Here is a 54,965-nt window from a genome sequence, read left to right on the forward strand (position 1 = left end):
GCTACCGCCCTCTCGTCGACTCCGAGTCGCTCGCCGACGGATTCCCCAAGGACGCCTTCCCGTTCACGGCTACCGACGTCGCCTACCTCCACGGCGTGCAGGTCGTGCTCGACCGCGTGACCGCCGAGCAGGCGGCGAAGGCGGGTGTCACCTACGTCTCGACCCTCGCGGGCAGCGAGGCGCACTCGGGCTGCGCGACCACCGGCTCCTACATCTCGGGCATCTCGCTCACCGCCTCCGAGTACTTCAAGTCGATCTCGCTCCAGACCGGCGCGCTCCACCCGAACTCCCGAGGCGTCGCGTACCTCACCTCGCAGGCGACCCCGGCCGTCGAGAAGGCGCTCACGCCCACGGCCTCGCCGACCCCGACCGCCTCTGCGGGGTCGCATCAGGGCGCAGGAGCCGGCTTCCGCGGCCTCGTCTGGATCGTCGCCCTGGCAGCACTGGTCGCCGCGTTCGTCGTGCTCCTCGCCGTCTTCCGACGCCGCCGGGCTGCCCGCACCGACACCGGCGGCTCCGACATCGGCGACTCGGACGCCGGCGCCTGACCCACGCTGATGGGCGCGGGAACCTTTCGCCACACCCCGGACATGAGTGGATATAAGCACCGCTCATCAGGGGGAAGCATCACATGATCACCGACGACGAGATCGACGTCTGGGCTCGCGCCCGCGACGGCGATCCCGAGGCCTTCGGGTCGCTCTTCGACCGCCACCGCGACCGCGTCTTCGGGCAGGCGCTCCGCCTCGTCCGCACGCCGCACGACGCCGAGGACGTCACAGCCCTCGTGTTCCTCGAGGCCTGGCGCAAGAGGGGCAGCGTGCGCGTGGTCGACTCCTCGATCCTGCCCTGGCTTCTCGTCACCACGAACTACGTCTCACGCAACGCGACCCGGGCCGCTCGGCGCCACCGTGCCGCGATGGCCTCGCTGCCTCAGGCCGTGCCCACGCCCGATCACGCCGATGTCGTGCTCGATGCGATGGACGCAGGATCCCGCGACGCGATCGTCCGGCAGGCGTTCATCCGCCTGCCCAAGCCCGACCAGGACGTCCTCACGCTCTGCGTCGTCCACGAGTTCACCCTGCAGCAGGCCGCCGACGGCCTCGGGGTGCCGCTCGGCACCGTGAAGTCGCGCCTGTCTCGGGCGAAGAAGCGACTCGCGGACCTCACGAAGAACTCTTTCACCGACGCGGCGGCCCTCGCCGCGCTAGGAGACCAGTCATGACTTCCAAGCCCGCCTTCGACGACGAGCGCAGCGCCGCCATCCGTCGCATGCTCACCGCGCAGGTCGCTGCCGCAGCCCCTGCCGCGCCCGCGAGCGCTCGGCCGACGCGCCGCCGTCGCCCGATCCTGATCGCCACCATGGCCACCGCGGCCGCCGTCGTCATCGCCGGCGGAGTCGGCCTCGCCGTGCACGGCCTCCCGGGCTCCGCGCCCGGCGGCGATCAGGCGCCCCACATCGCCGCGCCGTCGCCGACCGCGACCGTCGCCCCGCCCGTCACCGGGTCACCGGCACCGGAGCCGTCGAGTGGCCTGCCCGCCGGCGAGTCGACGCCGACGCCCGTGCCGTCGTTCTCGAACGATCCCCGCACCTGGACCGTCGGGTACGCATCGTTCGGCCCGGTCACGCTCGGCGGCTCGCCGGAGCAGACGCTGACGGGCGCGGGTTTCACGCGGATGGAAGACGGCGGATGCGGCGTGTCGTACCTGTACGGCAAGTACGACGACTCGGTCTCGAGCGACCTGCCCTACTACCTCCAGGTGATCGTCGGGCAGACAACGGGGGTGGACGAGTTCGACGTGCACGTCAGCTACACCTCGGACGACAGCGCGAGCCCCATTCCCGGATCGCCGCAGACCGCCGAAGGGATCGGCCTGGGCGATTCGCAGGCGAGCCTTCTCGCGGCCTACCCGGCCCTCCAGAAGATCAACGACGTGCCGACGGCCGGCGACACCCCGGGGGTGCGCACGTTCCAGAGCAGCTCCGTCGACGGCGGCCGGATGACCTTCATGCTCAAGGAGTACGCCCCCTCCGACTGGCGCATCTTCACGATGAACATCACGGCAGTCGACTACACCGGCGCGAACTGCTGACCGAGATGGAACCTTTTCGCCCGAGCGGACATGTAGAAGTAAGAGGAACATTCCGGGGGGAACACCGATGAGCGCAGCTCTCGCAACACAGCAGGTCACTGCACCACGAGTCGACGCGGGCGGCGTCTTCGCCGCCTTCGCGCGGTTGTCGCCAGACGACCGCGACGTCCTCGGCCTGCGCGTCATCGCCGGCTTCACACCCGCTCAGGCGGCGGTGGGGCTGGGGCTCACGCCGGCCGCGGTCGAGCAGCGTCTCGCCGCGGCCCGGCGTCGCCTGCGCAGCACGGCACCCGGCATCCCCGACGACGTGGTCACCGAGACCCTGCGCACCCTCTGCTGAAGGCCGGGCGCGGCCGATGAGGCTCAGGGCGCAGGATCCGACACCTACCCGGCGGGAGCCGTCACGAAGTCGATCAGCTCCTCCACCCGACCGAGGAACGCCGCCTCCAGATCGCCGAAGCCTCGCACCTGCCCGAGGATCCGCTGCCAAGCCCGGGCGATGTCCGCCTGCTCCTCGTGCGGCCAGCCGAGGTGCTCACAGATGCCGTGCTTCCACTCGATCGAGCGAGGCACCTGAGGCCACGACTTCATCCCGAGGCGTTCGGGCCGCACGGCCTGCCACACGTCGACGTAGGGGTGGCCCACGACGAGCACGGCCCGGCCGAGGGGGCTCTGGGCGATCGAGTTCGCGATCCTGCTCTCTTTGGAGCCGGGCACGAGGTGGTCGACGAGCACGCCGACCTTGCGCGAGGGGCTGGGGCGGAACTCCCGGAGGACGTCCGTGAGGTGGTCGACGCCCTCGAGGTACTCGACGGCGACTCCCTCGACGCGGAGGTCGTGGCCCCAGACCTTCTCGACGAGCTCGGCGTCGTGGCGGCCCTCGACGAAGATGCGGCTCGGCAGCGCCACGCGGGCCTTGGCGCCCTCGACGGCGAACGAGCCGGACGCCGACCGGAGGCGCGAGACAGGAGCCGAGGCCTTCGGGTACTGCAGGCGGACCGGCTCGCCGTCGATCGAGAACGAGCCCGTCAGCGGAAAGGCCCGCACGCGGTCCTTCCAGTCGACGAGCTCGACGGTCTGGGCCTCGACCCGGACGATCGCCCCGGTGAAGCCGGTGGTGGTCTCCTCGACGACGAGATCGCGCACCGCGTCGACGACCCGCACCTGCGTGCGGCCGGCGTCGCGCCAGCCCTTCGCCAGGACGTCGTCGCCATATCGGTCGGGTCCGAAACCGGCCCCCGGGCCGCTAGGCACGACCGCGACCGCCGGGGCTGCTGCCTCCCGACGCGCGCTGCGGGGCGCCGGTCGACGGGCGGCGCGGCACGCGGAAGCCGTCGGCGAAGACCCACACCGAGTAGATCAGCAGGAGCACGACGTAGACGAGCGAGACGACCGTCGGCAGCCACGACACCTCGAGGGCGCGGTTGTGCTGGGACACGATCGCGACGACGATCTCGGCTGCGATGAACAGGTACGTGAAGCAGAACGCGCGGCCGAGGTACACGGCGTACCGCCGGCGCATCTCGGCGCGGTTCTCGGCGGCCTTCCAGAACGCGGCGTGAGGCACGAGCACGTGCCGCGTCGGCACCACTGCCATGAGGGCCGCGGCGACGAGGTAGGCGAACAGGACGACGGCGCCGGTCACCAGCACGCCCACCTCGAAGTCGCTGCGCGACGCCGCGAGGGCCTTGTGGCCGGCCGACTGCCAGATCACGATCGTGTGCAGGGGCAGAGCCTTCGACGCCACCAGCACCGCCCCCAGGTAGACGACGAGGCCGATCGCGAGCGGCAGCAGCGGCGACAGCCAGTAGGCGGCGCCGGTGGGCCCGAGACGGGAGGCGGTACGGGAGCTCAGATCAGGCCTGCGCTCTCTCGAGGACGAGCTCGCGCACGCGGGCTGCGTCGGCCTGGCCGCGCATCGCCTTCATGACGGCGCCGATGACCGCGCCGGCGGCCTGGACCTTGCCGTCGCGGATCTTCTCGAGCACGTCGGGCTGCTGAGCGAGCGCCTCGTCGATGGCGGCGATGAGCGCGCCGTCGTCGGAGACGACCTTGAGCCCGCGCGCCTCGACGACCTCGGCGGGAGCACCCTCGCCGGCGATGACGCCCTCGAGCACCTGGCGGGCCAGACGGTCGGTGAGGTCACCCGAGTCGACGAGCGCGATCAGCTCGGCGACGTGCTGCGGCGAGACCAGCGACGACGCCTCGACGTCGGGGCCGGCGGCGTTCGCGAGACGGGCGATCTCGCCGGTCCACCACTTGCGGGCGGACTGCGGCGCGGCTCCGGCGCCTACCGTGTCGACCAGCTCGCCGATGAGGCCGGAGTTCACGACGTCCTGGAATTCGAGGTCGGTGAAGCCCCACTCGGCCTTGAGGCGCCGGCGCATGGCCACGGGCGACTCGGGCAGCGCGGCGCGGAGCTCGTCGATCAGCTCGAGCGACGGCTCGACCGGCACGAGGTCGGGCTCGGGGAAGTAGCGGTAGTCGTCGGCGTCGCTCTTCGGGCGACCGGCGCTCGTGCGGCCGGTGTCTTCGTGCCAGTGCCGGGTCTCCTGCGTGATCGTGCCGCCTGCGGCGAGGATCGCCGCCTGACGCTGGATCTCGTAGCGGATGGCGCGCTCGACGCTGCGGAACGAGTTGACGTTCTTCGTCTCGGTGCGGGTGCCGAGTTTCTCCTGCCCGCGAGGGCGCAGCGAGATGTTGGCGTCGCAGCGGAGGTTGCCGCGCTCCATGCGGGCCTCAGAGATGCCGAGGGCGCGCACGATGTCGCGGATAGTCGAGACATAGGCGGCCCCGAGCTCAGGAGCCCGGTGCTCGGCCCCGAAGATCGGCCGCGTGACGATCTCGACCAGCGGCACCCCCGCGCGGTTGTAGTCGACGAGCGAGTACTCCGCACCCTGGATGCGGCCGGTGGAGCCTCCGATGTGCGTGAGCTTGCCGGCGTCCTCTTCCATGTGGGCGCGCTCGACGGGCACCGTGAAGAGGGTGCCGTCGGCGAGCTCGACCTCGACCGAGCCGTCGAACGCGATGGGCTCGTCGGACTGGCTGATCTGGTAGTTCTTCGCCAGGTCGGGGTAGAAGTAGTTCTTCCGCGCGAATCGCGACGAGGGCGCGATCGAGCAGCCGAGGGCCAGGCCCAGGCTGATCGCGTACTTCACGGCCTGGCCGTTGACGACGGGCAGCGAGCCGGGAAGGCCCAGGTCGACCGGCGTGATGTTCGTGTTGGGCTCGCCGCCGAAGAAGTTCGGGGCGTCCGAGAACATCTTGGTCTTGGTCGAGAGCTCGACGTGCACCTCGAAGCCGAGCACCGGCTCGAACAGCTCGAGGGCCTTGTCGAAGTCCATGAGGTCGGGGCGGGCGGCCATCACACCACTCCTTCGGTCGCGGCGGTCTGTTCGGAGTACTCGAGGTGGGGAGCCTGCGAGATGAGGCTGTGGCCCCACGAGGCCTCGAACAGCTGCTCCAGAGCGGCGCCGTAGGTGTACAGGCGGGCGTCCTCGCGGGCCGGGGCCATCAGCTGGAGGCCGGTCGGCAGGCCGTCCTCGGCCGCGAGCCCCATCGGCAGCGTGAGGCCTGGGATGCCGGCGAGGTTCGCCGGGATCGTCGTGAGGTCGTTGAGGTACATCGCCAGCGGGTCGTCGACCTTCTCGCCGATCGGGAACGCCGTCGTGGGCGCGGACGGCGAGATGAGTACGTCGACCTCGTCGAACAGCCGCGAGAAGTCGCGCTGCACGAGGGTGCGGACCTTCTGCGCCGAGCCGTAGTACGCGTCGTAGTAGCCGGCGCTGAGGGCGTAGGTGCCGAGGATGATGCGACGCTTCACCTCAGGGCCGAAGCCCTGCTCGCGGGTGGCCGCCATGACGTCCTCGACGGTGCCGCCGCCCTCGGGCGTGACGCGGAGGCCGAAGCGCACGGAGTCGAACTTCGCGAGGTTCGACGACGCCTCGGCGGGCAGGATCAGGTAGTACGCGCTGATGGCGTACTCGAAGCTGGGCGCGGAGACCTCGACGATCTCGGCTCCGGCGGCCTGGAGGGTCGCAACGGCCTCGGCGAAGCGGGCCTTGACGCCCTGCTGGAAGCCCTCGCCGTTGAGCTCGCGCACGATGCCGACCTTGACGCCCTTGAGCGCGTCGGGAGCGAGCCCGGCGCGCGCAGCGGCGGCGAACGACGGCCAGTCGTCGGTCAGCGAGGTCGAGTCGCGTCGGTCGTGGCCCTTGATGACATCGTGCAGGAGCGCGGAGTCGAGCACGGTGCGAGAGACCGGGCCGACCTGGTCGAGGCTCGACGCGAGCGCGATGGCGCCGTAGCGGCTCACCGACCCGTAGGTCGGCTTCACGCCGACGGTGCCGGTGACCGCGCCGGGCTGACGGATCGAGCCGCCCGTGTCGGATCCGAGGGCCAGCGGCGCCTCGAAGGCAGCGACCGCCGCGGCCGAGCCGCCGCCCGAGCCGCCGGGGATCCGGTCGAGGTCCCACGGGTTGCGAGTCGGCCCGTAGGCGGAGTACTCGGTCGACGAGCCCATGGCGAACTCGTCCATGTTGGTCTTGCCGAGCGGCACGAGGTCCGCCGCCCGCAGCTTGGCGACTACGGTCGCGTCGTACGGCGGCACCCAGCCCTCGAGGATCTTCGAGCCCGACGTCGACGGCATGTCGAGCGTGCAGAGGACGTCCTTGATCGCGATCGGCACGCCGGCCAGCTCGCCGAGGGTCTCCCCCGCGGCACGGCGCTCGTCGATGGCCGCGGCCGCCGCCAGAGCGTTCTCGGAGACGTGGAGGAACGCGTGGACGTCGCCGTCGACGCCCGCGATGCGGTCGAGGTGCGCCTTCGTGACCTCGACGCTCGAGACCTCGCGCGAGGCGAGCTTCGAGGCCAGGTCGGCGGCGCTGAGGTGGATCAGGTCGTGCGTCACTGCTCTTCTCCCAGGATCGCCGAGACCTTGAAGCGTGTGCCGTCATGCTCGGGTGCGCCGGCGAGCGCTTGCTCCTGCGTCAGCGTCTCGCCGACCACGTCGTCGCGGAACACGTTGACGAGCGGGATCGGGTGGCTCGTGGCGGGCACGTCGGCACCCGCGACCTCGGACACCTTGGCGATGCTGTCGACGATCTGCCCCAGCTCGCCGGTGAGGCGATCGATCTCGGCGGGGGTCAGGGCGATGCGGGCGAGCCCAGCGAGGTGCTCCACCTGCTCCCTGGTGATTTCAGACATGCGGCTCCGTCACGGTTTCTGTCGGGGGTACCCGCCGAGTCTATTCGGGTGCGGGCCGCACGATCGCTGAGCATCGCCGCCGGTCGCCCGAGAGTCGGGGCGCGCGGCGTGCGTCAGACGGCGAGGCTCTCGCGGTAGACGTCCTGCGGTCGCACGTAGGCGAGGCTCGGCTCCGACGACCCTGCGGGGGCCGAGGGCGCAGGAGCACGGCCACCGGCCAGCGACCCCTGCCCGATCCCGATCAGAGCCAGGTTCCGGATCGACTCCGACCCGGGCATGAAGTAGGTGTTGTGCGTGAACGTCGCGGCCAGGTGCTGCTCCGTGAACGGGTCAGTGCCGCCCGCCACGTTCAGGAGCGTCGCCCCGAAGGACGTGCCGCCGGGGTCCACGCCGAAGACGCCGCTGCCGGCCACCGGGTCGAGGGCCGCCGCCGCGGCGTAGACGCTGCCGCGCGTGACGGCGAGGTCGTCGGCGCGGGGCACCACGCTGCCCGGCGAGCCGAGGACGGTGAGCGAGTCGACGTGGATCTTCCCGGAGGAGAGCGCGATCGTCGCGGTCGTGGAGCCGTAGGAGTGCGCGATGACGTTGACCCGCGGCAGGTCCGCCTGACGCTCGGCGTCGAGCCCGCGCACCGTGTCTTCGAGGTGCACGGCACCGGCGCGGGCGAGGGTGAGGCTGAGGACGTTCGTGAGATCGGGGGTGCGGTAGCCCATCCAGGCGACGGTCGCCGAGGTCGTCGGACGGTTCGTCTGGCTGGCGAGGGCGTTCGAGTAGAGCTCCTGCTCGCTGTGCAGGTCGGCGGCGCGGTCGGTCCAGTACGTGATCTGGTTCGACACCGTGTAGAGCATGCCGGGCACCATCAGGCTGACGTTGTCGGCCGTGTCGAGGTCGCCGACCGACACCGCGGCGCGACCCGGGAAGACCGTGTCGAGCGAGACCAGCTGCCGCGTCGCGTCGTCGCCCTCGCGACCGCGCTGGAGGGCGATCGAGACCTGCTGCAGCATCGTGAGGCGGCGCGCCTCGTCGCCGAACGACACGAGGCCGAACTGCGCGCGCGTCTGCTCCAGCTCGAGGTCGTTGATCGTGGTCGTCAGCGTGAGGCGGTTCGCCACGTCGCGCACGGTGTAGGGCACGCCCTCGAGGTTGCCGACGACCCCGGGCATCGTGTCGATCAGCTGCTGCCGGCGCGTCGTCGTGAGAGTCGACCACCAGTTCGCCGTCGCCTGCGCGGAGCCCTTCTCGCCGATGACCGTCGCGAAGTCGACGTCCTCCGCAGCGTCGTCGTGGAGCGACGCGCCGAATCGCTTCAGCTGGGAGGCAGAGGCCTCAGAAAGCTGCGACAGGCAGGCGGCCGGGCGGAAGTCCCCCGTTCGGGTCGACGAGCTCGCGCGGCCGTCCAGGGCGGCACATCCGGCCAGGTCGGACGAGTGGTGAGGCACGCCCTGAACGGGTGCGGAGAGGGTGATGACGTCGGCTCCGGAAGCCTGAGAATCGCCTGCGGGAGCAGCGACGGAGTCACCCGCCGTCGACGTGAAGTCGGCGACCGTGTCGACGATCGCGGAGGGTGCGTGAGGCACCGCGACCGGCTCGTGGGCAGGCGCAGGTGCAGACCCGGCGACACCCAACAGGTGTACCGAGGAATACAGGATGGCTGCGGCGAAGAACAGCAATCGGGTCTATCCCCTTTGCAGCGCACCCGGGTCTCGTACCCCTACAGACGAGATCGATGCGCTAGCACAGAGTTTAGGTTGCCGTGAGACCGGTTGACCAGAGCAGGCCCGATTTCATCGGGATCGCACTACTCGGCGTCCCCCTCTTTGGGGACCTCCTCCTCCCCCTCACTGGGGGCGCCGAGGGCCCCCGGGCCCTCCGTCACGAGGAGCGCGAATTCGGCCGCGTCGATGATTCGTACCCCGAGTGCTTCCGCCTTCGTCAACTTCGACCCGGCGCCCGGGCCTGCCGCCACGAAGTCGGTCTTCTTGCTGACGCTGTTGCCGGCTTTCCCGCCGGCGGCGAGGATCGCCTCCTGGGCGCCCTCCCTCGTGAAGCCCTCGAGGCTTCCGGTGGCCACGACCGTGAGGCCCGAGAGCACCCCGCCCGCGGCTTCAGCGGCACCGGGGCCCGGGTGACCGGGGGTGGCGAACTGTACCCCGGCCGCCTCCCACCGGTCGATGATCTCGCGATGCCAGTCGACCTCGAACCAGTCGAGGAGGGCGTCTGCGATGATCCCGCCGACGCCGTCGACGGCCGCCAACTCTTCTCGCGACGCTATCCGAATTGCGCTGAGCGAGCCGAACCAGTCGGCCAGGGCGCGCGCCGCGACAGGCCCCACGTGTCGGATACTGAGGCCCACGAGGATCCGCCAGAGCGGGCTCGTCTTCGCCTTCTCGAGGTTGGCCAGCATCTCGATCGCGGTCTTCGACGGCACCGAGTGCTCATCGCCCTCGAAGGCCTCGGCGTTCGGATCCCACGGCCCGTCGGCCTTGTTGCGTCGCCGCCGGAACGGCGTGACCAGCTTCGGCGTGCCGTCGTCGTCGAGCTTGACCATGCCGGTCTCGGAGTCGCGCACGACCACGCGCACCGGGAAGATGTCGCGCATCGTGAGATCGAACAAACCCGCCTCGGTCCGCAGCGGCGGGATCTTGGGCTCCTCCGGCTGCGTGAGAGCCGCGGCCGCGACCTCGCCGAGCCCCTCGACGTCGAGCGAGCCGCGCGAGGCGATGTGCTCGACCCGGCCGCGCACCTGAGCGGGGCAGCTCTCGCTGTTCGGGCAGCGCAGATCGATGTCGCCCTCTTTCGCAGGAGCCAGCCGAGTGCCGCACTCGGGGCAGTTCTCGGGCATGACGAACTCGCGCTCCGACCCGTCGCGCAGCTCGACCACCGGGCCGAGCACCTCGGGGATCACGTCGCCGGCCTTGCGCAGCACGACGGTGTCGCCGATGAGGACGCCCTTGGCCTTGACGACCTGCTGGTTGTGGAGCGTCGCCTGCCGCACCTCGGAGCCCGCGACCTCGACCTTCTCCATCACCGCGAACGGCGTGGCCCGCCCGGTGCGGCCGACGCTGACGACGATGTCGAGGAGCTTGGTGTTGACCTCTTCCGGCGGGTACTTGAAGGCCGTGGCCCAGCGCGGGGCGCGGCTGGTCGCGCCGAGCTCGTCGTGCAGCGAGAGGTCGTCGACCTTGATCACGATGCCGTCGATCTGGTGCTCGACGCTGGCACGCTGCTCGCCGTAGCGCGTGATGAACTTCTCGACGTCGGCGACCTCGTCGAAGACTCGGAAGTGCGTGGAGATCGGCAGGCCCCAGGAGCCGAGGAGGCCGTAGATCTCGGACTGGCTCGTCACCGAGGCGGCCGCCTCGAGTTCCGGCACGGGCCAGGCGCCGATGCCGTGCACGAGCATCCGCAGGCTCTTCAGGCGGCGCTCCATGAGCGCGAGCTTCTCGGGGCTTTTCCCCTCGCGCTTCTGCCGGAGCGAGCCGGCCGCGGCGTTGCGCGGGTTGGCGAACACACGCTCGCCCGCGTCGCGCTGAGCCGCGTTGAGGGAGTCGAACTCGGCGACCGGGAAGAAGATCTCGCCGCGCACCTCGACCAGGGGCGGGTGCCCGGTGCCGTCGAGTCGCTCGGGGATCGTCCCCATGGCCAGGACGTTGCCCGTCACGTCTTCGCCGACGACGCCGTCGCCGCGGGTCGCCGCGGTGACGAGACGGCCGTTCTCGTAGCGGAGGTTGATGGCGAGCCCGTCGATCTTGAGCTCGGTGAGCCAGCGGACCTTCGACGCCCCGGCGTCGCGGACGACCTTCGACGCCCATTCGGCGAGCTCGTCGTAGCTGAAGACGTTGTCGAGGCTGAGCATGCGCTCGGCGTGCTGCACGGGAGCGAACTGCGTGGTCTCCGCCCGGCCGCCCACGGTCTGGGTGGGGCTGTCGGGCGACAGGAGCTCGGGGAACTCGCCCTCGAGAGCTGCGAGCCGATGCACCAGCTCGTCGTACTCGCCGTCCGAGGCCGTCGAGCCGTTGCCCTCGTAGTACTCGTCGCGAAGCGCGTTGATGCGCTCGGTGAGTCGGGCGACCTCGTCTCGCGCGGCCTCGAAGTCTGTCGGCGTCGAGGCCATGGCGTTCTCCTAAAGGGCGGGGATCGGGACCGCACTGACTGTGCGGTCGATGGTGCACTGCCCCAGCACCCTCGTGCCGACGTACACCACCGCGGTCTGCCCCGGCGCGACCCCGTTCAGAGGCTCGCGAGGGGTGATGACCAACTCATTTCTACCGTCGACCACCGACACGCGCGCGACCGCCGCGACCGGGTCGGCGTGGGCGCGGATCTGGACCTCGCAGTCGAACGGCTCCGTCGGCTCCTGCGGAGCGAGGCCCGCCCAGGAGAACTTCTGGCCGGCGATCTCTCTGATGTCGAGGGCCTCCTTCGGCCCGACGACGACGGCGTTGTCCTTCGGGCGCACCTCGAGGACGAAGCGCGGCTTGCCGTCGGCGGCGGGGAACCCGATGTTCAGGCCCTTGCGCTGGCCGACCGTGAAGGCGTGCGCGCCCTCGTGCTGCCCGATCACGGCGCCCGTGCGGTCGAGGATCTCGCCCTGCTCCGCACCGACGCGCTCCGCGAGCCAGCCGCGGGTGTCGCCGTCGGGGATGAAGCAGATGTCGTGGCTGTCGGGCTTCTGCGCCACCGTGAACCCGCGCTCGGCGGCCTCCGCTCGCACCTCGGCCTTCGACGGCGTCGCGCCGAGAGGGAACATCGAGTGGTCGATCTGCTCTCTGGTGAGCACGCCGAGCACGTACGACTGGTCCTTGGCCAACGCGGCCGCGCGGTGCAGCTCGCGGTTGCCGTCGGCGTCCGTGACGATCGAGGCGTAGTGGCCGGTGCACACGGCGTCGAAGCCGAGCGCGAGAGCCTTCTCCAGGAGGGCCGCGAACTTGATCTTCTCGTTGCACCGCATGCACGGGTTCGGCGTGCGGCCGGCGGTGTACTCGGCCACGAAGTCGTCGACGACGTCGAGCTTGAACCGCTCGGAGAAGTCCCACACGTAGTACGGGATGCCGATCATGTTGGCGGCCCGCTGGGCGTCCATCGAGTCTTCGATGGTGCAGCAGCCGCGGCTGCCGGTGCGCAGCGTGCCGGGCATCCGACTCAGGGCGAGGTGGACCCCGACCACGTCGTGCCCCGCGTCGACCGCGCGCGCAGCCGCCACCGCGGAGTCGACCCCGCCGCTCATCGCCGCCAGCACCTTCATGTCATCCAGTGTAAGCAGGCCCGGCGGAGGCGCTGGTCACAGGGGTGCGGGAGAAGGGACTTGAACCCTCACGCTCGAAAGCACAGGAACCTAAATCCTGCGTGTCTGCCAATTTCACCACTCCCGCGGCGAGGCCATTCTACGAAAGGGCGGCGGCCTTCCGTGGCCGGTGCGGCGCGTAGCGCGGAACGTAGCGGAGCAGGATCGCGGCGCCGATGAACCCGAGGACCCCCATCACCCCGCTGGCGAGAGAGATCGAGACGAGGGCGGTCAACCCTGAGATGACGAGAGGGGCGGCCGCCGACCCGAAGTCGCCGGTGAACCGCCAGGCGCCGAGGAACGGCGCGGGATCGTCCTTGTCGGCCAGGTCGCTGCCGAGGGTCATGAGGATCCCGGAGCCGACGCCGTTGGCCAGCGACATGAACATCGCCACGCCGATGAACCAGGTGACGTTCGCGGGCAGGGCGTGCGTGACCGACAGCACGAGGTATGAGATGCCGAGGCCGACCATGCAGGGCATCGCGCTCCACATGCGTCCCCAGCGGTCCATGATCCAGCCCGACGTGTAGAAGAGGCCGAAGTCGATGGCGCCCGCGATGCCGATGATGAGCGCCGTCTCGCTCGACCCGATGCCGATCGACACGGCCCAGAGCGGCAGGATCACCTGACGGCCCGACCGCATCGCGCCGATGAGCGCCGCACCCGAGCCGAGCTTCACGAGCAGGCCCCGGTAGCGCCACAGCGTCGGGAACAGTCCCTCCGACTCGCGCTTCACCTCGACCTCGCCGGTCGACAACGGGGCCGCAGGATCCCGGAGTGTGCGCTCGCGAAGCTCCGCCCCGGGGTCCTTCACCAGCACGAGCACCGCCGCGGCCGCCAGGCAGGCGACGATGTCGATCCAGAACGCGGACTGCGTCGAGCCGGTCAGCCGGATCACTCCGGCCGAGAGGAACGGCCCCACGAAGTAGCCGAAGCGGAACACGCCGCCGAGGCTCGACAGGGCCCTCGCCCGGATCTCGGGCGGCACGAACGTGGTCATGAAGGCGTGCCGGGCGAGGGCGAACACGGCGGTCGCGAGCCCCACCAGGAAGATCCCGACCGACAGGACCGCCACGTTCGGCGCCACGAGACACACGACGAGGCCGACCACCGCGACGAGCGACGCCCCGATCATCGCCGGGCGCTCCCCGGTGCGCGCGACCAGCCAGCCGCTCGGGATGTCCCCGACGAGCTCGCCGACGAGGATCAGCGCCGCGACGAAGGCGGAGAGAGCGAGCGACGCGCCCAGACTGTCGCTCGCCACCGGGATGATCGGGATGATCGCGCCCTCGCCGACGGCGAAGAGGGCTGCGGGCAGGAAGGCCGCGAGTGCAACGGACCGCATCGAGAACGAGGCGGTCGACTGAGTCATCGATTCGAGACTAGCCCCGGGCGACCGGGCGGGCCGACCTCGGCTCCTGCGACACCGGGTCATCCGCTGGTCGCATCGGCATGGTCCGCCGGTGCCGTTCTGCCGATCACCAGCCCGTTCGAAGACGGTGTCCCGTAAGCTTTCGACCGATCACAAGGCTCTCTCCCGATGGCTGCGAGACGACGACAGAAGGACTCCGATGCTGCCGCAGCTCTTGAACACCGCACTGCTCCACGCGTCCACGGCGCTACCGGCGTCGACGCTGTCGTTCCTGAGCCCCGAGCACCTGATCCACGCCTTCGGCCCCTGGGCCGTCCTCGGCGTCTGCGCCATCATCTTCGCCGAGACCGGCCTGCTGATCGGCATCGTCTTCCCGGGCGACACGCTGCTCGTGATCCTGGGCGTCTTCTCCGCCACGAACAAGGACAACCTCGGCGTGCCCATCTGGGTCATCGCCCTCGCGATCGCCCTCGCCGCCTTCCTCGGAGGCGAACTCGGCTACCTGATCGGCCACAAGGTCGGCCCCCGCATCTTCGAGCGCCGAGAGAGCGGGCTGTTCTCGTCCGAGAACGTCAAGCGCACGAGCGCGTTCTTCGACCGCTTCGGCCCCTTCGCGGTGATCCTGGCCCGGTTCGTCCCGGTCGTGCGCACGATCACGCCGATCCTGGCCGGCGTCTCGCACATGCGCTACCGCCGCTACTCGCTCTACAACGCGATCGGCGCCGTCGCCTGGGGCTTCGGCATCACCATGCTCGGTTTCGGCTTCGGCCACATCCCGCCCGTCGCGCACTTCGTCGAGAAGTACATCGACTTCGTCCTGCTCGCCGCGGTCGTCGTCTCCGGCGGGTCGGTCGCCCTGCACGTGTGGCGCGGCAACCGCAAGGCGAAGAAGGCCGCCGCGAGCGAGCCTCAGACGGCAGACGTGCCGTCCGTCGACGCCTAGCCTCAGCCCAGGGCGGCGATCCGCGGCGCGAGCGCCCGGAACGCCTGCGAGCGGTGGCTCGACGAGTCCTTCTCGTCCTGCGTGAGCTCGGCGGCGCTCCGGTCGGACCCCTCGGGGCGGAAGATCGGGTCGTAGCCGAAGCCTCCGGATCCTGCAGGCCCGGTCAGCACCGTGCCCGGCCAGGTGGCCAGCTCGACGTGCTCGTCGCTGGCGGCGGCGTCGGGCGGGCCGTCGGGCCCCACTGCCCCGACCGGCGGCGGCACGACGAGCGCCGCCGCGCAGACGAACTGCGCGTCGCGCGAGACCCCGTCGCCCAGGGCGTCGAGGTTGGTCAGCAGGAGCCGCAGATTGTCGCCGTCGTCACGCGTGCCGGCGTAGCGCGCCGAGAAGATGCCCGGCGCTCCGTCGAGCGCGTCGACGCAGATGCCCGAGTCGTCGGCGATGGAGGGCAGGCCGGTGTGCTCCGCGGCGGCGCGCGCCTTGATGAGCGCGTTCGCCTCGAACGTGTCGCCGTCCTCGACCGGCTCAGGACCGTCGTAGCCGATCAGCTCGACGTCGCCGAGGGCCGGGCCCAGGATCCGACGCAGCTCGTCGACCTTGTGCGCATTGTGCGTCGCGAGCACCACCTGCACGGTCACAGGCCCAGCGCCTCGCGCTGGAAGCGGCTCAGGTCGACCGCGCCGCCCACGGCCAGGTCGAGCAGCGCGTTCAGCTCGTCGCGGTCGAACGGCGCGCCCTCGGCGGTGCCCTGGACCTCGACGAACTCGCCCGTGCCGGTGACGACGACGTTCATGTCGGTCTCGGCCCGGACGTCCTCGACGTAGGCGAGGTCGAGCATGGGCTCGCCGTCGATGATGCCGACCGACACCGCCGAGACGCTGTCGGTGAGCGGCACGGCCTTCTTGCCGATGAAGCCGTTCTCGCGGCCCCACTCGATCGACTGCGCGAGGGCGACGTAGGCGCCGGTGATCGCCGCGGTGCGGGTGCCGCCGTCGGCCTGGAGGACGTCGCAGTCCAGCACGATCGTGTTCTCGCCGAGCGCCTTCGTGTCGACGACGGCACGGAGGCTGCGCCCGATGAGGCGCGAGATCTCGTGCGTGCGCCCGCCGATGCGGCCCTTCACGCTCTCGCGGTCGTTGCGCGAGTTCGTGGCGCGGGGAAGCATCGCGTACTCGGCCGTGACCCAGCCCTTGCCCTTGCCGGTGAGCCAGCGCGGCACGCCGTTCGTGAAGGACGCGGTGCAGAGCACCTTCGTCGAGCCGAAGCTGATGAGGGCGGACCCCTCGGCCTGGGCGCTCCAGCCCTTCTCGATGGTGATGGTGCGGAGCTGGTCGGCCTGTCGGCCGTCGGCGCGGATCGTCATGAGTTACTCCCGGTGTGCGTGACGCGGTTCAGTGGTGCCCGCGCGCGAAGCCCGCGGGGAGGTCGATCGTGCCCGTCTCGAGGTGGCTCACCGTCGAGACCTCGGGGCCGAGGAAGCGCTTGGCGAGGCGGATGAAGCCGGGCTGGTCGGGGCCGGTGGCCTGGAAGTCGTAGCGGGGTGCGCCTGCTCCTGCGCCCCTCTCAAGCCCGTGGGCCACCAGGGTCGAGTAGACGTCGTTGGCGGTCTCCTCGGCGCTCGACACGAGCCGGACGTCGGGGCCCATGACGTACTGGATCGCCGCCGACATGAGCGGGTAGTGCGTGCAGCCGAGCACGAGCGTGTCGACGTGCGCGTCGCGGAGAGGCGCCAGGTACGCCTCGGCGACGGCGCGCAGCTCCGGGCTCGAGGTGTCGCCCTGCTCGACGAACTCCACGAAGCGGGGGCAGGCCCGCGTGTGCAGCTCGAGGTCGGGGGCGGCGGCGAAGGCGTCCTCGTAGGCGCGCGAGTTGACCGTGCCCTGGGTGCCGATCACGCCGACCCGCTGCGAGCGCGTCGCCTTCATCGCGGCGCGCACCGCCGGCTGGATCACCTCGACGACGGGGATGCCGTGGGCACCGGTGTAGCGCTCGCGCGCGTCGCGGAGGACCGCCGCCGAGGCCGTGTTGCAGGCGATCACGAGCAGCTTGACGCCCTGGGCCACGAGGTCGTCCATGACGGCGAGCGCGTACTCGCGCACCTCGGCGATCGGCTTCGGGCCGTACGGCATGTGCTCGGTGTCGCCGACGTAGAGGATCGACTCGCGCGGCAGTTGGTCGATGATCGCCCGCGAGACGGTGAGGCCTCCGACACCGGAGTCGAAGACCCCGATCGGCGCGTCGTTCCCGTCACTCACGATCACCCACCCTATCGGCCCGCCCTGTGGACAGCAGGATCCGAGACCCTGCACGGGCCTAGGCTGATCCCGTGACCAGCGCGCTCCTCACCGACCGGTACGAACTCACCATGCTCGAGGCCGGGCTGCGCGACGGCACGGCCCTCCGCGACAGCGTCTTCGAGGTCTTCACGCGGCGCCTGCCCCCGGGGCGGCGCTACGGCATCGTCGCGGGCACGGGCCGCTTCCTCGACGAGCTGCGCCGGTTCCGCTTCGGCGAGCAGGAGCTCGAGTGGCTGGCCTCCGAGCGGGTGGTCGACTCCGCGACGATCGACTGGCTGGCCGACTACCGCTTCTCGGGCGACATCTGGGGCTACCGCGAGGGTGAGGCTTTCTTCCCGAACTCGCCGATCCTCGTCGTCGAGTCGTCGTTCGCCGAGGCCGTGCTCCTCGAGACCCTCGCTCTGAGCGTCTTCAACTACGACTCCGCCGTCGCGAGCGCGGCCGCGCGCATGGTGTCGGCCGCCGACGGCCGTCCGCTGGCCGAGATGGGCTCGCGTCGCACCGGCGAGCGCAGCGCGGTCGCCGCCGCCCGCGCGGCCTACATCGCCGGCTTCGGCGCGACCAGCAACCTCGAGGCGGGGCGCAGCTACGGGATCCCGACCATGGGCACCGCCGCGCACGCGTTCACGCTGCTCTACGACAGCGAGGAGGCCGCCTTCCGCGCTCAGGTCGACGCTCTCGGGTCGGGCACGACGCTCCTCGTCGACACCTACGACATCGAGAAGGCCGTCGAGACCGCGGTGATGGTCGCGGGGCCCGAGCTCGGGTGCGTCCGCATCGACTCCGGCGACCTGCCGCAGCTCGTGGCCGCCGTCCGCGCCCAGCTCGACTCGCTCGGTGCGACGGGCACGAAGATCACGGTCACGAACGACCTCGACGAGTTCACCATCGCCGCTCTTCGCGCCGCGCCCGTCGACTCCTACGGAGTCGGCACGAGCGTCGTCACCGGCTCGGGTCACCCGGCCGCGTCGATGGTCTTCAAGCTCGTCGCACACAAGAACGCCGACGGCGCGTGGGTGTCCGTGGGCAAGAAGTCGGCCGAGAAGGCCACGGTCGGCGGCCGCAAGTTCCCGGTCCGGTCACGGCGCGCAGGCGTCGCCGCCGAGGAGATCATCCGCGTCGACGACCAGACCGTCCGCGCCTCCGAGCGGACACTGCTGGTCCCCCTCGTGACCGGGGGCGAGATCGACGACCGCTACACCGGCACGTCGGGCGTGGCGCTCGCACGCGAGCATCGCGAGGCCGCCATCGGCGAGCTCCCGGCGTCGGCGTTTAGCCTGGGCCGCGGCGAAGCGGCGATTCCGACCCGCTTCGAGTAGGGGCCAGGGCGCAGGATCCTATTGCCCCTCGCGCTCCTGCATCTTCTGGAAGATCTCCTTGCACGTGGGGCACACGGGGAACTTCTCGGGGTCGCGGCCCGGCGTCCACTTCTTGCCGCACAGGGCCTTCACCGGCTTGCCGGTGAGCGCTGACTCCATGATCTTGTTCTTCGGCACGTAGTGCGAGAAGCGCTCGTGGTCGCCGGGTTCGATCGCCTCGTCGTCGAGGAGCCTCTCGAGCTCGCGGTCGAGCACGTCGGTGCCGCCGCCCTGGGTGTCGCCGCCGAATCCGGTGCCTGTGTCGCTCATGCGAATCATCGTACGCCGCGACCCACCGTGCACCATCACGCCGCCTGCGTGTCGGTATTCGTATTCTTTGTTGCTAAATTTTGTATTTCAGGTAATATTGCTCGTGCATCTCGCACCAACCCGCCTGGCCGCCCTCAGGGCGACCGCCCACGTCAAGGAGCACCGCATGTACGAAATCGGCACCCCGATCGCCGGCGGCATCGCCGGTACCGCGGTTCTCGCCTACACGGGCTTCGACACGCTGCCCTGGGTCGTCCTGTCGTGCTCCTTCCTCCTCGGCGGCCTGCTGATCCTGCGCACGCGACTCATCCTCCAGCGTCGGCCGAAGCACCGTCACTGAAACACCTCTCACAACCCGCCCCTAACCCGATTGGGACAACGATGAGCTCTCTCTCCTCCGTTCAGCCGGACTCACTGCCCCTCCGCCCGCGCGCGAATCGGCGTCGCCGACGCTCGTCGTTCGGGCTCGCCCTCCGCCTCCTCGCGGCGGCGGCCTTCGTCGCAGGGGGTGCCGCACTCATCTATTTCGAGTTCGACTTCCGCCGGCTCGAGACCGTGATCAATGCCTTCCTGATGCGGTCGACCTTCGCCTCGTCGGCGATCTCCCTGATCCTTCCGGGCAACGACCCGTCGATCCTCTACACCTACCTCGGTCGCGGCTTCGTGCTCCGAGTCACCGAAGAGTGCAGCATCGCCCTGTACATCGGGCCGATCGCCATCTTCGGCGGCCTCCTGACGCTCGTCCGGCGCCTGCGACTTCGACGCATCGCGCTCGCGACCGGCATCGCCCTCGTGGGCATGGCCCTCCTCAACCAGTTCCGCATCCTCGCCCTCGGCTTCGTCTTCGGCACCTGGGGTCACGACGCCTTCGAGTGGGCCCACAGCCTGGGCGGCAGCTTCCTGATGCTCTTCGGCCTCGCCGCCTGCCTCGCGGTCTTCTTCCGCATCGTGGTCATCGGCGCCAAGCGCTCCGACCGCAAGGCCACGATCAAGGCCGGCCGATGAGCCTGGTCTTCGCCGCCATCAGCGCGATCGCGGCGATCGTCATCTGCCTCTCGCTCGTCTACTTCCTCGCCGCCATGCTCGCCGGCATGCACGAGCTGCGGAAGGGAAAGACCAAGCTGGCGGTCCAGGGCGACACCACCTACGGCAAGCCGTTCGAGAGCGAGCCGGCCACGTTCGACACCTACTTCCTGATCCCGGGCCTGAACGAGGCCGCGGTCATCAGCCAGACCGTCGCCTCGCTCACGGGCGGGAAGCGCTCGACGGTGATCATGATCGACGACGGCTCGGATGACGACACGGCGGCACTCGCCGAGGCGGCGGGCGGCGACGACACGATCGTGCTCCGCCGAGTCGCACCCAACGCCCGCCAGGGCAAGGGCGAAGCCCTGAACGACGCGTACCGGCTCGTCGAACGCCTCGTCACCGAGCGCGGCCAGGACCCCGAGAAAGTCCTCATCTGCGTGATGGACGCCGACGGCAAGCTGTCGGACGGCGCCATGTCGCATGTGCTGCCTCTCTTCGACGACCCCACCGTCGGCGGCGTCCAGCTCGCGGTCCGAATCCGCAACCGCCGCACGAACTTCCTCACGAGCTTCCAGGACTTCCAGTTCTGGTCGATGTCCGCGATCACGCAGTTCGGCCGCAAGAAGACCGGCACGGTGAGCCTCGGCGGCAACGGCCAGTTCACGCGACTCAGCGCCCTGCAGGAACTCGGCGGGCTCCCCTGGTCGTCCTCGCTCACCGAAGACCTCGACCTCGCGCTGTCCCTCGCCACCTCGGGCTGGAAGCTCGACACGACGCCGTTCGCCTCCGTCGACCAGCAGGCCGTCGAGTCGCTGAAGCGGTTGATCATCCAGCGTCGACGCTGGTACCAGGGCCACATGACCGCGGGCAAGCGCATCGTCGACGTCTGGCGCGACCCCACGCTGAACAACGCGCGCGCCCTCGAGCTCTCCGCCTACCTGGCCGTGCCGTGGCTCTTCGACCTCCCCTGGTCGATCCTCTGGCACTGGACCCTCTACGGCTTCATCACGAACGCGGGGTCGGTCTTCTCCTACGTGACCGGCTGGCAGAGCGCCATCATCGGCGGCTTCCTCTGGTACGTCCTCACCTTCGCACCCTCGCTCATGACGACGACCGTGTACTTCCGCCGCGATCGCCGAGTCGGCCTCCCCCGCGCGATCTTGATGGGCCACGCCTTCCTGGTGATGAACTACCTGTCCTTCATCTGCGCCTGGGGCGCCCTCTACCGCATGATCCGCGGGCGGACGGGCTGGGACAAAACCGTCCGAGTCGTCGAGGGCGAAGCGGGCGCCGCGGCGCCGGCGGCGGGCGCGACGCCCGCTCGCCGAGCCACCACGCTCGTCGTGGAGGCCGAGGCGCCCGTCGCGGCGGGTCCGGCCATCGAGTCGGCACCGTCCGCCGCGTCGGCGAGCGACGACGTGAGCGAGAACGCTCAGGTCGTGCCGACGATCGCGGCTCCTGCGCCTATCACAGTCGTCACACCGGCACTGCCCGTCATGAAGCGGGACCGCCAGCGGCTGCGTGCTCGAGTGACGGCGGGCGTCGCCGCCTGATCGCGAGGCACGCCCTAGCTGCGGAGGGCGAAGGCCAGGAGCTCGGGTGCACGCCGCGAGAACACGCGGGCGCCGAGCAGGACTCCGGCCGCGAGGACGACGATGCCGGTGCCGAGACCGGTCCAGAACGCCGAGGCGATCAGATCCTGCGCCCCCAGGACCGTGGCGCGGACGGCGAGCCAGCCGGCCGGGACGCTCAGCAGCAGGGCTCCCGCGAACATGAGCGTCTGCGACAGTCCGGCCGCCGGCGACGACGCCTGCGGCTGCTGGAACGGGTCGTCGCCGGGGCGGACGGCCGCATAGGGCAGCGCCGCCGAGACGATGCTGGCCAGCCCGAGCCCGGTCAGGAGCAGGGAGAGACACACGCCGAGCTCGGGTGCGAAGGCCGAGAAGTCGCCGTGCAGCCACACGGCCACGAGCGACCCGACGACGGCGAGGGGCAGGCCGATGACCAGCGGCGGGGCCAGCCGGCCGAGCCGGTCGGCGAGGCCGCGCGTGTTCGACGAGATGTGGATCCAGAGCGCGGTGTTGTCGTAGGCCACGTCGTTGTGCGGGATGAAGCCGAGGAGCAGGCACATCAGTGGCACGGGAACGAGGGCGAGCGTCGCCCAGTCGACCCCGGCGATGCCGAGCGGCACGATCAGCAGGGGCACGAACGGAAGGATCACGAGCGACCAGCGGTAGCGGGCGTCGCGCACCCAGTAGGTCAGGCTGCGGCCCGCGATCGCGCCCGCGGGGCTCGCCGTGGTGAGGTCGAACCAGCCGAGCCCCACGTGCTCCGACGCGCGGGCCGGAGCCTCCGGGCGACTCAGGGCCCTGGCGACGAGGGTTCGCCAGATCGCCCACAGCACGGCGATCGTCACGAGGGCGATGACGAGCCCGGCGACGACTCGGCCCGTGTCGCCGGCGGCGGCCGAGGCCGGAAGGGCGAGCGCGGCGCCGAACGGCGTCCACGCCAGGGCGCCGGCGGCGGTGCCGTCGCCGTGATAGCGGCCGGGCAGGAGCACGCGCACCAGGTCGACGACGAGCGGGATCACGAGCAGGGCGACCACGACGCCGCCGACGACGAGCAGCTCGCGCGACCGCCGAGCGGTCAGCAGCCCGTTGAGCGTGGCGCCGACGAGCGCCAGGAGCCACGCGGTGAGGCCGGCGAGCACCGCTGCGACGACGGCGAGCGCTGCGATGCCGGGGCCCTCGCCCCACGACCGCACGTAGCCGATGCCGAGGATGACGAGCGACAGGGCGGGCAGTCCGATCGCGCCGATGAGGCCGAGGCCGAGCGCGACACGGTCGGGGCCGAATCCGTAGCCGTAGAGGCTCTGCGGCGCCGTCCACGCCTGCCGCGTCGTGGCGAACGGAGCGACGAAGAAGGCGACGAGAAGCAGTGCTCCGCCGCCGACGACGAGCGCCTGCACCTCGCCGATCGGGTCGGCGCGGAGCTGGCTGGCGAGCTGCGAGACGACGATCGACGCGACGACGACGATCAGGATCGTGACGACCGTCGCCGCGGCCTGACGGAGGCCGAACCGCAGCAGGTTCGCGATCGAGAGCAGCCTCAGTCGGAGAAGCTGTGCAGCCATTCCATCCCCTCCGTCGCGGCCGATCCTCCGGCGAGCTCGATGAACCGCTCCTGCAGCGACCTGCCCTCGCGGACCGCGTCGACGCTGCCCTCGGCGAGCACGTGCCCGTCGACGATGACCGCGACGCTGTCGCAGATGCGCTCGACGAGGTCCATGCTGTGGCTCGAGAGCAGGACCGTCCCGCCGCCGCGCACGTACCGCTGCAGGATCTCGGTGACAGTCGCCGCCGACACCGGGTCGACCGACTCGAACGGCTCGTCGAGCACCAGCACGCGCGGCGAGTGGATGATGGCCGCGGCGAGCGCGACCTTCTTCGTCATGCCCACCGAGTAGTCGCTCACCAGACGGCCAAGGGCGTCGTGGAGACCGAATGCGCGCGCGAGGTCAGCGGATCGCTTGCGGGCGGTGGCGCCGTCGAGACCCCGCAGGGTCGCGGCGTAGTAGAGGAACTGCGCGCCGGTGAGCCGGTCGAACAGACGCAGACGGTCCGGCAGGACTCCGAGAGACCGCTTGGCGCGCGCCGCCTCGGCCGCGTCGCCGCTCCAGACGTCGGCGCCCAGGATCGTGACCCGCCCGGCGTCGGGCCGCAGGAGCCCCGTGGCGATCGACAGGGTCGTGGTCTTCCCGGCGCCGTTCGGGCCGACGATTCCGTAGAACGATCCCGCGCGGATCTCAAGGTCGACGTCCTCGACGGCGACGGTCGACCCGTAGCGCTTCACCAGGCCCTCGACGGCCAGCACGACCGGCGCGTCGGAGGGCACCGGCGCGACGGCCGGGGGCAGGACAGCTGTGCGCGGCACGGGCGCAGGAGCAGGCGTCGGCGCCTCCTCCGCGACCGTGTCGGGCACGGGCGTGGGCGCGGGCTCGAGCTCAGGCTCGTGCGTGGGTTCCGGCTCCGCCGTCGGCGCGTCGGGCACGACGACGGGCGCCTGCTGCTCCGCGGCGGGATCCGCCTCGACGAGAGGTTCGGGCTCGACGACGGGCGCCTCCGCGACGGGCGCCTCCGCGACGGGCGCCTCGGGCTCGACGACGGGCGCCTCCGGTGCGGGCGCCTCCGCCTCGGCGACCGGCGCCTCGGGTGCGGGCACCTGCACTCCGTTGGCCGCGCTCGCTCGCGCTCGCTCCACGCCGGCGCGCACCCGACTCCGCGCGGACCTGAACAGCGCCGACACCTTCTCGCCGGCCGCGGCGGCACGCTCGGCCGCGCCCGACTCACCGGAGCCGTCGCCGTCACGCACCTGCCCCTCGGTACTGACGTCCGTCGGCTTCGCGGGAGGCGGCGTGACGATCGGCGCAGGGCTCACGGGCGCCGAGGCGGCCGCTCGCGGCGATTCAGGGCCCGTAGGAGCCGAGGGCCCCTCGATCACGACTTCGCTCGCCGTGGCGACCACGGGGGTCTCGGCGACGACCTCCGCCGGCGGGGCGGCGGCCGCGGCTCGCTTCGAGGCCGTGGCCCGCGTCGTGCTCCGGCTCGTCGTCGCCCCGGCGGTCTTCGCCGCAGCTGCGGGCTTCGCCGTAGCAGCGGCCTTCGCCGCGGACGAGGACCTCGTGGACGCGGGCGCCTTCGCGGCACCCGCGGTCTTCGCGGCGCCCGCAGGCTTCGCCGCACCCGCGGGCTTCGCCGCACCCGCAGGCTTCGCCGCACCCGCCGGCTTCGCGGGACCCGCCGGTTTCGCGGCACTTCCCGATCTGGCCGCCGCAGTGGGCTTCGGGGCTCCGGGCGTGGCCGCACCTGCGGCCTTCGGGGTGCTCGTCGTGCTCGGCGTCGTCCGTCGACGAGTGGCCGGCGGCGTGGCACGGGGGGTGCGGCCGGTCGGCGTCGACGAGGCGCTCTCGGGCGAGCCGGTCTCGGATCCTGCGCCCTGACGCGGAGTGCGGGCGGACGACCCGGTCGAGGTGCGTCGAGCCGGCGAGGACGTACCCCGTTTCGCCGCGGGGCGTCGAGGGGCCGCCGGAGTCTGCGGCGACTCGTCGTCGGCGCTCGTCGGGGCCTCGGCGGCAGCGTCTGCTGCGCCCTGCGGTTCGGCGTCGGCGTTCGTCACTGTGCTCCCCTGTGATTCGCTGTGCCCGTGATGGTGCTTGCCCGGTCTCGTGCTGAGGCTCGTGGTCGGCTCGGCGCGACCTCCGTGGTCGAAGGGGTCGTCGCCGCCGATCGTGGCCCCACCGTACCAACCGGCTCCCGGCCGAACCCGACGACTTCCCGCGAGAGACGGATACGGTGGCCGACACGGGCGAAGGGCCCGCAGAACACGTCGTCCATCCCCCGAAAAGCCGAACGACCCGGTACGGTCAGGTCACGGTACGACAACGACTCCCTGAGTATTCCGCCCCTGATTCGAGGGGTGCGGGTAGGCTGTGGATGCACAGTGACGTGTCCGAGACTCGAAACGCCCGGTGAACTCATGGTGAACCCGCGTCGACTCCCGCTGGTGACAGACCCGACGAAGACCGTCGGGTTCCGCCCGGGGTCAGCCGTGGCCGCCACTGAAGCCTCCCGCGGCACCACCTTCAAGGGAGACAAGACGTGAGCACTCAGATCGTGATCCTCGCAGCAGGCATGGGCACCCGCCTCGGTCGCTCGCTGCCCAAGTGCCTGACCGAGCTGGCCGACGGCCGCACCATCATGCAGCAGCAGATGGAGAACATCCGCGCGGCCTTCGGTGCCGACGTGAAGATCACCGTCGTCGTGGGCTACAAGTACGAGCACATCGTCGAGGCGTTCCCGACCGCCAGCTTCGTCTACAACGAGCAGTACGACCAGACCAACACCTCGAAGAGCCTCATGCGCGCCCTCAAGGCGACCGGCTCGAGCGGCGTGCTCTGGATGAACGGCGACGTCGTCTTCGACCCGGCGGCTCTCAAGCGCGCCGCCCCGTTCATCGCCTCCGACCAGTCGTTCGTCTCGGTCAACACCGCCAAGGTCTCCGACGAAGAGGTGAAGTACACCACCGACGCCGAGGGCTTCATCGACGAGCTCTCGAAGCAGGTCAAGCATGGTCTCGGCGAGGCCGTGGGCATCAACTTCGTGTCGAAGCGCGACAAGGCGGCCCTCGTGCGCCAGCTCGGTCGCGTCGACAACCAGGACTACTTCGAGCGCGGCATCGAGCTGGGCATCGAGCAGAATGGTCTACGCTTCGTGCCGGTGGACATCTCCGACCTCTACGCCGTCGAGGTCGACTTCGCCGAAGATCTCGAGCGCGCCAACCTCTTCGTCTGAGGCGCGGCCCGCTCCTCCTGAGGGAGGGCGCGGGCGGAGCGCTCGGACTCCGACGCAGGGTGTCCCCGCAACCCTGAGGACACCGTGACAGCAACGATCGAGAGGCCGATTCCGGCCCAGCGCCAGCGCGCCGCCGGGCTCGCCCGCTACCGCCAGGTGCTTTGGCTCCTGACCAAGCGCGACCTCAAGGTGCGCTACTCGACGAGTGTGCTCGGCTACTTCTGGTCGATCCTCGACCCGCTGCTCATGTCGGGCATCTACTGGTTCGTCTTCACGAAGGTGTTCCACCGCAATGTCGGCGAAGACCCGTACATCGTCTTCCTCCTGAGCGCGCTGCTGGCCTGGCAGTGGTTCAACTCGTCGGTCTCCGACAGCACGAAGGCCTTCATCAGCGACGCCAAGCTCGTGCGGTCGACGAAGATCCCCCGGACCATCTGGGTCAACCGGGTCGTGTCGTCCAAGGGCATCGAGTTCCTGTTCAGCCTGCCGGTGCTCGCGTTCTTCGCGATCGTGTTCCACGCGCAGCTGCACTGGCAGGTCGTGCTCTTCCCGATCGCGTTCTTCCTGCAGATCGTGCTGATCACCGGCATCAGCCTGATCATCGCGCCGCTGGTCGTGTTCTTCCGCGACCTCGAGAGGGCGACCAAGCTGATCCTGCGATTCGGGTTCTACGCTTCGCCGGTCATCTACTCGTCGAAGAGCCTCCCCCACGAGTTCCGACACATCATGGCGTTCAACCCGCTGACCGGCATCTTCGGCATCTACCGTGCGGCGTTCTTCCCGAGCGAGCTCATCAAGTACGAGGCCGTCATCGGCGCCGTCATGTGCTTCGTGATCCTCGGCATCGGCATCCTCGTGTTCCGCTACTGCGAGCGCGCGATCCTGAAGGAGATCTGATGGCGACGCGACACGATCCCGTGATCCGGGTGACGGACGCCGGCATCAAGTTCCGGCGGAACAAGCGAGCGAGGCGCTCGTTCAAAGACCTCTTCGCCGACTCGAGTCGCCGATCGCGCCCCGGCGAGTTCTGGGCGCTGCGCGGCGTGAGCTTCGACGTGCACGCCGGCGAGTCGATCGGCGTCGTGGGTCGCAACGGCCAGGGCAAGTCGACCCTCCTGAAGCTGGTCGCCGAGGTCATGCTCCCCGACGAGGGGCGCGTGGCCGTCCACGAGGGCGTCGCCCCCCTGATCGAGATCACCGGCGGGTTCGTGGCCGACCTCAGCGTGCGCGACAACGTCTACCTGACCGCGGGACTCCACGGCATGTCGAAGGCGGAGATCACCGAGGCGTTCGACGAGATCATCGAGTTCGCCGAGATCGAGAAGTTCGTCGACACCCCGTACAAGCACCTCTCGAGCGGCATGCAGGTGCGTATCGCGTTCGCTGTCATCGCCCGGCTCGACGAGCCGATCCTGCTCGTCGACGAGGTGCTCGCGGTGGGCGACCGCGCGTTCCGCGAGAAGTGCTACGAGCGCATCGAGGAGATGCTGAGCGACGGCCGCACCCTCTTCTTCGTGTCGCACAACGAGAAGGATCTCCGTCGCTTCTGCAGCCGCGGCCTCTACCTCGAGGGCGGCGAGCTGGTCTTCGACGGCGACATCGACGAGGCCCTCGACCGCTACAACGCCGACATCGAGGCGCGCTCGGCCGCCAAGGCCCGGGCGAAGGCGAGCCGTACCCTCTCCGCGCAGGAGGCTCCCACCACCACGGCGTAGGGTCCGCAGGATGCGACGCGACAAGACCCCCGTCACTCCCCCGACCGGCTCCGACCTCGACCTGCAGCGCGATCTGCCGGTGCAGGGCTCGTCGCTCCGGCGGCTCGGAGCAGGGCTGGAGTCCGACGTGACGAGCCCCACCTGGCAGCGGAGCCTCAACCGCGTGCTCGCCGTGCAGCATCCCCTCGTGGTGTCGCACGTGCGCCGACTGCGCCGTCGACACCCCGAGCACACGCCGGCCCAGATCATCCGGACGCTCGAGCGCGAGTACCTCGCCGCCGTAACGACCGGGGGCGCCGCCGTCGGGGCGAGCGCCGTGATCCCCGGCGTCGGCATCGGGGTCTCCCTGGCCCTCTCCGGAGCCGAGACGGCCTACTTCCTCGAGGCGAGCGCCCTGTTCGCGCAGTCGGTCACCGAGGTGCACGGGGTCGCCGTCACCGATCCCGAGCGAGCACGCACCCTCGTCATGGCCATGATGCTCGGTGGGCCCGGTGTCGACCTGGTGAAGCAGCTCGCCGGCGAGGCCATCGGTCACGGCCCCGTCCGCTCGGCCTTCTGGGGCGATCTCGTGACCAAGCAGCTGCCGAAGGCGGCCGTGTCGGGTGTCTCCGACCTGATCCGGAAGCAGTTCGTCAAGCGCTTCGTACGCAGCCAGAGCGTCTCGATCGTCGGCCGCGCGATCCCATTCGGCATCGGCGCCGTGATCGGCGGCGCCGGGAACCACACGCTGGGCCGAAAGGTCGTGACGAGTTCGCGGTCGGCGTTCGGGCCCGCTCCTGCGACGTTCCTGCCCGAACTCGACGCCTGACCGAGCGGATTCAGGCCGGCGGCGATCGACACCGAGGGGATCGTGCAGCCCGTTCGGCGCCGCCTGTTCTCCCCAGGCGCCAGGCGCCGACGAGTTATCCACCGGTGTGCCCGCGGGACGCCTCTCCGGGGCCTTCCGCGTCGGACGTCGCTCCTAAGGTTCTGGGCATGAGCAGCCGATCTGTCGCCTACGAAGTCCCCCTCTGGATCGATCGCGAGGGCGCCCCGCGCGTCTACCGCGTGTGCAACCTCGGCGACGAACCGATCCGGGGGCTGCGCGCGACCCTCCTCGGCCCGGGCCACCTCGAGCCGGTGCACGTGCCGGTGCTCACCTCGGGCGGCGACGTGTCCCTGACCGTCGTCGGGCCCGACCTCGAGCGGGGCTCGGTCGCCGTCCTCCGGTGGTTCCGGCCCGACGGCACCGAGTACCTCTGGCGCTTCAGCTTCTGAGCGTGCCCCGGCTGCGCCGTTCGCGCACGAAGTCGGCGGCCGTGTACGTCTCCTGCCCGTCGGGCAGGTGCTCGGCGCCGATCCCCGCGACGAGCGAGCCGGGGTCGACGCCCAGGACGACGGCGAGCCGCACGATCGTGATGAGCACAGGGTTGCCGATGCCTCGCTCGATCTTGCCGTAGTTCGAGACGTTCATGCCGGCGAGGTTGGCGATGTCGTCCTGGCTGAGTCCCAGGCGCAGCCGCTCGTCGCGAATGCGTTCGCCGAGCACTCGCGAGGCGTCAGAAGTCGGTCCGGGCACGCTTCATGATCGTGTCACCCAGCGATAGAAGTCCAGACGTTACAAGACAGGTGTTTCATACCCTACGATTCGAGATCGTTCGGGCGATCGGCCGCCTGGCTCCGCCCGGCGGCTTCGTCGCGGGCGGCGAACTCCTCCCACCGCACGACGAGCCGGTCGACGGCGGCCTCGAAGCGGCGAGTCGCAGCGCCCGGCGAGGTGTCGCCGAAGTGACGCTCGGTCCAGAACGCGAGGCGCTCCCGGGCGCCGGCGTCGTCCAGCACGCGCGTGACGTGCGACACGATGTCGGGTGCGTCGGCGGCGAGCAGCCACTCCGCGGCACCGAGGTACCCGGTGTCGTCGACATCGGCCTCGGGCGACGCGGGTCGAGCGATGAGGAGGGGCCGACCGGTCGCGAGCCGGTCGTAGACCATGGCCGAGATGTCGGTGATCGCCACGTCGGCCGCGGCGAGCTGCCAGCCCATCTGAGGGCCGTCGTCGTAGACGTGCTGTGCCGCGGGGTCGGAGGCGTTGGCGTCCCGGATCGCCTTGACGATCGACTCGTGCGCGGCGCGGTACTCCGGATCGACGACGCCGCTGCGCGGGTGCGGGCGGTAGATCACGCGGTGCCGGCCGGTGGCGAGGAGGGCCGCGACCAGGGCCGTGCCGTGGGTCGCGATCGACCCGTAGGCAGCCGCCGCCCGGTCACCCTCCCAGGTGGGCGCGTAGAGCACGACCGTGCGGTCGTCGGGCGTGTAGGGCAGCGTGCCGGCGAAGTGGTCGGCCTGGGGGCGGCCGATCGGGATGGCGCGGGAGTCGAGGTCGTAGTCCCAGAGCTTCGCCGCCAGTCGCTGACGGGCGGCGTCGCCGGCGACGAACGCGTAGTCGTAGGTCTTGAACTGATTCGTCGTCATGTACATCTTGTCGCTCTCGCCGTGATTGACGAAGACGTGCCACATGCGGCCGTAGCGCATCATCTGGAAGTTGCGCGAGTTCTGATTGACGTACAGGGTGAGCGCGATCGGCTGCTCCGACACGAATCGCTCCAGGTCGACGACCTGCCGGGCGTAGACGACGGGCACCGGCGACTCGTCGGCGAGAGCGAGCATCGTCGCCGGGCTGCGCACGATGATCGCCACCGGGAAGGTCTCGTGCAGGTGCGCGAGGGGCTCGTACCACTGACGGATCTGGTAGAGGTTCACGGGCCCGTCGGCGAAGTAGACGGCGACACGCGTCGTCCCGGCAGCCGGCGCCAACCCGGTGACGTCGGTGCTCTGCAGCCGACTGCGGTTGCGGCGGCTGGTCCACATGCGGCGCACGACCCCGTACGCGAGCTTCACATCACGGGTGAGAGGCACAGGAGCGACCTTTCTGGCGAGGGAGAGAAGAAGACGAAGGGGTGGCCGGCGAGAGGGCCGGCCGAGCGGGGCGCGGGTGACATCAGATCACCGGGGGCCGACCGGCGCGCGTCATCCGCCAGACGGTGCGCCAGCCGATGGAGCGCCTGCCGCCGGGATCCTGCGCCCATCCCTCGCGCCAGCCCGCGAACCACGGGCGGAGCCGATCGGGGTGACGTGCCCAGCGCAAGATCTGCACGGCCGTCCACGAGCCGACGTAGACCGGAACGAGAGGCCGAGGGAGGTTCCGCTTGGCCAGCCACACCCGGTTCCGCGCGTTGAGCCGGTAGTACTGGCTGTGCCGGGTCGGCGACGCGTTCGGGTGGTTCGCGGTGAGGTCGCCGGCGTACCAGGTGCGGCGGCCCTGCGCCCAGACGCGCCAGGCGAGCTCGATGCCCTCGTGCGCGTAGAAGTACGGTTCGCCCCAGCCCTCGCAGGCCTCGAAGACGTCGCGAGGCAGCAGCGTCGCGCCCTCCCACACCGAGAACACGTCGCTCGAGTGGCGCGAGTCGCCCTTGCGGATCCTGGGCACCCAGCGTCGCGGGTCGGCGGCGGAGGCAGGATCGGTGACTCTCGGCTGGACCAGCCCGATGCCCCGGTCTCGTTCGATCAGGGCGACGGCGTCGCGCAGGAAGGTGTTCGAGGGCAGCGACGCGTCGTCGTCGAGGAAGAAGAGGTAGTCGCCCGTGACCTGCTCTGCACCGCGATTGCGACCCGCCGGGATGCCGACGTTCTCCGGCAGCACGAGGGCTCGGACGGAGGCCGGCAGGTCGCCCGGATCGCCGCCGTTGCCGACGCAGACGACATCGACGTCGACGCCCTCCTGCGCGAGGGCGGACTCGAGCCCGCGCCGCAGCTCGTCGGGGCGCCGACCCTGCGTCAGGCTGACCACCCCGATCGAGGGCCGCCCCGGGCTCGGAGTCAGGAGCGCACCCGCTTCGAGGCCATGATCGCCACGAAGTGCCCCACCAGCGCGAGGAGCGACAGGGGCACGAGGACGGTGAGCAGGATCCGGTCGACGGGCACCTGGCCGAAGGCCAGCCCCACGAGCGACGCGGCGAAGACGATGATCGTGAGCTCGACCGAGTGGTAGAGGCGGTGGAACGGCAGGAAGCGCGCGGCGGTGCGCAGGCGCGCCAGGAGCTGCCCGTCGGGCACCGTGAGGCCGCCGCGCTTGTCCTCGAGCTTCGTCAGGCCGGCGTTCGCACGGGCGACGTGCACCATGTCGTTGAGCGCCTTGTTGAGCACGATGATGAGCGCGAGGCCGAGGCCGAGGGTCGTCCACCGGTAGTCGGCCGGGAGCTCGAACGGGAAGCCGGCGGCCCGGATCCCGAGCATGATCGGGATCAGCGCCTCGGTCGTGTAGTGACCGACCTTGTCGAGGAACACGCCGGCCGGCGACGCCGTCCGCCGCCACCGGGCGACCTCGCCGTCGCAGCAGTCGATGAGCATCTGGAGCTGCCCGAGCACGAGCGCGATCGCCGGGCCGACGACGCCGGGGATGAGAAGTGAGAACGCGGTCGCCCAGCCGCACAGGATCATGAATCCGGTGACGCCGTTCGCGCTGATGCTCGTGCGGAGGAACACCCAGGTGAGGTACGGCGACAGATCGCGGAGGTAGAGCGAGGCGGTCCAGTGCTCGGCGTTGGCGCGGTTCCGGACCTCGGGAGGCTGGGCGACGCGCTTCAGCTCGGCGATCGACGAGGGTCGCGCGGTCGTCGGGTGGGACATCGTTACCTTCCGACGTGTGCGGTGATGTTCTTCGTGAGCGCGAGGAAGCCGGCGACGAAGCCGAGCCCCCATCCGAAATGGATGCACGGCAAGACTACGAGAAACCACCAGCGAGAACGCCCACCGTCGGCCTGGCCCGTGGCGGCCGCCGCGACGATCACGAACACCGCGTAGACGGCGGGGATCGCGAAGCCGATCACGGCCCAGGCGAGCCCCGTGTGCGCGGCGAGACCGATGAGGCCGAGGATCCCGGCGACCAGCCCGAGGCCGACGCCCAGCACCATCACCGGCGGCACCAGGTAGCGGGCCGACCCGGCGACACCGAAGCGCCGCACGAGCTCGCCGCGCCAGATTCCCGTCGCGACGAACTGCCGGACCAGGGTGCGGAGGCTCGGACGGGGGCGGTAGAGGACTTTCAGGGCGGGGGTGAACCAGACGGTGCCGCCCGTGGAGCGGAGGCGCCGGTTGAGTTCCCAGTCCTGCCCCCTCTTGATGTTCTCGTCGAACAGGCCCACCTCAAGAAGGCGGTGCCGCTGGAAGACGCCGAGGTACGCCGTGTCGGCGGGGCCCTCCTTGCCGCCGACGTGGTGCGGCGTGCCGCCGAGCCCGACGCGACTGCCGTACGCGCGGGCGACGGCCTTCTCGAACGGCGTGCGGCCCTCGGCGAGCATGATGCCGCCCACGTTGTCGGCGCCCGAGCGCTCGAGCGTCTCGACGGCGATGCGCGTGTAGTCGGTCGGCAGCACCGAGTGCGCGTCGACGCGGATGGTCACCGGGTACTTCGACGCGAGGATGGCGACGTTCAGGCCGGCCGGGGTCGACCCCACCGGGTTCGGGATGCTGCGAATCCGCGGATCGGCCGCCGACATCTCGGCGACGACCTCGTTCGTGCCGTCGACGCTCGGGCCGAGGGCGAGGATCACCTCGAACGGCCCCGCGTAGTCCTGCGCGACCAGGCTCTCGACGGCGGAGCGGATCTCGCGGACCTCGTTGAGCACCGGCATGACGTACGAGACGCCCGTCGGGCCGCCGTCGTCGGGCGCCCCGTCGCCGCCGGTCTGGCTGTCAGAGGTGGTCATGCGATCCTGATGCGTCGGGAGGGCCTGCGGCGCCCGGCCGCCTGCAGCGATCCCGGAGAGCCTACCAGGAGGCGTCAGCCCTTCTGGGTGCCGAGGGTCACCGTCACGGTCTTCGAGCGGCCGTCGCGGATGTACGTGACCGACGCGGTCGCGCCGCCCGCGAGGGTCCGCACCTGCGCCTGCAGGTCGGTCGCGCCCGTGATCGACACGCCGTCGACGGCCGTGATGATGTCTCCGGCGCGGAGGCCCGCGGCCTCGGCTGCTCCGCCCGACGTGAGCGACTTGATCTCGGCGCCGGTGTGGGTGGCGGCCGAGTCGGAGGTCGCGTCGTCGATCGCGGCGCCGAGCACGCCGTGCGTCGCCGAGCCGGTCTTGATGATCGACGACGAGACGCGCTTGACCAGGTTCGACGGGATCGAGAAGCCGACGCCGATGCTGCCGGACGAGTCGCCCGACGACGCGATCGCGACGTTGACGCCGATGAGGTCGCCCTTCGAGTCGAGGAGAGCGCCGCCCGAGTTGCCCGGGTTGATCGACGCGTCGGTCTGGATCACCGGCAGCGAGATGGTCTGCGTCGTCGACGAGCCCGAGCTCGACCCTGAGCCGTTGCCCTGGTCGAAGTTGAACGGCTGCTGGCCGTCGTTCGTGCCGCCCGACGAGTCGCCGCCCGACGGCGCCGCCGACGACGCGACCGAGATGCTGCGGTTGAGCGTCGAGACGATGCCGTCGGTGACGGTGTTCGACAGGCCGAGCGGCGCGCCGATGGCAACAGCGGTGTCGCCGACGTTGAGCTTCGATGAGTCGGCGAAGTCCATCGGCTTGAGGCCGGACGCGTCGATCTTGATGACGGCGAGGTCGACCAGCGGGTCGGTGCCGATCACCTTCGCCGCGTAGATGCGGCCGGCCGCGGTGGTGACGCTGACCGTCGCCGACGAGCTGGCGCCGTCGAGGGTGACGACGTGCGTGTTCGTGACGATGTAGCCGTCGCTCGTGAGCACCACGCCGGATCCTGTGCCCGCGCTCTGCCCCGAGGACGCGTTGATCGTGACGACCGACTGGGTAGCCTTCGCCGCGACCGCGGTGATCACGGTGGCGTCCTTGTAGTGGCCGATCGTGAGCGAGTCGGCCGTGCCCGACGAGACCGCCGTGCCCCGCGACGAGGCGAACGCCCAGACGCCGCTCGACACCAGGGCTCCTATCACGGCCGCGACGATCGCGACGGCGACGAAGGCGCCGAGTCCGGCCTTTCGCCGGGGTCGGGTCGCAGGAGCGGCCCACCCGCCCTCCGCAGAACCCGCGGTGGCCCACGAGTGCGCGTCGGCTTCCGCCTGCGCCGCGGCGTCGGGGTACTCGCCGCGGGCGGCCGCTGCCGACAGGTCGCCGTAGGCCGCGGAGTGCGGGCCGGCGTAGGCGGCGTGGTCGAGGGACGCGGGGACGCGCCGGCCGGGCTCGGCAGCGGCCTCGCCGCTGGCCCCCGTCGGCTGCTGCTGGGCGCTCAGGGGTGCCGGCGGCGTGCCGGGCAGCGGGGGTGCGCCGACGGGCGGCTCCCAGCGCGGCGCGGCGGCCGGGGTCTCCTGTGCCGGAGCCTGGGTCTCCTGTGCCGGAGCCTGGGTCTCCTGTGCTGGGGCCTGGGCCTCCTGCTGGTCGTGGTTCGAACCGGCGCCGTCGGGTGTGTCGCGTCCAGAGGTGTCAGTCATGCGCGACATCCTAGGCGGGCCGGATCGGGCGAGGCCGGGAGGGTGCTGCACCGCGACGCCCCGCTACGGTGGACTCGTGACCGACTCAGCCCCCTGGGAGCGCGCCGCCCGCGGCGCCATGCTGCTCGACGACGCAGGGCGCATGGCACCCACGATCTTCGCCGAGATGTCGGCCCTCGCGCAGCGCACCGGCTCGATCAACCTGGGGCAGGGATTCCCCGACGAGGACGGCCCCGCCGAGGTGCTCGACGCGGCGGTGGCGGCGATTCGCGCGGGCGTGAACCAGTACCCGCCAGGGCGCGGCATGGCGACGCTGCTCGAGGCCGTGGCCCGGCACCAGAAGCGCTTCTACGGCGTGGAGCTCGACCCCGAGACCGAGGTGCTCGTCACGGCAGGCGCGACCGAGGCGATCGCGGCGACGCTGCTCGCCCTCGTCGACGCCGGCGACGAGGTCGTGACGCTCGAGCCGTTCTACGACTCGTACGGCGCGATCATCGGGCTGGCGCGCGGGAGGCACGTTACCGTGCCGTTGCGCGGCCCCGACTTCCGGGTCGACCACGACGAGCTGCGGGCGGCGGTGAGCGACCGTACGCGCGTGATCCTGATCAACGACCCGCACAACCCGACCGGGGCCGTGCTCGACGACGCGACGAAGCGGCTGATCGTCGAGCTCGCAGCGAAGCACGACGCGATCATCGTGTCGGACGAGGTCTACGAGCATCTCGTCTTCGACGGCCTCGAGCACTCCCCCATCTCGACGCTGCCGGGCGCCCGAGAGCGCTCGGTGACGATCTCGTCGGGCGGCAAGACGTTCTCGACGACCGGCTGGAAGGTCGGCTGGCTGTCGGCGCCGGCGACTCTGGTGTCGCAGATCCTGGCCGTCAAGCAGTTCCTCACCTACGTGAACGCCGCCCCGTTCCAGCCTGCGATCGCCGCGGGGCTCGACCTGCCGGACTCGTACTTCCAGGGCGCGGCAGCGACCCTCCAGGCCAAGCGCGACCAGCTCTCGGAGGGCCTTCGGGCGGCGGGCTTCACCGTGTCGCACCCGAGCGGCTCGTACTTCGTGGTGGCCGACGCGGCGCCCCTCGGCTACGACGACGCCGTCGACCTCTGCCGCAGGCTGCCTTCTCTGGCGGGAGTCGTCGGCGTGCCGATCAGCGCGTTCTGCCACCCGGCTCTCGCGGCCGAGTACTCGTCGCTCGTGCGGTTCGCCTTCTGCAAGAAGGCCGACGTGCTCGCCCGGGCGTCCGAGCAGCTCGCGGCCCTCTCCGTCTAACGGCGCGGGGCCGGCGCTCTCTCCCTAAGGTCGCGTGGCCGGTGCTCCCGGCTCGACGTGGAACCTCCGCAGCAGGAGCGCGGGATTCTGCGCCCGCACCGCGTCGAGCCGCTCCCGGGTCACCTCGGCCACCGCCAGCCCCGCCTCGTCGCCGAGCGACGCGAGCGTGACGCCGTGCGGGTCGACGATCAGGCTGTTTCCGACGCCGACCGGAGGCGTGTGGTCGGCGGCGGCGACGTAGATCGTGTTCTCGAGCGCGCGGGCGGTGACGAGGGTCCGCCAGTGGTGCTCCTTGAGCGGCCCCCGCACCCACTCGGCGGGCACGAGCACGATGTCGCAGCCGGCATCGACGAGCACGCGCGTGACCTCGGGGAACCTGATGTCGTAGCAGGTCTGCAGGCCGACGGTGAAGCCGTCGACCTCGAACGTCTCCGGATCGGTGAGCGCACCCGGCACGACCCAGTCCGACTCGCGCTGCCCGAACGCGTCGTAGAGGTGCAGCTTGCGGTACGTGGCGACGATCCCGCCCGCGGGGCTGACGGCGACGAGCGTGTTCGAGAACTTCGTGGCGGCGCCGTCGGGGTCGGGAGCGGCGGACTCGACGAGGCCGGCGACGAGGTGCAGGTCGAGTGTCGCCGCGATCCTGCGCAGGTCTGCGACGAAGGGACCGTCGACCGGCTGGGCCGCCGCGACGGAGGCCGGGCCCATCGCGGCCTCGAAGAACGAGGAGTACTCGGGGAACACGACGATGCGTGCGCCGCGTCGTGCGGCTCGCCCGGCGAGCGCCTCGATCGCCGCGAGGTTCGCCGCCGTGTCGGGCCCGGGGGCGAACTGCGCCACCGCGATCGTGGTCGAGGTCGTCATCGCTCCAGGGTATCGGCGGGGTGTTCGATGCGGCGCAGGATCGCGCGGAACGCGACCTCCGTTGCACCCCCGATGCCGACCCGATAGCGTCGCGCGCTATGACGCCACCGCTGGAGCATCTCCGCCCCGTCTTCCACGTCCGCCCGAGGACCGGTTGGGTGAACGACCCGAACGGACCCGTCGTCGCCGACGGCGTCCACCACGTCTACTTCCAGTCGCGGCCGAAGCTGCTGCTCGACACTCCGGTCGAGTGGGGGCACGCGACGAGCCCTGACGGCGTCGAGTGGACCGTGCACGCCTCGGCGATGGAGCCCTCCGTGCACCCGCTCGCAGCCGACGGCGTGTGGTCGGGGTCGACCCTCGTCGCCGACGACGGCATCCGCGCCTACTTCTCCGGCTACCGCGACGACTCGCCCTACCAGAGCGCCCTCACGGCCTGGTCGGCCGACGGCTCCCGATTCGGCGACGCCGTCCGGCTGGTCGACGATCCGGCGCCCGACGAGCACATCGTCTCGTTCCGCGACCCGTTCGTCTGGCGCGAGGGCGGGCGGCTGCACCTGACGATGGGCGCAGGACGCGACGACGGCTCCCCGCTGGCGCTGCACTGGGCGTCCGACGACGGTTGCACGTGGGAGCGGCTGCCGCCGCTCGTGGACGGCAGGATCCCGCACACGCCCCTCGGCTTCATGTGGGAGTGCCCGCAGGTGCTCCTCGACCGCGGCCGCCGACTGCTGCTCGTCAGCATCATGGACGCGGACCTCCCCGGGTTCGGCCCGACCGTGGCACTGCCGCTGGACGTGAGCGGGCCACCCACCATCGCCGACGCGCAACGCGTCGACCACGGGCCCGACTACTACGCCGCGAGCCTGCGGCCGCTCGGCGAGGACGGGGACACGGACGACGGGGTCGGCGCAGACGACGGGGTCGGCGCGGCCGGCGCCCTGCTCTGGGGCTGGGTGCTGGAGGCGCGCGCTCCGGCGTGGTGGGAGGCCGACGGCTGGGCCGGCATGCTCAGCCTGCCCCGCGTGGCCCGCATCGACGAGGCGGGCCGCCTCCGCGTCACACCGCTGCCGGAGCTCGCGCGGCTGCGGGGTGCGCCGCTCGGGATCGGAGCGGAGGGCGGCGGCGTCGAGGTCGGCTCGGCGTTCGAGTTCGAGTGGACGGGCGTGCCGGCGGGCGGCGGAGAGGTGCGAGTGGAGTTCGGGGCGGCGGAGCACCTGATCCTGCGCCCGTCGGATCGGGGGCTGGAGATCGATCGGTCGGCGTCGAGTCTCGACGAGCGGGCGGACCGCTCGCCGGTCGTCGTGGAGGGCGTGGACGCGTCTCGGGTGCACGGCTTCGTCGACGGGTCGGTCGTCGAGCTCTTCTTCGGCGACGGATCGGCCGCGACGGTCAGGGTGTACCCGACCACCGCGCCGCCGTGGAGGCTGATGACGACGGCCGGCTCTCTGCGCGCCTGGCCGATTAACGCGTCGGTCGTCGATCTCACGGTGGAACCGCAGACTCCGCCCCTACACTCGCGCTAACCGCGTTCGCGGGAACTCACTCGTGCGGCCGAAGGGCTGTTCCTCATGGAAGCAGCTGCCGTGGCCACTTCTCTTTTCCGTACCACCGCACCGCGCGTCGCGGGCGCGACGTCGGGTACCTCGTCGTTCAAAGACCTCCTCGCGCAGGTGCAGGCCGCCGGGCTGCTCGAACGGCGCCGGGGCTTCTACTGGATGCTGTTCGCCGCGCTCCTCGGCGTCGGTGCCCTCGCCGCGACGGCGACCGTGCTGTTCGGCCACACCTGGTACGCGCTGATCCCGGCGGGAATCCTCGGGATCCTGTTCACGCAGTTCGCGTTCCTGTCGCACGAGGCGGCGCACAGCCAGATCTTCGCCTCGCGTCGCTGGAACGAGCGCGCCGGCCGCTACATCGGCGTGTTCCTCGTGGGCCTGTCGTACTCGTGGTGGATGGACAAGCACAGCCGTCACCACGGCAACCCGAACACCATCGGCAAGGACCCCGACATCGCCGTCGACACCGTGTCGTTCATCGAGGAGGACGCCCGCAAGGCCACCGGACTCCTGCGTCGGCTCACCATGGTGCAGGGATGGGCGTTCTTCCCGCTGCTCACCTTCGAAGGCGCGAACCTGCACCGTCTCTCCGTCACCGCGCTCATCACCGGGCAGAACATCCGCGGCAACCGCCGCGACCGCGCCCTCGAGGGCGGCCTGCTGCTGGCCCGCTTCGGCCTGCTCTTCTGGGCCGTCTTCACGTTCATGCCGATCGGCATCGGCTTCGCCTTCGTCGGCGTGCAGCTGGCCGTCTTCGGCATCATGATGGGCGGCTCGTTCGCCCCGAACCACAAGGGCATGCCCGTCATCGCCGAGGGCGCCAGGATCGACTTCTTCTCGCGTCAGGTGCGCACCTCGCGCAACATCACCGGCGGCCTCTGGGTCGACCACCTCTACGGCGGCCTCAACCACCAGGCCGAGCACCACCTCTTCCCGAGCATGCCCCGCCCGCACCTGCGGAAGGCGGCCGAGCTCGTCCGCGCGCACTGCGCCCTCCACGACGTGCCGTACACCGAGGCGAGCATCCCTCGCTCGTACAGCATCATCGTCGGCTACCTGAACCGCGTCGGCCTCGCCGCGCGCGACCCGTTCACCTGCCCGATGGCGGCTGCGGCGCGGCTGGCGTAGGTCCGCCGTCCAGGCGACGCATGATCCGGACCCGCGCGCAGTCCTGAGTTAGAGTCAGGTTCACACCCGAACCGCAAGGACTCCGATGCTGAAGCGCCTCGCTCTGCCCACCCCGGCCGGAGGCGCTCTCGCCGCAGCCGCCGCCCTCTCGGCCGCTCTTCTGCTCGCCGGCGGCCTAGTCGTCGGCTCGGCGACCCGCGCGGGCGCCGCCGAGCCCGCCCCGACGCCGGGGGTCGATGTCGCCATGCAGGTGACGGTGCCCGGCTATGTGGCGCACGACAACGACGTCACCTGGATCATCGACCCCGTCAACCGAGGCACCGTGACGTCGAGCAAACCCGTCGTCGTCACGCTCATCTACAACGAGGGCGGTAATCCGCCGGTGCCGAACCAGGCGCACGCCTACTCCGACATCCGAGTCTCGGGGATCACGCATCCCGGGCCGGGCTCGGGCTCGTGCGCAGTCAACACGTCGAAGTTCACCGTGACCTGCAACGTCGGACGGCTCGCGCCCGGGGCCGACGCGTCGTTCAGTGTCACGGTGCGAGCCGGTCTCGGCCTGAAGGAAGACGACAACGTCGGCTGGGAGGTCGACGCCGACGCTGAGGCCGACGACGTCAACACGGCGAACAACATCGAGTCGTCGGGCATCCTCACAGAGCCGACGCTGGGCTCGTTCGAGGCGGTCAGCGCCGTCCCCGGAGGGGTCCAGGTCGCAGGATGGGCGGCCGTCCTGCCGCACGCGGGCGATCCGATGACGGCGCGCGTCACCATCGGCTCCGGAAAACCCTACGGTCTCTACGTCGGCGATCCCCGCCCCGACATCAACCGGTCTCTCGGCATCGCCGGTGATCACGGCTTCTCGGGCGTCGTGCCCGCGACCGCCGCCGGCACCCAGTCGGTCTGCATCACCGCCGCTGACGACTCGAGCGACCGCTTCGTCGAGCTGGGGTGCAAGACGGTCACCATCCCGTCGGGGAGGCTGCCCGTCATCACCGGAGCCGGCCACTCCCTGCCCCTGTCGAGCACGCTCACGGCTGGTCAGTCGATCGCGTCGGTCGGAGGGCAGTATCGGCTCACGATGCAGTCCGACGGCAACCTCGTCGAGACGGGCGACGGCCGCGCGCTGTGGTCGTCCGGCACCTCGGGAGCGGGCAACACGTTCCACTACGACTACGCGGGCGCCCTGTACGTGTCTCCTCCGAGCGGTGGACTTCTCTGGGCCGTCATCAACTCCACGCAGGACCCGGCCGCGCAGCTCGAGCTGACGCCACAGGGCGGACTCGTCAGCGTCGACTCCACCGGCGAACTCTGGACCAACGGCGCCCCCGGCACCGGCATCGCCACCCGGGGCACGACCCTCACGGCCGGTCAGTACCTCCATGCGGGAGTGTCCCGGCTGATCCTGCAGTCCGACGGAAACCTGGTCGACTACGACGGCGCACGCGCGCTCTGGTCGAGCGGTACGTCCGGGCACGCGGGCGACTCGCTGCACGTGCAGTCCGACGGCAACGTCGTGATCTACTCCGATGCGGGTCGAGCGCTCTGGACAACGCGCACAGGCGGCGCAGGAGCAGGCGTCACCCTCTCGATCTCGCCCTCCGGCGCCTTGGCCCTGGCGCGCGGCGCCACGACGCTCTGGCACGCGGGCTGATTCGCGAGCGGTCGTCGGTCAGCCACCCGGAGCCGGGCGCCCGACCCCGATGCTGAGACTCAACGACGAAGGCCCTCTGATCGGTTTTCCCTGATCAGAGGGCCTTCGCTGCTTGCGTTGCCACGAGCGTCTTGTTGCGGGGGCAGGATTTGAACCTACGACCTCTGGGTTATGGTTTCCGCCTCGAAAAACACCTGGCAAATCGGCGCTTTCTCCTGGTTTACGTGGAAATCTGCTGGGTCCGGTTGCCCGGAGCGACCCCGCCAAATCCGGTCTAATCCGGTTGCTAAACCGGAGATCAAACCGGATGTCGCGTCCGTGACCGTCACGGCTCCGGTCGTCGCTCCGCCGGCGCCCGCGGCTCCGGTGGCCACGATTGCGACGACGAGTTCGGGCCTCACCGCGCACTTCGACGGGTCCGGCTCCACCGGCCTCGGCGACGCGGCGATCGACTCGTACAGCTGGGCCTTCGGCGACGGCGAGACGGGCGAGGGGGTCACGACCGACCACACGTACGCGAAGGCCGGCGAGTACGTGGCCACGCTGACGATCACTTCCGGCGACGCGTCTGTGTCCCCGCAGCGCCCGGTCACGGTGTCCGCGGACGCGGACACGTCGGACCCGGTCAGCGACCCGGGGACCGGCGCCGGAACGGGTGCAGGTAGCGGCTCGGGAACCAGTGACCCGGGCACGCCCGTCGTGACGCCGATCATCCCTGTCGTCGCCCCGGCGCCGTTCGCTCCGGTCACGGCTGACGCCGCACCCGCGGCTGCTGCGAAGCAGCTCGCGTTCACCGGCTCGGACGACACCCAGAGCGGCGGAATCCTCGCGATCCTGCTTCTCGTCGCCGGCTGCGCGCTCGTCGCCGTGCGTCGGTTCCGGGGTCGTCGCTCGGCCTCATCACCACCGATTGGAAGCCCCGCTCGTCACTGACGAGCGGGGCTTCTTCGTTTCAGGCGTGGGTGTCGGTTTCGTCTCTGAAGATCGAGATTGGGTTCTCGCTTCGGCCGAGGTAGGTGACGAGGTGGTCGTGGAGGGTGGTGGGCTGCAGGTCGGCATAGCGGTCGTTTCCGAGACTCAGCAGCGGAGGGGTCTGCAGCATCGCGAAGAAGTACCATTCCATGATGGCGTTCCACGAGCCGCCCTTCGCAGCGATGGCGTGATTCAGGTCGTCGAGACTCCCCCAGCTCTCGTGGCGGAGGGTGACGCCGTAGACAGCCTCGATCTCGCGGGCGATGTCGGTGAAGCTGACGAGGGCGCCGGAGATGGCGTGGACGCCGGGGGCGGCGTCGGGGTCTGCCGCCACTCGGGCGGTCAATGCGGCTGTGTCGGACACGGTGGTCATGTCGATCTTCTCGTCGCCCGTGCCCCAGTACCGGATGACCTTATTGGCCATGTCGATGAGACCCGGGTAGGCGGGGTTCACCATCTGATCCATGAACGCGCCCTGCAGCACATGGATCACTTCGATGTCCATCGCCTCGATGAGGGCATCGGCTTCTTTCCGAATCTCGAACTGCGGCGCGCCCGCTGGAGCGTGGAACAGGTCGATGGCGAAGTCGGAGGGGATGATACGGCGCACCCCGCTGGCTACGGCTGCGGTCGCGAGTGCCACCTGCCCGTCGACGATCACGTCTCGGCCGCCCTGGAGGGCCGAGACGACGACGTCGACGCCGTTCGTCGCGGCGTCGAGCGAACCCGGGTCGGTGACGTCGCCGACGAGGACCTCCGCACCGGCCGCGACCAACGGGTCGATCCTGGCGGTCTTGGAGGCGTCGTTCTGCCAGCCTGTGCGGACGAGGAGACGGACGGTGACGTCGTCTCGGGTGACGAGGTTCGAGGCGATGCCGGAGCCGAGGAGGCCGGTGGCGCCGGCGATGAGGATGGTGGTCATGGGGTGCTCTCATTCGAGTCGTGGGGCGGATTGTCGTGCCCTCAGAGTATAGATACGAATCCGTGCCGTATTTATTCCCGCGAGACTAGACTGCCAGGGGAGGCATCGTGAACAAAGTCAGACCGGCGGGTCGCCCGCGCGACTCTTCCGTCGACGACGCCCTCCTGCGGGCGACGCAGGAGATCCTCATCGAGGTCGGTTACGACCGCCTCTCTATCGACCAGGTCGTGGCCCGTGCGGGTGCGAGCAAGCACACCCTCTACCGGCGCTGGTCGAACAAGTCGGAGCTCGTCGTCGCCGCCGTCGGCGCGATCCGCGAGGTGCCTCCCGTTCCCGACACGGGTTCACTTCGTCAAGACCTTCTCGAGTGCGCGGAGACGTACGTCGGTGCCGACGACCGCAATCAACGCCTGATGGCCGGCCTTCTCAGTGAGATGGCCCGTAACGAGGCGGTTCGAGTGGCCGCTAGGGACGGCATCGGAACGCACTACGCGGCGCTTTTCCTCGAGGTCCTCCAACGTGCTGTCCGCCGCGGCCTCATCTCGGAGACGTTGGACCTGCCGCTGATCGCGGGGACGTTCCCCGCCCTAGCCTTCCATCGGGTCGTCGTGGACGGCCAGAACGTCGACGACACGTATGCCGTGAACGTCGTCGACACCATCCTCATGCCGCTGCTTGGTCCGACGTCCTCCTGACCGCAGCGGTCATCACCGACCGCCGCCCATCACCGCCCCACGGATCAAGTGCGAGCGCGACGGCGGTCGACAGGACGAGGGTGGCATTGAGGAACGATGGGCTCGGCGTCATGCATCGAGGACGAGAAGCGGGTCCTTCGATCGGGACACGCACGGGTACATCACGTCTGTGCGATCCCCTTCAGCGGCGGTGAGGATGTCGTCGCGATGCTCGGGCCGGCCGGCGAGGACGCGCATCTCGCAGCTTCCGCAAATCCCCGTCTCGCAGGAGCCGGGCAGCTCGGGGAGGACAGAGCGGAGGGAATCGAGGGCGCTCTTGTCGGCGGGGACGTCGACTAATTCGCCAGTCTGCGGGAGGAACACCTTGAATGGACGGTTCTGGCTGTCATCCCGAGCGGTGGCGGCGAAGCGTTCGACGTGGAGGGTGAGGTTCGGATAGCCGTTGCTAATTTTCTCGTCAAGGGAATCCATCATCGACGACGGTCCGCAGCAGTACACGACTGATCCGTCTGGCAGTCCGGCTAGGGCTGCGTCGAGGTTCGGACGCGCATCTGCGTCAGCTGCGGAAATGGAGACCTGGTCGGGGTACTGGGTGGAAAGCTCGTCCGCGAACGGCATCCCGACGCGCGTGCGGCCCCGGTAGATCAGCTGCCACGGCTGCCCGGCGTGGTCGATGGCTTCGAGCATGGGCTTGAGCGCGGTGATGCCGATGCCGCCAGCGACGAACAGGTAGCGGGGGGCGTTCACGAGGGGGAAGTTGTTGCGGGGCCCTCCAATGCCGACTTTCGCTCCTTCGGCGAGGTCGAAGATCTCGATGGAACCGCCACGGCCCTCCGCTTCCCGCACCACCGACACGTCGAAACCTCCGCGGTCCTCGGGGTCCCCATGGAGTGAGTACTGGCGGACTTTCCCCGAGGGTAGGAGCAGGTCGATGTGCGCGCCGGGTTCCCACTCGGACACTGGAGATCCGTCCGCGACAGCGACCCGGAGCTGCACCAACGAGTCAGTCAGTTGCGTGCGCGCCGCCACGACGCCGTCAAGAACGCGTGTCGAGCCGACGCTGCCGCGATCAGCAGCGCTGCGACCGCCACCTGCAGCGGCGTCCGTGGCTATGAGGCGCGTCCGCGCCCGTCGGCGCACGACCAGCGCGACCACAAGCATGGCGGTGGAGACACTCGGCAGCGGGATGCCCGTCACGAGGCCGATGGCGAGGTCAACGAGCGCCGCGAGGAAGAGACCGGCGACGACTAGGGTCGGTGCGGGAGCGAGGCGGCCCTCGGCACCTCTTGTCTGTGCCCGGTGTCCCCATCGAGTGCGGCCCCATGGCTTCGAGACCGACAAAAACACTTGGAACGCTCCGCCGGCAGCTACCAGGCCGACGGCGATGATGGCCAGCAGGATGCTGGCGCCGTTCTTCCCGTCGAGCGAGGCTGCTTCGAGCTGGGGGTAGGCAGCTCCCGCGACCGAGGTCCCAGTGAGGATCTGCGCGATGGTCATGACGAACTTCGTCGTCACCCATCGGCTTCGGAAGTACCCCCATGTGGTCGTCGTGGATAGTCCGAAGCCAGTCCACGCGGCCGTGATCGCGGAGTAGCCCAGAATCTTCTGATCGAGCAGGTCGGACGCCAGAATCGTGCCGATCTTCAGATCACCGGCGGCTGACGTGGCGCTGATGATGAGGAGCACTGTTACGGCCAGTGCCTGCCCCATCCAGCACACCGCGGCGACGATGTGAAGCCAGAGCAGGAGTGCCCGCCAGACCTTCGATGCATTCGGCTTCTTCTTACCGGGCCGGGCCACCGCGTCGCCGCCTCCCGAGCTCGCGGGGGCTTGTGACGAGTTGGCTGCGGTGACATCGCTTGATGGTGTGATTGTGGTCACGGTTTCACTCTTTCGAGAGGTGTGCGCGTTCAGGGATGGTGGCGCCCGTATCAAGCGACGGGGCCTGGGTCTCGGCATCCTGGTTCTCGTTCGTGCGCCGTGGGGGCTCGGACTTCGGGCCGATCTGACCCGCGACCTGCGGGTCCAAGTGGGGATCGGAGTTCGCCTTTGCCGCCTCTGGCGGGGACGGGGGCTTGCGGTGTCCGAGGAGGTGTCGGTACGCGGTCACGATTCGATGTCGAGCTGCATGGTTTCGTCCTCCTCGGTGTCGGTGTCGGCGATGGGTCCGGAGCGGAACATCACGGCGGTGAGGACTGCAGCTGCGAGGAACACACCGGCCGCGACCCAGAACACGATGTGGTCGCCGTAGAGCGTCGCCACGGCTTGCAGCTGCGCCCGGTTAGTTCCTGCCGTGTGGCTTTCCACGTAGGCCGTTCCGGCGGCGGCGGCGATGGAGGTGAACACGGCCAGGCCGATGGAGCCGCCGACCTGCTGCGCGGTGCTGACCATCGCGGAAGCGACGCCATTGTCTTGGGCAGGCAGGCCGGATGTTGCGACGTTCTGCGCGGACCCGAAAACGAAGCCGAAACCGAGCCCGAGGATCAATACCGAGGGGAGCACGTGGGAGGCGTAGTCATCCCCACTGCCGATGCGGGTCAGGAGAACCACCGCGACCGCAGCGAGGACCAGCCCGAGAGGAACGAGCGGTCGTGGCCCAAATCGGGGCAGCAAGACGGAACCTGACACGGCTGCGCCGAGGACAAGGGTCGCCACCATCGGCACGAATCCGAACCCGGACTGCAGCGGGGTGAAATCGAGGTCGCGCTGGAGATAGTAAGTCAGGAACAGGAACGCGGCGAAGGAGCCGACCCCAGCCGCACCGATCGACATGAGCGCAGCGCCGCGGTTCCGATCCACGACCACCCGCAGCGGGAGCAGCGGGTTCGCGACGCGGTACTGACGGAGTACGAAAAGTCCGATCAGCACCACAGCGGCACCGACGGGGAGCCACGTCCATAGATCCGACCAGCCGTGGTCGGCCGCGTTGCTCAACCCATAGACCATCCCGAACAGCCCAGCGACGACGAGCGCGGCGCCGGGGACGTCGAGCGCGGCACCGCGATCGCGGCGGACTTCGTCCCGCACGAACAGCAGGCCGCCGACGAGGGCGACTGCGGCGATCGCGACGTTGATGTACAGGCACCATCGCCACGACACGACGCCGGTGAGCACACCGCCAAGGATGAGCCCGATCACGCCACCCATGCCCGAGACTGCGCCGAAGACCGAGAACGCTCGCGCTCGCTCCTTCTTGTCCCGGTCAAACGTGACCGATACGAGCGACAGGGCAGCGGGAGCGAGGGTCGCAGCGAACACGCCCTGAGCGATCCGCGCGATCAGCAGCATCTCGAAGCTGCCGGCGGCTCCGCCAACCGCCGACGCGACGGCAAACCCGATGAGGCCGACGAGGAAGAGCCGCTTGCGGCCGAACCGGTCCGAGAGTCGCCCCATAAACAGCAGGAGACTGCCATACGCGAGTGCGTAGCCGGTGACGATCCACGCCCGACTTTCGGAGGCGAAGCCGAGGTCGGCTTGCGCAGTCGGGAGCGCGATGTTGATGATCGTGCCATCGAGTACGTCCATCAGCTGGGCGAGGCTCAGAACGATGAGCGCCAGCCAGCGGCTGCGATCGGTGGGTCTGCCGTGCCGGCTACCTGCGGTTTCAGCAGTCGGAGCGGTGTGTGCCGAGGCCATCTGATCGTCCTTCTTCGTTGTCGCGCCGGAGGGGTGGAGCGCGTGACGTCGACGCTACATCAGAAAACTTCACAGTGTTACTTTTCTTGTTGGTGAAGGCCCGTCGCGCTAGCGTGGAGTCGTGGAGACCGCGGTGCCTGGCTTACGAGAGCGCAAGAAGCTCGCGCTCCGAGCGCGGCTCTCGGACACCGCGACCGCAATGTTCGCCGAGCACGGCTACGACAACGTCCGCGTCAGCGACATCGCCCTCGCGTGCGGCGTGACACCGAAAACGCTCTACAGCTACTTCCCGACGAAGGAGTCGTTGCTGTTCGAGCGTGGTGACGCGCTCGCCCTCGTCCTCAGCGAGGATCGTGCTTCAGACATTGGCCTCCTTGACGCCGTGCTCGACGCGATCCGGCGAGAGATTGACCAACTTGCGACGACCTCACCGACGGCGACCTCGGGCGATGACCTGATCCGGGGAATCCGTGGATTCGTGTCGCTCGTCGCGGCGACACCGGCGCTCCGGGCGGTCGTGGCCGAACGGTCGGAAGCGCTCACCACGAGCGCCGCAGAAGCGTTATCGCGTCGGAACGGGCTTCCTCCGACCCATCCAGAGAACCAGGTCGCGGCGGGCGCCCTCATCAGCCTGTGGCGCATCCACCTCACCGGGCTCCTCGAGCACGGTAGAACCAGCAGCAACCTGACTGAGCTGCGTCGACGGACGATGGCCGACGTCGACCGAGGAGCCGCACTCGTCAGGCCGGTCGTCGAGCAGGTCAGCACGGCCCGTCGAACCGAGAATGTCGCCGTTACTTCCTGACTGCACGTGAGCCGGGCGACTGTCGGCAGTTTCCGTTGTGCCAGCGCCCATCGCCGCCCGCGGACGGGTAGCCTGCCGCAGAACAACGCCGCCGACCAGATATTGCGTCTGTGCCGGCATCACGTCGCTTCCGGCCCTGTCTACGTGCTCGCGGTCGCGCGTTCATGTCGGCCCGTGCGACGACCCGCCGATCCATCCACGGCAGTGTCGCAGGACGTGTGCTGTCGATAAGCACGGCCAAACAACGTGTCAATAGCCATATTTCCGAGACATTGACTGGCAGTTGTGCAAGTTGCATGGCGAACGACAGGTGCTGGCCGCCGACCCACCTGTCCTGGACCGGCTCGGTGAAGCCCCCGCCGAGAGGTCGGTGTCCGGCACCACTGCCACATTGCCTGTCCTGATACGAGCAGAGTCTCGAAAGACGATCGGTCCATCGGACGCGCCGCGCCTTTGGCCATTTAGCGTGTCCAAAAGTCTTCCGGTCGTGCGCCCGGGCGAAAATCCAACGCCTCGACCATCATCATTGCCTCAGGGAAGTTTGCCGCGAGATCGTCTGGTCCGTGGGTGTCGCTGCCGAAAGTAAGAGAGCGGCCGCCTTCTTGGGACCACCATCGCGGAATCCAGGGCCAGAGTCTGCGGGTGTTCATCTCCAGAGCGCGCCCCGAGTCCGCAAGTGAACGCATCGCGGCGCGGAACCCTTCCTCGAAGCGACGCGGGTCAAAGGGTCCCTCGGTCTGGGTGGGCCAGGAGCGCACGGCGTAGTCGATGTGGGTGAAAACCTCGAAGGACTCAGAACCGGCGATCATACGTGGGATCTCTTCCAGGTACGCCCACATGACGTCGTCAGCACTGCGGTGCTTGTAGAGAGTGGTCGGTTCAGTTCGATTGCCACGATCAAAGTCGAGCATATGCAGCGAGCCGTTGATCCGGTCGAAGTCGCTCCTGGCGAGCAGCGATGCTGCCTTCGTTTCCCACAGGTGCGGTTGGCCGAACTCAACGCCCGCGAGGATCCTCAGCTGAGGATATTCGTGCCGGACACGTTCGATCGCCGCGAAGTATCCGTCTGCGTCGAACGGCGGGAGCGTGACGTGGCCGCGGTCGTCCATGTACTTCTGAGTCGTTCCGCCGATGTCACCTGTGTCGGCGCGCCAGGAGTCCTCCAGATCGAGGTGCTCCGTGAAGACCAACGCCGGCAATCCGATTGCCACAGCTCGTTCACAGATCCGTCCCATGGAGCCAGCCGACCTCGCGTCTGACCCATAGTCCCAGGACCACTCGCTATGAACGTGCGCATCCGCGGCCAGGTTCGGCATTTCGAGAGGCTACTCCCGCCGCTCTGACGTCATCTACTGGTTGTTCGACCGGCGCCAGCTCTCCAGCTCCCCACGGGTAGCTGAGTGAGTAGTTCCGGGGTGTTCCGTCTCCGTCCGGGAAGCCGATCCGTCTCCGGGCACCTGGACGCGGTCGACGAAGGCGGGCAAGGTGGTCCGCGATCTATCTCAGTTCACGCACTCCGTACGGATACCTCGTGTTGCACGAAGACTGAGCTGGGCGCTACTCGACGTTGCTGCTCCGTGCTGCCAAATTACGGGTCCGAGTCCGTATTTCAGACACGTTGAGTGGCAGACGGACACGTTAGCTGGCGGCCGACAAGCGCGCGCTCTTGAACCCCGAACTGCTCGGCCTGTTCCCACTTCACCCCCCGCCAACAGCCTCCGACAATGACTATTATCGGAACCGATGCGGGAGCCTTCGGGCTGTATTCATGGTCGACGTTCACGACGGGTTGCGTACGGCATGGACTACGGATCGCCGTTTAGCGTCCGGGTATGCAGGATCTGCACACGAGAGTTCGAACGCTGTCTGAGGAGCGCGCCGAACTCGGCGCGACACACCGGCGATTTCGAGCCGGTGGTCCATCGTCCCAGTGGCTGCTGTACGGGCAGGCTCGTACTACGGCAGGCGCCTGCTCGAGCTCTCTCCGGGCGATCTAGGATCACGGCATGACTTAAGCATCTGGTGGCTCCGGCGAAGCTGGCGCGTTTTTCTGGGATGAAGCAGTGGGCCCGTTCTTCGACGAAAGTGGTCTTCTGAAGTGTTGGGGACACGACCGGCGGTTCCTGGAGGAACGAATCGCGATTGGCGAAGTTCTGCACGTCGTGACCTCGGACGGTATGACTCTCTTCCCGTCTTTTCAGTTCGACTCCGAGGGCGGCCTCCTACCGAGGCTGGCCGAGATGCTCGAGCTGGTCGATCCGGACATGAGGAATCCCTGGGGAGACGCGTTGTGGCTGAACGCGCCGCAAGAGGATCTTGACGGCATGACGCCCGCGGAAGCCCTTCGAACGTCCCGCGCTGACGACGCTCTCACGATCGGAAGTCATGCAGGTGCTTTTCGGCTCCCCTGATCTTTGCGCGGGTCGCTCTCACTCCTTTCTTTGCCGGACTCCGTGATTGATCGGCCGCACCCGTCAATCATTCGTTGCTCATTGATATGCCAGAGTTGGTTGCTGCCTGGTCGCGAGCGAATGAAAGCAATGAGGGGCACGTTATCGTGTCATCTGACAAACCAACTTCCAGCGCGAGCGCGACTTGATGTCGCCGCACCTCTACAGTCCCTCGAAAATCGAGCGAAGATGAAGTACGCCAACTGACACTCCCTTCAGCCGTTGCGCTTATTCGCTCGAGTAGAAAGCGGAGTCGCTGGCTGAAGCTACTGTGCCAATTATGGGCGTGCGCGGTTCCGCAGAAAGCCTCGACGCGATCCTGCGCAAGCGACCCGACACGCACCCGTTTGCGGTGCCCGCGGTGCCCGGTGGCCAGGGGCTGTGGCTCATGCGCGTCACGCCGACGCCGATCGGGTACTGCGTGAAGCGCGCCGAGCGCGGCACGCACGTCTACGACGTCTACGCGCACTGCCGCGACGCCGGTGGGAGGCGGCCCTGGCTGAAGACGTTCGCGACGTTCAACTCCGCCGTCGCCTGGGCCGTGCAGCATGAGCGCGACATCCACGAGCTGATCGCGAAGAACAGCCCCGAGCCCGAGTCGTGGCCGCCGCCGGGTGTCGGATACTGACCTCCAGTATCCGAGCAACGCGGTCTCCGGGAGCGGTCTCCCCTGCGAGGATGGAAGGCATGGGGGAAGCACGCAGGCGAGGCAGGGCCGCGCGATTCCGGACCGGTGGCGCGTACATCCGACGGCTCGCGCCTGCGGACCGCGCCGCGTTCGGCAAGCTCACGAACGGCTCCAACGCTCTCGGCGTGCTCGGCGTGCTCTGGCCCATGGGGCTTGCCGTGTTCGCGACCGTCCGGGGCTTCATCACCGAGCCGAACCTCCCCGGGCTCAGCAGGTACCGGTACCAGCAGGTCGCGCCCGGCTGGCCGAACTTCACCGTGCCGTGGCCGTTCGCCGCGGCGCTGCTCGTCGCAGCGATCCTCATGACCGTCTGGATGCTCCGGCACCCGGCTGTGTTCAAGATCTCCTGGGGTGCCACGGTCTGGGCATGGGCCGGCATCGCGATCGGGATCACCTGCACCGCCGTCATGTACCTCGGAGCGCCCGGGTGGCCCGTCTGGCAGATCTGGCTCGGGATCCCGGCCTTCGTCGTCGCCGCAGTCGTCTTCGTGTACGGGCGCCGCATGAAGAATCGTCGCTGATCGCGTCAGGCGTCGTCGAACCGCGCGTCGATCTGCGGGTCGTGGAGCGGCAGCATCAAGTCGACCATCGCGGTGATCGCGGTGCTGACGCGCAGCCGCGTCGGCTCACGCTCCCGCGAGCAGTCCGACGATTGAGTCGAGCGCGCCCGGCACCAGCGCGTAGTACGCCCAGGTGCCGCGCCTGTCGCGGGTGAGTATGCCGGCGTCGACGAGGATCTTCAGGTGGTGCGACACCGTGCCCTGCGACAGTCCAAGCGGCTCGGTGAGATCGCACACGCACGCCTCGGCATCCTGGTGCGCTGCGACCATCGACACGAGGCGCAGACGCGCGGGATCCGCGACCGCCTTCAGGACGTGCGCCAGGCTCGCGGCGTTCTCGGCGCTGATCGGCTCCCGGGTGACCGGCGAGCAGCAGGCACCGATGACGGCGAGCGGCAGCAGTTCAGCGGTCGAGGTCATGGGCCGAGTCTACGCATGGCATTGACATCCATCAATGTACTGCGTGAGACTCAATGCATCGATGTTCGTCAATGCAAGGAGACCCCGCCATGACCGACAAGCCGATCATCCTGTTCGTCTGCGTGCATAATGCCGGCCGCTCGCAGATGGCTGCGGGGTTCGCGCGCGAGCTCTCCGGCGGCGCCGTCGAGGTGCGCTCCGGAGGCTCCGAGCCGGGGCGGTCGATCAATCCCGTGGCTGTCACGGCGATGCAGGAGCTCGGCATCGACATCGGTAATGAGGTCCCGCAGCTGATGACCACCGAGCAGGTCCGGGACTCCGACGTCGTCATCACCATGGGGTGCGGTGATGCGTGTCCGATCTTCCCCGGGAAGCGGTACGAGGACTGGGAGCTCCAGGACCCCGCCGGCCAGCCCATCGACGTCGTCCGCCGCGTCCGCGACGACATCAAAGCCCGCGTCGAGACGCTCCTCGCCGAGGTCCTTCCGACGCGTGCGTGACCTGACCCACTACGGCGAGAGGAGGTGACTCCTATGGACTGCTGCGACACGATCGACCCGATCCTCTGCGCACCCGAGCTCTGTGGCGACGACTGCTGCTGAGCACCTCGACAAAGGACCCCTGCTCGATGAGCGGGGGTCCTTCTGCGTCAGTCGCCGGTCTCCTCACGGCGCTCGAACTCGGCAATGATCCCGGGCAGCTCCGCTGACGTCGCCAGCACTCGCCTCGACGGTCCGGGCGTCGCCGGACCGACTACTTCGCAGTGCTCGAGGCGCGCCAGCAGCTCGTCGGCCATGATCGGTGCGACAAAGAGATGCCGCGCGAGCGAGGCCTGCGTCGCAACCCTCGTCGTCACGACGTGCCGCGCCGCCTCGATGATGAGCGCCGTGTCGACGTCGTGCTCCGGCCGCGTGCGGCTGTGGCCAGGCGTGTCGTCTCGTTCGCGTCGGCTGCGCCCCCACAGCCCGCGCATGAACTTCCCCATGCGCTCAGCGTAGGAACAGGGCGCACCCAGCCACGAGTCCGCTTTCGGGCGGCACCCGTCTGGGGCCTGAAGATCAGGGGTAAACGCGAAGGCCTAGTCGAGCGCCGCGGCTATTCGTCCCAGCAGTTCGTCGAGCGTCGCCTGTTCGCTGGAGCTCAATGGTGAAAGGAGCCGGTCATCGACGGCGGCCATAGCGTCGTCGCGGCCGGCAAGAAGCGCAACGCCGTCCGGCGTGGCAAAAACGCGCTTGCTGCGATCATCACCTTCGTCAGTGCGGCGCTCGATTAGGCCTCTGGACTGCAGGACTCGCAGCACGCCCGAGATATTGGCTGGCGTTGTCTGCGTCGCCTCTGCAATCTCGCGTTGCATGGCACCGGAATGGTCCGTGAGGTAATTGAGCACAAAGGCCTGCTGAAGTGTGAGGCCGCGCCCCCTGATCCAGTCCTGTCCGGCGCGGATCTGAGCGCGGTTGATCCGTTCGAGTTTGTCCATCGGGCCGTCGGAAGTCGGCGAGGGCTCCGTCATGTGAATGACCATAGCGGGATGTCTCCTAAGGGCGCGGTGCCGAAGCCCGGCCGACGATGTGCGCGGGCGCCGACCGGGTGGCCGACATCAAGCGATCGCGCTGACGAACTCCGTGTCGATGGTCTCAGTGTGCGGCACCCCCGAAACAACGTCGGGGGCCTCGACCTCCCAGCCTGCGGAGCCGAACATGTCGAGGAACGCTTCGCGCGTGTAGATCGATGGCATCGGGGTGATGTCACCGAAGAACGCCTTATTGAAGTCGGCGATGACGGTAGCTGTGTCGAGCTCGCCGGCGTGCGATTCCAAAGTGGCCGCGAGTCGGCTCCCCGACGAGGCGACGCTGCGCAAGCCCTCAAGCAGGCGTACCAACGACGCACGGTCGAGGAAGACGAACAGGTGCTCTGCGAGGAACAGCGTCGGCTTCGTGCCGTCGTGGCCGGACGCTGCGAGAGCTGTGGCAACGTCGTCAGT

The 54,965-nt window shown here is 69.6% G+C and carries 56 protein-coding genes and 1 tRNA gene (2 of these 57 cut by a window edge); 26 read left to right on the forward strand and 31 right to left on the reverse strand.

What is annotated here, in order from left to right:
• The 4 genes from C8E83_RS08965 to C8E83_RS08980 all read left to right on the forward strand — a co-directional run.
• Window positions 1-548, forward strand: the 3' end of a protein-coding gene (locus C8E83_RS08965) for an SGNH/GDSL hydrolase family protein (RefSeq protein ID WP_121369522.1). 682 nt of this gene lie to the left of the window's left edge; the window shows 548 of its 1,230 coding nt (coding positions 683-1,230); its start codon lies off the left edge, out of view; it ends in the stop codon at window positions 546-548.
• Window positions 549-631: 83 nt separating this feature from the next.
• Window positions 632-1,225 (forward strand): RNA polymerase sigma factor, encoded by a 594-nt coding sequence (locus C8E83_RS08970; protein ID WP_121369524.1) that lies wholly within the window; start codon window positions 632-634, stop codon window positions 1,223-1,225.
• Entirely contained in the window at window positions 1,222-2,094 is an 873-nt protein-coding gene (locus C8E83_RS08975) for a hypothetical protein (RefSeq protein WP_121369526.1), read from the forward strand. Before C8E83_RS08970 ends, C8E83_RS08975 begins: the two co-directional genes overlap by 4 nt.
• 67 nt (window positions 2,095-2,161) lie before the next feature.
• Window positions 2,162-2,434 carry a sigma factor-like helix-turn-helix DNA-binding protein gene (locus C8E83_RS08980; protein WP_121369528.1) on the forward strand — a complete coding sequence of 91 codons (273 nt, stop codon included), beginning with the start codon at window positions 2,162-2,164 and terminating at the stop codon, window positions 2,432-2,434.
• Between the two features lie 44 nt (window positions 2,435-2,478).
• On the opposite strand, the gene C8E83_RS08985 is transcribed toward C8E83_RS08980, so the two are convergent.
• From C8E83_RS08985 to C8E83_RS09030, 10 genes are all read right to left on the reverse strand, one after another.
• Window positions 2,479-3,348 carry a DUF3097 domain-containing protein gene (locus C8E83_RS08985; RefSeq protein WP_121369530.1) on the reverse strand — a complete coding sequence of 290 codons (870 nt, stop codon included), beginning with the start codon at window positions 3,346-3,348 and terminating at the stop codon, window positions 2,479-2,481.
• The gene (locus tag C8E83_RS08990) at window positions 3,341-3,841 is read right to left on the reverse strand and encodes a hypothetical protein (protein ID WP_147430125.1); all 501 of its coding nucleotides are present in this window, start codon (window positions 3,839-3,841) and stop codon (window positions 3,341-3,343) included. Before C8E83_RS08990 ends, C8E83_RS08985 begins: the two co-directional genes overlap by 8 nt.
• 109 nt (window positions 3,842-3,950) lie before the next feature.
• Window positions 3,951-5,459 carry an Asp-tRNA(Asn)/Glu-tRNA(Gln) amidotransferase subunit GatB gene (gene gatB, locus C8E83_RS08995; RefSeq protein WP_121369533.1) on the reverse strand — a complete coding sequence of 503 codons (1,509 nt, stop codon included), beginning with the start codon at window positions 5,457-5,459 and terminating at the stop codon, window positions 3,951-3,953.
• Window positions 5,459-7,003, reverse strand: coding sequence for an Asp-tRNA(Asn)/Glu-tRNA(Gln) amidotransferase subunit GatA (gatA, locus tag C8E83_RS09000; protein ID WP_121369535.1), 1,545 nt, complete (start codon window positions 7,001-7,003; stop codon window positions 5,459-5,461). The genes gatB and gatA overlap by 1 nt, the downstream gene beginning before the upstream one ends.
• Window positions 7,000-7,299 (reverse strand): Asp-tRNA(Asn)/Glu-tRNA(Gln) amidotransferase subunit GatC, encoded by a 300-nt coding sequence (gatC, locus tag C8E83_RS09005; protein ID WP_121369537.1) that lies wholly within the window; start codon window positions 7,297-7,299, stop codon window positions 7,000-7,002. Before gatC ends, gatA begins: the two co-directional genes overlap by 4 nt.
• A 113-nt stretch (window positions 7,300-7,412) precedes the next feature.
• On the reverse strand, window positions 7,413-8,876 hold the full coding sequence (locus tag C8E83_RS09010; protein ID WP_121369538.1) for an alpha/beta hydrolase: 1,464 nt from the start codon (window positions 8,874-8,876) through the stop codon (window positions 7,413-7,415).
• Window positions 8,877-9,097: 221 nt separating this feature from the next.
• Window positions 9,098-11,413 (reverse strand): NAD-dependent DNA ligase LigA, encoded by a 2,316-nt coding sequence (gene ligA / locus C8E83_RS09015; protein ID WP_121369540.1) that lies wholly within the window; start codon window positions 11,411-11,413, stop codon window positions 9,098-9,100.
• 9 nt (window positions 11,414-11,422) lie between these two features.
• Window positions 11,423-12,544 carry a tRNA 2-thiouridine(34) synthase MnmA gene (gene mnmA, locus C8E83_RS09020; protein WP_121369541.1) on the reverse strand — a complete coding sequence of 374 codons (1,122 nt, stop codon included), beginning with the start codon at window positions 12,542-12,544 and terminating at the stop codon, window positions 11,423-11,425.
• Window positions 12,545-12,589: 45 nt separating this feature from the next.
• A tRNA-Leu gene (locus tag C8E83_RS09025) sits at window positions 12,590-12,671 on the reverse strand.
• Window positions 12,672-12,683: 12 nt separating this feature from the next.
• Window positions 12,684-13,955, reverse strand: coding sequence for an MFS transporter (locus tag C8E83_RS09030; RefSeq protein WP_121369542.1), 1,272 nt, complete (start codon window positions 13,953-13,955; stop codon window positions 12,684-12,686).
• A 199-nt stretch (window positions 13,956-14,154) separates the two neighbouring features.
• On the opposite strand from C8E83_RS09030, the gene C8E83_RS09035 reads away from it, so the two are divergent.
• A complete protein-coding gene (locus tag C8E83_RS09035) occupies window positions 14,155-14,898 on the forward strand; it encodes a DedA family protein (RefSeq protein ID WP_121369545.1) in 744 nt (247 codons plus the stop codon).
• Window positions 14,899-14,900: 2 nt separating this feature from the next.
• Here the strand turns inward: C8E83_RS09035 and C8E83_RS09040 are convergent, their stop codons facing one another.
• Genes C8E83_RS09040 through murI form a run of 3 tightly spaced genes read right to left on the reverse strand, consistent with a single transcriptional unit; the run spans window position 14,901 to window position 17,153 of the window.
• Window positions 14,901-15,536 (reverse strand): non-canonical purine NTP pyrophosphatase, encoded by a 636-nt coding sequence (locus tag C8E83_RS09040; protein ID WP_245981537.1) that lies wholly within the window; start codon window positions 15,534-15,536, stop codon window positions 14,901-14,903.
• Window positions 15,533-16,261, reverse strand: coding sequence for a ribonuclease PH (rph, locus tag C8E83_RS09045; RefSeq protein ID WP_121369546.1), 729 nt, complete (start codon window positions 16,259-16,261; stop codon window positions 15,533-15,535). Before rph ends, C8E83_RS09040 begins: the two co-directional genes overlap by 4 nt.
• Before the next feature lie 28 nt (window positions 16,262-16,289).
• Entirely contained in the window at window positions 16,290-17,153 is an 864-nt protein-coding gene (gene murI, locus C8E83_RS09050; RefSeq protein WP_121371826.1) for a glutamate racemase, read from the reverse strand.
• Window positions 17,154-17,263: 110 nt separating this feature from the next.
• On the opposite strand from murI, the gene C8E83_RS09055 reads away from it, so the two are divergent.
• The gene (locus C8E83_RS09055; protein ID WP_245981938.1) at window positions 17,264-18,514 is read left to right on the forward strand and encodes a nicotinate phosphoribosyltransferase; all 1,251 of its coding nucleotides are present in this window, start codon (window positions 17,264-17,266) and stop codon (window positions 18,512-18,514) included.
• A gap of 18 nt (window positions 18,515-18,532) precedes the next feature.
• Here the strand turns inward: C8E83_RS09055 and C8E83_RS09060 are convergent, their stop codons facing one another.
• Window positions 18,533-18,823 (reverse strand): DUF3039 domain-containing protein, encoded by a 291-nt coding sequence (locus C8E83_RS09060; protein WP_121369550.1) that lies wholly within the window; start codon window positions 18,821-18,823, stop codon window positions 18,533-18,535.
• A gap of 103 nt (window positions 18,824-18,926) precedes the next feature.
• Here C8E83_RS09060 and C8E83_RS19460 point away from each other — a divergent pair, with 103 nt between their 5' ends.
• From C8E83_RS19460 to C8E83_RS09070, 3 genes are read left to right on the forward strand one after another with little or no spacing between them, the layout of a single operon-like run.
• Entirely contained in the window at window positions 18,927-19,163 is a 237-nt protein-coding gene (locus tag C8E83_RS19460; RefSeq protein ID WP_170159888.1) for a hypothetical protein, read from the forward strand.
• Between the two features lie 41 nt (window positions 19,164-19,204).
• Window positions 19,205-19,828 (forward strand): exosortase R, encoded by a 624-nt coding sequence (gene xrtR / locus C8E83_RS09065; RefSeq protein WP_121369551.1) that lies wholly within the window; start codon window positions 19,205-19,207, stop codon window positions 19,826-19,828.
• Window positions 19,825-21,405, forward strand: coding sequence for a glycosyltransferase (locus C8E83_RS09070; RefSeq protein ID WP_211331680.1), 1,581 nt, complete (start codon window positions 19,825-19,827; stop codon window positions 21,403-21,405). The genes xrtR and C8E83_RS09070 overlap by 4 nt, the downstream gene beginning before the upstream one ends.
• A 14-nt stretch (window positions 21,406-21,419) precedes the next feature.
• On the opposite strand, the gene C8E83_RS09075 is transcribed toward C8E83_RS09070, so the two are convergent.
• Both C8E83_RS09075 and C8E83_RS09080 read right to left on the reverse strand, forming a co-directional pair.
• Window positions 21,420-22,985 (reverse strand): ABC transporter permease, encoded by a 1,566-nt coding sequence (locus C8E83_RS09075; protein WP_121369553.1) that lies wholly within the window; start codon window positions 22,983-22,985, stop codon window positions 21,420-21,422.
• Window positions 22,961-24,289, reverse strand: a complete 1,329-nt coding sequence (locus tag C8E83_RS09080) for an ATP-binding cassette domain-containing protein (protein WP_245981539.1) — start codon at window positions 24,287-24,289, stop codon at window positions 22,961-22,963. The genes C8E83_RS09075 and C8E83_RS09080 overlap by 25 nt, the downstream gene beginning before the upstream one ends.
• Between C8E83_RS09080 and C8E83_RS09085 the strand changes: the two genes are divergently transcribed.
• The 6 genes from C8E83_RS09085 to C8E83_RS09110 all read left to right on the forward strand — a co-directional run bounded on the left by C8E83_RS09085 (window position 24,267) and on the right by C8E83_RS09110 (window position 29,174).
• A complete protein-coding gene (locus C8E83_RS09085; RefSeq protein WP_147430126.1) occupies window positions 24,267-24,851 on the forward strand; it encodes a hypothetical protein in 585 nt (194 codons plus the stop codon). The two genes, C8E83_RS09080 and C8E83_RS09085, sit on opposite strands and share 23 nt — an antisense overlap.
• 658 nt (window positions 24,852-25,509) lie before the next feature.
• Window positions 25,510-26,202: a phosphocholine cytidylyltransferase family protein gene (locus C8E83_RS09090; protein ID WP_121369556.1), complete on the forward strand. Its 693-nt coding sequence runs from the start codon at window positions 25,510-25,512 to the stop codon at window positions 26,200-26,202.
• An 84-nt stretch (window positions 26,203-26,286) separates the two neighbouring features.
• A complete protein-coding gene (locus tag C8E83_RS09095) occupies window positions 26,287-27,099 on the forward strand; it encodes an ABC transporter permease (RefSeq protein WP_245981541.1) in 813 nt (270 codons plus the stop codon).
• Window positions 27,099-27,917: an ABC transporter ATP-binding protein gene (locus tag C8E83_RS09100; protein WP_121369558.1), complete on the forward strand. Its 819-nt coding sequence runs from the start codon at window positions 27,099-27,101 to the stop codon at window positions 27,915-27,917. The genes C8E83_RS09095 and C8E83_RS09100 overlap by 1 nt, the downstream gene beginning before the upstream one ends.
• Window positions 27,918-27,927: 10 nt before the next feature.
• Window positions 27,928-28,725, forward strand: a complete 798-nt coding sequence (locus tag C8E83_RS09105; protein ID WP_245981543.1) for a hypothetical protein — start codon at window positions 27,928-27,930, stop codon at window positions 28,723-28,725.
• Between the two features lie 167 nt (window positions 28,726-28,892).
• Window positions 28,893-29,174, forward strand: a complete 282-nt coding sequence (locus C8E83_RS09110) for a hypothetical protein (protein WP_121369560.1) — start codon at window positions 28,893-28,895, stop codon at window positions 29,172-29,174.
• Here C8E83_RS09110 and C8E83_RS09115 read toward each other — a convergent pair.
• From C8E83_RS09115 to C8E83_RS09140, 6 genes are all read right to left on the reverse strand, one after another.
• Window positions 29,164-29,475: a helix-turn-helix domain-containing protein gene (locus C8E83_RS09115; RefSeq protein ID WP_121369562.1), complete on the reverse strand. Its 312-nt coding sequence runs from the start codon at window positions 29,473-29,475 to the stop codon at window positions 29,164-29,166. The genes C8E83_RS09110 and C8E83_RS09115 overlap by 11 nt on opposite strands.
• Window positions 29,476-29,537: 62 nt before the next feature.
• On the reverse strand, window positions 29,538-30,812 hold the full coding sequence (locus C8E83_RS09120; RefSeq protein ID WP_245981545.1) for a CDP-glycerol glycerophosphotransferase family protein: 1,275 nt from the start codon (window positions 30,810-30,812) through the stop codon (window positions 29,538-29,540).
• A gap of 82 nt (window positions 30,813-30,894) precedes the next feature.
• Window positions 30,895-31,743: a glycosyltransferase family 2 protein gene (locus tag C8E83_RS09125; protein WP_245981547.1), complete on the reverse strand. Its 849-nt coding sequence runs from the start codon at window positions 31,741-31,743 to the stop codon at window positions 30,895-30,897.
• 29 nt (window positions 31,744-31,772) lie between these two features.
• Window positions 31,773-32,582, reverse strand: coding sequence for a CDP-alcohol phosphatidyltransferase family protein (locus C8E83_RS09130; RefSeq protein WP_121369564.1), 810 nt, complete (start codon window positions 32,580-32,582; stop codon window positions 31,773-31,775).
• 2 nt (window positions 32,583-32,584) lie between these two features.
• Complete coding sequence (locus C8E83_RS09135) at window positions 32,585-33,661, reverse strand: glycosyltransferase family 2 protein (protein WP_245981549.1); 1,077 nt, start codon at window positions 33,659-33,661, stop codon at window positions 32,585-32,587.
• A gap of 74 nt (window positions 33,662-33,735) precedes the next feature.
• A complete protein-coding gene (locus tag C8E83_RS09140; RefSeq protein ID WP_121371833.1) occupies window positions 33,736-35,358 on the reverse strand; it encodes a S1C family serine protease in 1,623 nt (540 codons plus the stop codon).
• 76 nt (window positions 35,359-35,434) lie between these two features.
• Between C8E83_RS09140 and C8E83_RS09145 the strand changes: the two genes are divergently transcribed.
• Window positions 35,435-36,634, forward strand: coding sequence for an aminotransferase class I/II-fold pyridoxal phosphate-dependent enzyme (locus tag C8E83_RS09145; RefSeq protein ID WP_121369566.1), 1,200 nt, complete (start codon window positions 35,435-35,437; stop codon window positions 36,632-36,634).
• A gap of 24 nt (window positions 36,635-36,658) precedes the next feature.
• Here the strand turns inward: C8E83_RS09145 and C8E83_RS09150 are convergent, their stop codons facing one another.
• Window positions 36,659-37,498 (reverse strand): carbon-nitrogen hydrolase family protein, encoded by an 840-nt coding sequence (locus C8E83_RS09150; protein ID WP_121369567.1) that lies wholly within the window; start codon window positions 37,496-37,498, stop codon window positions 36,659-36,661.
• Window positions 37,499-37,596: 98 nt separating this feature from the next.
• Here C8E83_RS09150 and C8E83_RS09155 point away from each other — a divergent pair, with 98 nt between their 5' ends.
• From C8E83_RS09155 to C8E83_RS09170, 4 genes are all read left to right on the forward strand, one after another.
• The gene (locus C8E83_RS09155; RefSeq protein WP_121369569.1) at window positions 37,597-39,024 is read left to right on the forward strand and encodes a glycoside hydrolase family 32 protein; all 1,428 of its coding nucleotides are present in this window, start codon (window positions 37,597-37,599) and stop codon (window positions 39,022-39,024) included.
• 45 nt (window positions 39,025-39,069) lie between these two features.
• Window positions 39,070-40,182: a fatty acid desaturase family protein gene (locus C8E83_RS09160; protein ID WP_121369571.1), complete on the forward strand. Its 1,113-nt coding sequence runs from the start codon at window positions 39,070-39,072 to the stop codon at window positions 40,180-40,182.
• 85 nt (window positions 40,183-40,267) lie between these two features.
• Window positions 40,268-41,836 (forward strand): hypothetical protein, encoded by a 1,569-nt coding sequence (locus C8E83_RS09165; protein ID WP_121369573.1) that lies wholly within the window; start codon window positions 40,268-40,270, stop codon window positions 41,834-41,836.
• A gap of 318 nt (window positions 41,837-42,154) precedes the next feature.
• A complete protein-coding gene (locus C8E83_RS09170; protein WP_170159889.1) occupies window positions 42,155-42,769 on the forward strand; it encodes a PKD domain-containing protein in 615 nt (204 codons plus the stop codon).
• Between the two features lie 19 nt (window positions 42,770-42,788).
• Here C8E83_RS09170 and C8E83_RS09175 read toward each other — a convergent pair whose 3' ends face one another.
• On the reverse strand, window positions 42,789-43,730 hold the full coding sequence (locus tag C8E83_RS09175) for an NmrA family NAD(P)-binding protein (protein WP_121369577.1): 942 nt from the start codon (window positions 43,728-43,730) through the stop codon (window positions 42,789-42,791).
• 107 nt (window positions 43,731-43,837) lie between these two features.
• Between C8E83_RS09175 and C8E83_RS09180 the strand changes: the two genes are divergently transcribed.
• Window positions 43,838-44,425 carry a TetR/AcrR family transcriptional regulator gene (locus tag C8E83_RS09180; protein ID WP_121369579.1) on the forward strand — a complete coding sequence of 196 codons (588 nt, stop codon included), beginning with the start codon at window positions 43,838-43,840 and terminating at the stop codon, window positions 44,423-44,425.
• A 108-nt stretch (window positions 44,426-44,533) separates the two neighbouring features.
• Here C8E83_RS09180 and C8E83_RS09185 read toward each other — a convergent pair whose 3' ends face one another.
• On the reverse strand, window positions 44,534-46,306 hold the full coding sequence (locus tag C8E83_RS09185; protein ID WP_170159890.1) for a PDR/VanB family oxidoreductase: 1,773 nt from the start codon (window positions 46,304-46,306) through the stop codon (window positions 44,534-44,536).
• 225 nt (window positions 46,307-46,531) lie between these two features.
• Window positions 46,532-48,061, reverse strand: coding sequence for a DHA2 family efflux MFS transporter permease subunit (locus C8E83_RS09190; protein ID WP_121369582.1), 1,530 nt, complete (start codon window positions 48,059-48,061; stop codon window positions 46,532-46,534).
• Between the two features lie 121 nt (window positions 48,062-48,182).
• Between C8E83_RS09190 and C8E83_RS09195 the strand changes: the two genes are divergently transcribed.
• On the forward strand, window positions 48,183-48,866 hold the full coding sequence (locus C8E83_RS09195; RefSeq protein WP_121369584.1) for a TetR/AcrR family transcriptional regulator: 684 nt from the start codon (window positions 48,183-48,185) through the stop codon (window positions 48,864-48,866).
• Between the two features lie 461 nt (window positions 48,867-49,327).
• Here C8E83_RS09195 and C8E83_RS09200 read toward each other — a convergent pair whose 3' ends face one another.
• Window positions 49,328-50,182 (reverse strand): PHP domain-containing protein, encoded by an 855-nt coding sequence (locus tag C8E83_RS09200; protein WP_121369585.1) that lies wholly within the window; start codon window positions 50,180-50,182, stop codon window positions 49,328-49,330.
• 747 nt (window positions 50,183-50,929) lie between these two features.
• Between C8E83_RS09200 and C8E83_RS09205 the strand changes: the two genes are divergently transcribed.
• The 3 genes from C8E83_RS09205 (at window position 50,930) to C8E83_RS09215 (ending at window position 52,525) form a co-directional block, all read left to right on the forward strand.
• Window positions 50,930-51,277 carry a hypothetical protein gene (locus C8E83_RS09205; RefSeq protein WP_121369587.1) on the forward strand — a complete coding sequence of 116 codons (348 nt, stop codon included), beginning with the start codon at window positions 50,930-50,932 and terminating at the stop codon, window positions 51,275-51,277.
• Window positions 51,278-51,596: 319 nt separating this feature from the next.
• On the forward strand, window positions 51,597-51,944 hold the full coding sequence (locus C8E83_RS09210; protein ID WP_121369588.1) for a hypothetical protein: 348 nt from the start codon (window positions 51,597-51,599) through the stop codon (window positions 51,942-51,944).
• Between the two features lie 59 nt (window positions 51,945-52,003).
• A complete protein-coding gene (locus tag C8E83_RS09215) occupies window positions 52,004-52,525 on the forward strand; it encodes a hypothetical protein (RefSeq protein ID WP_121369590.1) in 522 nt (173 codons plus the stop codon).
• Window positions 52,526-52,630: 105 nt separating this feature from the next.
• Here the strand turns inward: C8E83_RS09215 and C8E83_RS09220 are convergent, their stop codons facing one another.
• Complete coding sequence (locus C8E83_RS09220) at window positions 52,631-52,984, reverse strand: ArsR/SmtB family transcription factor (protein ID WP_121369591.1); 354 nt, start codon at window positions 52,982-52,984, stop codon at window positions 52,631-52,633.
• 89 nt (window positions 52,985-53,073) lie between these two features.
• Here C8E83_RS09220 and C8E83_RS09225 point away from each other — a divergent pair, with 89 nt between their 5' ends.
• Window positions 53,074-53,484: an arsenate reductase ArsC gene (locus C8E83_RS09225; protein WP_121369593.1), complete on the forward strand. Its 411-nt coding sequence runs from the start codon at window positions 53,074-53,076 to the stop codon at window positions 53,482-53,484.
• A gap of 149 nt (window positions 53,485-53,633) precedes the next feature.
• Here the strand turns inward: C8E83_RS09225 and C8E83_RS09230 are convergent, their stop codons facing one another.
• The 3 genes from C8E83_RS09230 to C8E83_RS09240 form a co-directional block, all read right to left on the reverse strand.
• A complete protein-coding gene (locus C8E83_RS09230; RefSeq protein ID WP_121369595.1) occupies window positions 53,634-53,969 on the reverse strand; it encodes a hypothetical protein in 336 nt (111 codons plus the stop codon).
• A gap of 93 nt (window positions 53,970-54,062) precedes the next feature.
• The gene (locus C8E83_RS09235; protein WP_121371834.1) at window positions 54,063-54,494 is read right to left on the reverse strand and encodes a MarR family winged helix-turn-helix transcriptional regulator; all 432 of its coding nucleotides are present in this window, start codon (window positions 54,492-54,494) and stop codon (window positions 54,063-54,065) included.
• Window positions 54,495-54,581: 87 nt separating this feature from the next.
• Window positions 54,582-54,965, reverse strand: partial view of a class I SAM-dependent methyltransferase gene (locus C8E83_RS09240; protein ID WP_121369596.1) — the final stretch only. It continues 417 nt past the right edge of the window; the window shows 384 of its 801 coding nt (coding positions 418-801); the start codon falls outside the window, past its right edge — the gene reads right to left on this strand; its stop codon occupies window positions 54,582-54,584.

This window comes from Frondihabitans australicus (assembly GCF_003634555.1).
Taxonomy (GTDB): Bacteria; Actinomycetota; Actinomycetes; order Actinomycetales; family Microbacteriaceae; genus Frondihabitans; species Frondihabitans australicus.

What these genes read in the sequence shown, in the direction of transcription:
- C8E83_RS08970 (WP_121369524.1), top strand. Translation starts at nt 632, where the DNA reads ATGATCACCGACGACGAGATCGACGTCTGGGCTCGCGCCCGCGACGGC.
- C8E83_RS08975 (WP_121369526.1), top strand. Translation starts at nt 1,222, where the DNA reads ATGACTTCCAAGCCCGCCTTCGACGACGAGCGCAGCGCCGCCATCCGT.
- C8E83_RS08980 (WP_121369528.1), top strand. Translation starts at nt 2,162, where the DNA reads ATGAGCGCAGCTCTCGCAACACAGCAGGTCACTGCACCACGAGTCGAC.
- gatB (WP_121369533.1), bottom strand. Translation starts at nt 5,459, where the DNA reads ATGGCCGCCCGCCCCGACCTCATGGACTTCGACAAGGCCCTCGAGCTG.
- gatC (WP_121369537.1), bottom strand. Translation starts at nt 7,299, where the DNA reads ATGTCTGAAATCACCAGGGAGCAGGTGGAGCACCTCGCTGGGCTCGCC.
- ligA (WP_121369540.1), bottom strand. Translation starts at nt 11,413, where the DNA reads ATGGCCTCGACGCCGACAGACTTCGAGGCCGCGCGAGACGAGGTCGCC.
- mnmA (WP_121369541.1), bottom strand. Translation starts at nt 12,544, where the DNA reads ATGAAGGTGCTGGCGGCGATGAGCGGCGGGGTCGACTCCGCGGTGGCG.
- C8E83_RS09030 (WP_121369542.1), bottom strand. Translation starts at nt 13,955, where the DNA reads ATGACTCAGTCGACCGCCTCGTTCTCGATGCGGTCCGTTGCACTCGCG.
- C8E83_RS09035 (WP_121369545.1), top strand. Translation starts at nt 14,155, where the DNA reads ATGCTGCCGCAGCTCTTGAACACCGCACTGCTCCACGCGTCCACGGCG.
- rph (WP_121369546.1), bottom strand. Translation starts at nt 16,261, where the DNA reads ATGACGATCCGCGCCGACGGCCGACAGGCCGACCAGCTCCGCACCATC.
- C8E83_RS09055 (WP_245981938.1), top strand. Translation starts at nt 17,264, where the DNA reads ATGCTCGAGGCCGGGCTGCGCGACGGCACGGCCCTCCGCGACAGCGTC.
- C8E83_RS09060 (WP_121369550.1), bottom strand. Translation starts at nt 18,823, where the DNA reads ATGAGCGACACAGGCACCGGATTCGGCGGCGACACCCAGGGCGGCGGC.
- xrtR (WP_121369551.1), top strand. Translation starts at nt 19,205, where the DNA reads ATGAGCTCTCTCTCCTCCGTTCAGCCGGACTCACTGCCCCTCCGCCCG.
- C8E83_RS09070 (WP_211331680.1), top strand. Translation starts at nt 19,825, where the DNA reads ATGAGCCTGGTCTTCGCCGCCATCAGCGCGATCGCGGCGATCGTCATC.
- C8E83_RS09075 (WP_121369553.1), bottom strand. Translation starts at nt 22,985, where the DNA reads ATGGCTGCACAGCTTCTCCGACTGAGGCTGCTCTCGATCGCGAACCTG.
- C8E83_RS09100 (WP_121369558.1), top strand. Translation starts at nt 27,099, where the DNA reads ATGGCGACGCGACACGATCCCGTGATCCGGGTGACGGACGCCGGCATC.
- C8E83_RS09105 (WP_245981543.1), top strand. Translation starts at nt 27,928, where the DNA reads ATGCGACGCGACAAGACCCCCGTCACTCCCCCGACCGGCTCCGACCTC.
- C8E83_RS09110 (WP_121369560.1), top strand. Translation starts at nt 28,893, where the DNA reads ATGAGCAGCCGATCTGTCGCCTACGAAGTCCCCCTCTGGATCGATCGC.
- C8E83_RS09130 (WP_121369564.1), bottom strand. Translation starts at nt 32,582, where the DNA reads ATGTCCCACCCGACGACCGCGCGACCCTCGTCGATCGCCGAGCTGAAG.
- C8E83_RS09135 (WP_245981549.1), bottom strand. Translation starts at nt 33,661, where the DNA reads ATGACCACCTCTGACAGCCAGACCGGCGGCGACGGGGCGCCCGACGAC.
- C8E83_RS09140 (WP_121371833.1), bottom strand. Translation starts at nt 35,358, where the DNA reads ATGACTGACACCTCTGGACGCGACACACCCGACGGCGCCGGTTCGAAC.
- C8E83_RS09150 (WP_121369567.1), bottom strand. Translation starts at nt 37,498, where the DNA reads ATGACGACCTCGACCACGATCGCGGTGGCGCAGTTCGCCCCCGGGCCC.
- C8E83_RS09155 (WP_121369569.1), top strand. Translation starts at nt 37,597, where the DNA reads ATGACGCCACCGCTGGAGCATCTCCGCCCCGTCTTCCACGTCCGCCCG.
- C8E83_RS09160 (WP_121369571.1), top strand. Translation starts at nt 39,070, where the DNA reads ATGGAAGCAGCTGCCGTGGCCACTTCTCTTTTCCGTACCACCGCACCG.
- C8E83_RS09165 (WP_121369573.1), top strand. Translation starts at nt 40,268, where the DNA reads ATGCTGAAGCGCCTCGCTCTGCCCACCCCGGCCGGAGGCGCTCTCGCC.
- C8E83_RS09175 (WP_121369577.1), bottom strand. Translation starts at nt 43,730, where the DNA reads ATGACCACCATCCTCATCGCCGGCGCCACCGGCCTCCTCGGCTCCGGC.
- C8E83_RS09190 (WP_121369582.1), bottom strand. Translation starts at nt 48,061, where the DNA reads ATGGCCTCGGCACACACCGCTCCGACTGCTGAAACCGCAGGTAGCCGG.
- C8E83_RS09200 (WP_121369585.1), bottom strand. Translation starts at nt 50,182, where the DNA reads ATGCCGAACCTGGCCGCGGATGCGCACGTTCATAGCGAGTGGTCCTGG.
- C8E83_RS09210 (WP_121369588.1), top strand. Translation starts at nt 51,597, where the DNA reads ATGGGCGTGCGCGGTTCCGCAGAAAGCCTCGACGCGATCCTGCGCAAG.
- C8E83_RS09215 (WP_121369590.1), top strand. Translation starts at nt 52,004, where the DNA reads ATGGGGGAAGCACGCAGGCGAGGCAGGGCCGCGCGATTCCGGACCGGT.
- C8E83_RS09220 (WP_121369591.1), bottom strand. Translation starts at nt 52,984, where the DNA reads ATGACCTCGACCGCTGAACTGCTGCCGCTCGCCGTCATCGGTGCCTGC.
- C8E83_RS09225 (WP_121369593.1), top strand. Translation starts at nt 53,074, where the DNA reads ATGACCGACAAGCCGATCATCCTGTTCGTCTGCGTGCATAATGCCGGC.
- C8E83_RS09230 (WP_121369595.1), bottom strand. Translation starts at nt 53,969, where the DNA reads ATGGGGAAGTTCATGCGCGGGCTGTGGGGGCGCAGCCGACGCGAACGA.
- C8E83_RS09235 (WP_121371834.1), bottom strand. Translation starts at nt 54,494, where the DNA reads ATGACGGAGCCCTCGCCGACTTCCGACGGCCCGATGGACAAACTCGAA.